The sequence below is a fragment of the Bifidobacterium cuniculi genome (genome assembly GCF_000741575.1).
Classification (GTDB): domain Bacteria; phylum Actinomycetota; class Actinomycetes; order Actinomycetales; family Bifidobacteriaceae; genus Bifidobacterium; species Bifidobacterium cuniculi.
This window is the reverse complement of record NZ_JGYV01000025.1, coordinates 1-50,252: the sequence shown is the minus strand read 5'-3', so window position 1 is coordinate 50,252 and position 50,252 is coordinate 1. Positions and strand designations below refer to the sequence as shown.

Sequence of the window (50,252 nt, the reverse complement as noted above, 5' to 3'; positions counted from 1 at the left end):
AAGAACTGAAAAGTTCTTCGACCCGGTGCCCGCTTTAAGTTGGGATTCGCCCTCGTCCGGGTGCCCGCTTTAATCTCGGAAAGCATCCGGACCCGGTGCCCGCTTTAATTTCGGAACCCTGAGAACAGTCACGGAAAAACGAGAGGTTTCTATGCGTCGCCATCCTGCGCCTGACACTCCGGGCACAGGCCGAAGACCTCCAGGGTGTGCGACTGCAGGGTGAAGCCATGCTCGGCGGTCACGGACCGCAGCCAGCTCTCGCTCGGCGGGTCGATGGCGACCGTCCTGCCGCAGGACGTACAGATCAGGTGGTGATGGTGCCCGTCGGCGCCGCAGTAGCGGTACAGCTGTTCGCCGCCCATGCGCACGGTGTCCACCTGCCCGGAGTCGGCAAGCGCATTGAGCTGCCGGTAGACCGTGGCCAGCGCGATCCGCTCCCCCCGCTCTTCGAGCTGCTGGTGCAGCTGCTGCGCGGAGATGAAGGCGGAGCGTTCGCGCAATGCTTCCCGGATAGTGTCTTTCTGGTGCGTGTTGCGGGCCATATCGCCTCTGTCTTGTGCCGTCGGACGGATGTCAGCGCGTCATTCTACGCGCACGTCGTCCCAGCAGCCGCTCGCCTCGAGGTCGGCCATGGCCTGTTCGGGGTCGTCGGTGAGCACGGTGATGTGCCCCATCTTGCGGTTGTGCTTGACCTCGGCCTTGCCGTAGTCGTGGACGTGCCATTCAGGGTGGTCGGGCAGTGCGGCGCGCGTCGGCGCGACGTGCTGGCCGAGTACATTGGCCATGACCGCCGGGGACAGCAGGGTCGGCTCCTGCAGCGGCCAGCCGGCGATGCCGCGCACGTGCAGGTCGAACTGGTCGAAGTCGCACGCTTCGATGGTGTAGTGGCCGGAGTTGTGCGGGCGCGGCGCAAGCTCGTTGACGATGACCTGGCCGTCGCGGGTGACGAACAGTTCGATGGCGAGCGTGCCGGCCAGCGTGAAGCCGTCCGCCAGCGCGAGCGCGAGGTCGCGGGCGCGCGCGGCGATGGCGTCGTCGATCTGCGCGGGTGCGAGGGTCATGTGCAGGATGTTGTTGCGGTGGATGTTGCGCACCACCGGGAAGGTCACGTAGTCGCCGCCGTTGCCGGACACGAGGATGGACGCCTCGTAGTCGAAGTCGACGAAGCCTTCGAGGATCGCCGGCGGGAAGGCGTCGTCGGGCCATACGTCCTGCAGGTCGGCAGGCTCGCGCAGCACGATCTGGCCGTGGCCGTCGTAGCCGCCCTCGCAGGTCTTGAGCACGGCCGGGTAGCCGATGCGTCCCAAGGCGTCCTCCAGTTCGGCATGGTTGTTAACGGCCTCCCAGGGGGCGGTGGCGACGCCGTGGTCGTTGATGAAGGTCTTCTCGGCGACGCGGTTCTGGGTCACGCGCAGCAGGTCGGTGCCCTGCGGGATGGCCGCCAGGTCGCGTACCGCGTCGAGTGCGTCGGCGTCCACGTTCTCGAATTCGTAGGTGAGCACGTCGCTGCGGCTGGCCAGTTCGCGGATCGCCTCATGGTCGTCGTAGTCGGCGACGACCTGGAAGTCGGCGACCTGTGCGGTCGGGCAGTCCTCGGTGGGGTCGAGCACGCCCACCCTGAAGCCCATGTATTTCGCGCTCAACGCCATCATGCGGCCCAGCTGGCCGCCGCCGACGATGCCGATGGTCGCGCCGGGTGCGAGCACGCCGTGTTCCTCAGACCAGCTGGGCATTGGACTCCTCCACCTTGTCCTTGAGTTCGTCACGATAGGCCTGCAGGGCGTCCGCCAGGGCGGCGTCCGTCATGGACAGCATGCTCACGGCGAGCAGTCCGGCGTTGGTGGCGCCGGACTTGCCGATCGCGGTGGTCGCCACGGGGATGCCGCCGGGCATCTGCACGATGGACAGCAGCGAGTCGAGGCCGGACAGGGCGCGCGACTGCACGGGCACGCCGATGACGGGCAGCGTGGTCTGCGCGGCGACCATGCCCGGCAGGTGGGCGGCGCCGCCGGCACCGGCGATGATCACCTTGATGCCGCGGTCGCGCGCACCGTGCGCGAACTCGGCCATGAGTTCGGGCGTGCGGTGTGCGGAGACGACCTGCTTCAGGTAGGGCACGCCGAACCGGTCGAGCATGTCGCATGCGTGTCTCATCGTCTCCCAGTCGCTGGCCGATCCCATGATGACGGCGACTTGCGGGTCCTGTGCTGCCATTGTCTTCCCTCGTTTCGGTCGGCAGATTGGATACCCGCACCACTGTACGCCATCAGGCGGCCGGCAGCCCCGGCGGGGTGCCGGCCGTGAGACGTCAGGCGGGGAAGTCGATGGCCACCTTGCCCAGGAAGTCGCCGGCCATGACCTGCGCGAAGGCGTCGCGGGCACGTTCGGCCGGGTGGGTCGCGTGGATGGCGGGGACGAGGCCGGCGTGTTCCACGAAGCGCAGCAGACGGGCGAAGTCGGCGCGCGTACCCATCGTGTTGCCCTGGATGCGGATGTCCTGGAAGAAGATGCGCGTCAGTTCGGCGCCCGGCTGGTCGCCGCTCGTGGCGCCGCAGGTCACCACGGTGCCGCCGGGACGCACGCTGCGGATCGAGTGGCCCCAGGTGTCGGCGCCGACCGAGTCGATCACCGCGTCGACCTTGTGCGGCAGGCGGCCGCCCGGTTCGAGGACGGCATCGGCGCCGAGTGCAGCGGCGTAGTCGCGTTTCGCTTCCGTGCGCCCCGTGGCGAAGACCTCGAGGCCGGCGGCGTGCGCCAGCTGGATGGCGGCGCTGGCCACGCCGCCCGAGGCACCCTGCACCAGGACGCTGTCGCCGGGCTGGACGCGCGCGCCGGTGACCGGGGAGAACAGCATGCTGTAGGCCGTCAGCCAGCTCGTGCCCAGGGCCGCGGCCTGCGCGGGCGTGCAGTGCACGGGCTTGGCGAAGAGGTTCGCGGCGGGCACGCGCACGACCTGCGACATCGTGCCCGGGTGGCGTTCGGACAGGATGCTGCGTCGGACGCCTGGCACGACGCCGGCGGTGTCGGCGTCGATGACGGTGTAGGCGACGACCTCGTCGCCGTCGTGCAGGTCGGGGCGCCCGGCGGGCGCATGTTCCAGCACGCCGCACAGGTCGGTGCCCAGGATCATGGGCGTCTGCCCGGCCCGCAGTCCCACCCCCGCCAGGGACCACAGGTCGTGGTGGTTGACGGTGACGGCGCGCGTGCGGACGGGCACCCAGCCGGCGGGGGCCTCCGGCTCGTCGAGTTCGCCCACCGCGAGCGCGGCCAGCGGGTCCCCGGGATTGACGTCAGCGGCGTATACGGCCAGCATGGCTGCTCCTTTCGCGTTGCCGACCAAACGATCGGCGCGAATATGTTCCGGCCTACTATAATATGTCCCTGTGCGGTCGTCAGGCCGCTGACGATGCCCACGGCGCGAAGGACTGATACGGCAATGACTGACCTGCTGTCGAACTTGCTCACCCCAGACGACGTGAAGGCACTGGACACCGGCCAGCTGGAGGAGCTGTGCGGCGAGATCCGAACGGCGCTGGTGCGCTACGGCAAGGAGTACGGCGGCCATGTCGGTTCCAACCTGGGGCTGGTGGAGGCGTGCGTCGCCCTGCACGTCGTGTTCTCCTCGCCGCTCGACAAGATCGTCTTCGACGTGTCCCACCAAAGCTATGTGCACAAGATGCTCACCGGGCGTGCGCGCGCCTTCACGCAGGCGGAGCTGTTCGGCACGGCGACCGGCTTCACCAACCCGGCGGAAAGCGAGCACGACCATTTCGTGCTCGGGCACACGGGCACCGCCATCTCCCTGGCGTGCGGACTGGCCAAGATGCGTGACATGGTGCGCGCGACCGGAGGCGAGCCGACCACGGACAACGTCATCGCGGTAATCGGCGACGGCGCGCTCTCCTCGGGCGAGGCCTTCGAGGGGCTCAACAACCTGGCCGAGCAGGGCGGCAACCTGATCGTGATCCTCAACGACAACGAGATGTCCATCACCGGCAACCATGGCGGCATGTACGGGACGCTGGCGCGGATGCGCGCCAGCGGCGGCGACTGCCCGGACAACCTGTTCCGCGCCTTCGGACTGGACTACCGCTACGTGGAGGACGGCAACGACGTGCACGCCATGGTGCGGGCGCTGGCGGCGCTCAAGGGCACCGACCGTCCGGTGGTCCTGCACATCCACACCACCAAGGGGCTGGGCCTGGACGACGAGGACGCCGCACACGGCATCCGTGCGGGCCATTGCGAAGCCAATCACTGGCAGGATCCCCTCAGCGAGGAGGGCAGGCCCCTGGGCGCGCGCAAACATTACGGTCGGCTGGCCATGGATTCGCTGGCAGCACGGTTTGCCCAGGAGCCTGGCCTGGTGGTCATCTCCCCTGCTACGCCGGGGTCGAACGGCATCACGCCGGAGTTCCGGGCGGCCGCGGGGGCGCATTACGTGGACACGGGCATCACCGAGGAGCATGCCGTGGCCTTCGCGTCCGGCCTGGCGCGGGCCGGCGGCCGGCCGGTGGTGGCGACCTCGGCGACCTTCTTCCAGCGCACCATCGACCAAGTGCAGCAGGAAGTGTGCCTCAACGACACGCCCGTGACGCTGTTGAGCTTCGGCGGCGGCATGTCCGACGCGGACAACACGCATTCGGGCGTCTTCGACCTCGCGCTGTTCTCCAACATTCCCGGGCTGCTGTGCCTGGCGCCCACCTCACGGCGCATGTTCCTGGACATGCTGGCCTGGGCCACCGGGCCGGACAACACGCATCCCGTGTTCCTGAGGGTGCCGGGCGCCGCGATCCTGGCCGGCGAACGCGACGGATCGCTGGATCCCGACGTGACCGTGTCGCCGCAGGCCACGGACGCCGATGCGCCCTGGCTGGGATACCGGATGGCGCACGAAGGCAAGGACGTAGCCGTGCTCGGACTGGGCGACGCCTTCCCGATGGCGCTTGGCCTGGCGCGGGAACTGGACGCCACCCTGCTCGACCCCCTGCAGTGTTCGGCCCTGGACGAGGCTACCTTGCGCGCCTTGGCCGGGCGCCACCATGTGGTGGTGACCCTGGAGGACGGCCAGCTGGAGGGCGGTTGGGGCGAGAAAGTCACTGCCTTCTATGCCAACGCAGGCCTGAATATGAGGGTGCTCAATTTCGGCGCCGCCAAGGAGTTCACCGACCGCGTGCCGCTGGCGGAACTGCACGAACGCTACGGGATGACCCGGGGCCTGATGCTTGCCCGGGTGCGTGGTGCACTCGCCCGATGACACATTTTTGGCGGCAGGGAAATCGTGTAGGTCTCTGGCCCGCACAACTTCAAATTGTGCGGGCCAGAGACCTACACGATTTTCCGGCCGCCAAAAATGTGTCAACGGCCGCAATGAAAAGTGCCCCCGGCCGGACTCGAACCGGCAACCACTGGATTAGAAGGCCATTGCTCTATCCTTTGAGCTACGGAGGCAAGCTTCTTTACTCTAGCGGGGTTGGGGGACCGACATCACCCAATCCAACGGGATGCGCTCCTGCTCCACACGGGGCACCCCAAGTTCCTGGCGGCACAGGGCCCCATAGAGGGCATATTCGTCGTCGGTCAGGTCCAGCCCTTCCTTGGGTTCCGACGCCTTGATGGGCGTCCCCCGCTCACCCAGCGCCGTCCCGTAGGCCCGGAAGCGTTCATAGGTGGCCAGGTCCATGCCCACGGCGCGTGCCGCCAGACCCGCCGCCCTCAATGAGGCGAGAATCTCGAAGCCCGCCGCGTCCAGGTCACCCCAGTAGGCCACGTCGAGTCCGGCCAGCCACGGCAGGAGACGCACCGCAGCGCCCACCGCGAAGCCGGCGCCGAACACGCAGACCGTCCCCGCCATGGCCGGCATGGCCAGGTAGGTGTCCTTGTTCTCCACGACGATGGCGCGCGCCACCGGCAGCTCGGGCGCCTCCTGCACCTCGGTGGCCAAGCGCTCCGCCCAGCCGGCGGCGGCCGGGTCGAGATAGCGGTAGCGCACTTCTTCCGGGCGTTCGCGCAACGGCAACCCGTCCACCTCGAGCAGTGCACACAGGGCACGACGGTGCAACGAACGCACGCCGCCCAGCCATTTGCCGCTGAAACCCTCCAAGGGCACTTCGCGCGCGGTCATCGACGCCACCGCCCCCAGGTGGCCGTGGAACCAGACAGCCGCCGCCATCAGGAGGTCGAAGTCGAGGTCGTCCGCATCCTCCGTCCAGCGCACCACCCGCATCACGCACTCCTCCCCCACCGGCCATCCCAATGCGCGGATACGGGCCGCCCGCGCCAGCACCCTGCACCGGCGCCCGCGCATGGCGCGCCCCACCACCCGCTGGGCGACGTCCTCGTCGGGGATGGTGACGTGCGAGACCAGTTCGAGCGGCGTGCCGCCCATGCGGCGCACCGTCAGGCGCGTGGCCACGCCGTGTGCATCCGCCCATGCAAGGATCTCCCGGTTGGTGCGTGCCGCGCCCGCCGGGTCGTCCTCGAGCGCACGTGCCGACGGCAGCTGCACGGTGAGCGTCAGCGGCCACGGGTCGGCCACGTCGAACAGGTGACGCCCCAGATGCGCCTCGACCAGGGAGGCCAGTTCCCGCGGCGAACGCATCAGTCGCCGTCCGCGGTCTCGAACACGGCCTCGTGCAGCGTGGTCAGGCCGCTGGCCTGGTCCTTGCGCGCGACGACGACCTTGCTGGCCGCTCCCATCATTTCCGCGGTCTTCGATTCCGGTGCGGACACGATGACCTGGAAGCCCAGGCCGGGCAGCACGCTCAGGGCGCGCCTGGTGTACTGGCCGTCGGCCTTGATGAGGGCTTCGTCGAGGAAGACGGTGGCATAGGACGGTTCGGTGGCGTTGTCGTCCGCCAGCAAATACATGAGCGCCGCGCCATAGGCGAAGGAAGTCAGTTCCTGCAGGTAGCCGCCGGAGCCGCCGCCGGTGGAGTTGATGCGTTCGGTGGCGCCGTCGGGGCGGAGCACCTCGCCGAAGAAGCGCGAACGGCGGCGCGGGTCGAGGTTCTCGTTGCCGCGGCCGTTGGGCGCATATTCGTCGAAGCTGCCCTTGATGGCGTCGATGAGGGGCGCGGCCTGCGCGAAGAGCTCACGGCAGCGGTCCACGTCGCCGCCGCCTTGGTGGCGGAAGGTGTTGAGGTCGTCGATGACGCGCTGCAGCGTGGCCATGAACTTCGGATCGGCGGCACGCACCTGCACGACGATGCGCAGCTGGCCGTGGCTGGCGCCGAAGGGGTAGCGTTCGAGCAGGCCGTTGATCTTGGCGACCTGTGTCTTGATGTGCGCCCGGTCCTCCTTGAGGGCGCGCCGCAGCTGCATGAGGTCCTGGCGCACCTTGTCCAGCGAGTTGAAGTATTCGCGGTCCGCCTCGCGCTGGCTGATGGTGTTGGGCTGCAGCTCGGCCAGTTCGCGTTCGAAGAACCGTTCGTTGTCGACGTCGGCGGCCACGCGCGTCTCCTGCGGCAGATAGCGCTCCAGATAGCGTTGCATGGTCGCTTCGCAGGTCTTGCGCAGCAGCTGGCGGGCGCGTTCGCGTTCCTCGCGCGTCGCCCGCGTGGCCTGGGCGAGCCGTTCGCGCAGGCTGCGCACGACCGGGCTGGCGGCGCGTCCGTCGGCCGGCGCGTGGGCGCTGCCGGCGGCGCCGCCGTCGACGGCGAGGATCTTGCCGACGCGTTCCTCCACGCTGGAGTCGGTGCCGAAGAAGGAACCGTAGGCTTCGGCGAGGACCTGGCTGCTGGCCTTGTTGAGCGCGGGGTCGCCGTGGCCGGATGCCTCGGCCAGCCAGCCTTCGGCGGCGTGCAGGGCGCGCTGGGCGTCGGCGCGTTCGTTGCGGGCCTTGGCGAGCCGACGGCCCAGGGTGGCCAGCTTGCCCGCACAGTCCTCGCAGCGCTGTTCGAGGGCGGCGAGCTCGGGGTTGTCGCGGATGGCGGCGATGCGCTCCTCGAGGTGCGCGGCCCGCGCGTCCCTGCTGGCCACGTCCACCGCGTCCCAACTGTCGTCGGTGACGGCGGCGGCGAGGACACGCCACGCCTCGAGCAGGTCATGCTGCCGGTCGAGGTCGGCCAGCCGTCCCTCCAGCTCCTCCAGCTGCGCACGCACCTGTCCGATGCGCGCCTCGAGCTGGCGCAGGTACTCCTCGGTGACGAAGCCGATGACCGGTTCGAGCCCCCTGGTGCCGTGGCTGCCGCGGATGCCTGCCTTGAGCTGGCCGTCGGGCTGCACCTGGCGGGTCGTGTCCCGGTCGTCGATGGCCTGCACGCAGCGCGCGTCGACGTCGTCGGCGGCGATGCGCTCGCGCACCCAGCCGGCAAACGGCGACTCCTTCACCCGCAGCTTGCCGGACAGCCAGCCGTCGCGCTCCCGCACGTCCGGCTGCACGGACGTGTCCACGAACTGCCAGTTGCGGCGCGCCATGAGCTGGTGCGGGATGGTGCTGACCTTGCGTGCGAAGCCGTCCTCGTGGCGCCGGTCGACGAGAATGACCTGCGCAATGCGCGCGTAGGCGACGTCCATGGCGACGCGCCAGTCCTCGTCGTCGATGTCCATGAGCTCGGCGACGTAGGGCAGCTCGTCCTCCCCCAGTCCGGTGGCCTGCATGACCAGTTCGCGCGCCTGCTTCATGGTGGTGCTGATGCGCGTGCCGTGCGCCTTGCGGTACGCGTAGTCGTCCTCGAGTTCCTTGAGTTCCTCCCTGAGCCTGCTGCGCGACTCCATGAGGCTGAACCGCTCATGGTCAAGCTGGTCGCGCCGTTCGCGCTCGTCCTCCAGGTACGCCGCGCACCGGTCGGCAAACTCCTGCCAGCCTGGCGCGTCGGCAGGGAACTCTTCCCCCACCTTGGCGAAGCGCGCCAGGAGACGTTCACGCCGCTGGTTGACCAGGGAGCGTTCCCGCTGGACGTCCCTGAGCTGCTCCTGCAGGCGTTCGAGGTCGCCGCCGCCGGCCCCGCGCAGCTGTTCGCGCGCCTCGTCGTAGGCGGCCTGCAGGTCCGTCTGCTCCGTCTCCAGCTGCGCGACCTTGGCGGCGGCAGCGTCCATGGCCTGCGCGTAGGACGGCACCATGCGCTCCAGATCCTCGTCGATCCGCCGGTCGAGCCACGCGTCGCGCGCCTTGACGGCCGGCGCCCCGTTCATGGGGTCGATGGCGCCCAACGCGCGCACGTCGCCGTCGGCCTCCTCGAACCGCTGGTATTCGTCGGCCATCGTCTCGAGCATGGCGACCCGCTCGCGGTTGCGTTCGATGCTCGTGAAGTTCTCCCGGTACTGCCCGTAGTCATCCACAGCGTGGCGTCCCAGCTGCAAGGCGCGCGGCTCCTGCAGGACGCCCTTGCGGAAGATGTCGTCGAGCTGGCTGGGCGCGTCCGACGCCTGCATGCGGTGCAGCAGGCGGCACGCGGACTCGGTCAGCCCGAACCGCCGCCACACGTCCTCGTGGAACTGGCGGGCGTGCCGGTAGACACGGGCGTCCGGATAGACGCGCTTGAGCACGGCGGCCGTCAACGGCTCGTCGCGCACGCCGTCCATGAGGCGCGGGTCGAGGCCGCCGGGCGCCACCGCGTACAGCTTGACCATGTCCTGCGGGCTGCCGTCGGCGGGGATGGCCATGAACTTGGCGATGGACAGGGTGCCGTCGTTGGCGTCGTCATGGTAGGTGTCGACGATGGCGCCCCACACGGCGTACGGGTTGCCGTCGCCGTCCGTGCCGCGCAGGTAGACGGGTTCGTCGTGGCCGCGGTCGTTGCGCACGCCGCGCAGGCCACGTACGTAGGTGTAGTCGCTGCGGTCGGACCTGCCCGCGTTGGAGGCCTTGTTGAAGGCGGCTCCCGTCGGGTAGAGCAGGGACACCTGCGCGTCGACGAGCGTCGACTTGCCTGACTCGCTCTGGCCGGTGAGCAGGGTGACGCGCTCGCCGTCGCCGGGCGCCGGCCTGAAGACGTGGTAGCCGTCGTAGGACCCCCAGTTGACGAGCTGGCGTTCGGCCAGCTGCCAGTGGGCCGGCGACAGTTCGATCTGGGCGAAGAGTTCCTCGTTTACCACAGTGTCTCGTCCTTCTCCTCGGTGACTTCGCCATCGTCGTCGGCCTCGTCCGCGTCGGCCGGCGGTGCCTCCCCGTCGTCGTCGGGCGCGTCGAGCGCACCGAGCCACAGGTCGATGTGCGCCGGGTCGAGCACCATCGGCACGAGGCTGGTGACCAGGTAGAGCCCGTCGCCGCGGTCCTCGAGGAACCCGTTGGTGCGCATGGTGCCGATGAGCCGGTCGACCTGCTCGTGCACGGCCTGCTCGCTGTTGCGGCCTGCCAGGAAGCCGGACCCGGTGGACAGCACCTGCACGATCTCCTCGCGGGAGACCTCCCAGCCTTCGGACGGCACGTCCACGTTCTCGTATTCGAGCACCTTGCGGCGCAACGCGGCCAGGAGGGATGCCTCACGTGCGTTGAGGGATGCGCGGTTCTTCAGGGAGCGCACGGCATAGCCGTCGGCCCTGACGGGGACGGCGACCATCACGCGGTAGTGTTCGTCGATGAGCAGGTCGAGCAGGTCGTTGTTCAGGGAGCGCCGCACGTCGGCGAGGTGGTCCATGGCCTGGTCGAACAGGGCACCGTCGATGGCGCGGTTGCGTTTGAGCTGGATGGCGGCTTCGCGTGCCTGGATGGGCATGTCGCCGCTGTCGCCTTCGAAGAGGGCGTGGATGCCGGTCAGGTCGGCGATGCCGCTGCCGTCGACCACGGCCGGCCGTTCGTCGTCGCCGGCCAGCGCGTCGTGCGCGAGTGCTTCGTTGGTGTCGTCCGTCATGTCTCCTCCAGGAAGTCGTCGAGATGTGCCTCGCTCACCAGCAGGGGGCGGGTGCGCCAGAGCCGTTCGGTGCCGTCGGCACCCACGCAGCGCCAGGTGGACCAGTCGTCGGCTTCGGCGTCGGGCGCCAGGTAGCTCAGGAAGCCGACGAGTTCGCTTTCGCGGCGTTCCTCGGCATCCAGCGCGTTGAAGCTGGCGGCGACGTCCACCAGCTCGCCGGCGTGGACGGGGGTGGCGGCCACGAGGCTGACCATGTGGGCGATGCGCGGGCCGCCGATGGCCACGATACGGCCCAGGTCGAGCGCGGACGTGCCGTCATCCGCCTCGCGCAGGGCCGGCGGCCGTGCACTGCGCGTCGTCTCGCGCACCCGCATGGGCAGCGTGGGCAGCGTCACGTCGCCCATGGCGCAGTCGAAGCGCTCCTTGCCGCGTGCACGCCGGCCGAGGCCGGCGAAGAGGCGCGACAGCTGCCGTGACATCGTGCGGAAGCGCATGTCGGTCTGCTGGCGTACGAGCAGCTTGACGCTGTCGTCGGTGACGCGCTGCTGGTCGCGCACGGCGTCGATGCCGCCGTAGATGTCCTCAAGTTCGTGGGAGACGACGGCCATGAGCTCGTCGGCTTCGCCGTGCAGCCACTCGCTGTGTGCGATGTCGTCGAGGGCGTCGTCGAGCTGCTCGCGGCTTTCCGGCGCGTACATCACCTGGAAGGCGTCGTTGAAGCGTCGTCCCTCGTCGCTGTCGCGGTAGGTGCGTTCGTAGTCGTTGTGGTAGAAGTCGAGCATGTCGTTGCCGCTCATGGTGCCCGAGTCCATGCGCCGGCGCAGCGCGTCGCCGTTGTCGCGTTCGGCGATCACCAGTTCGCGCAGGTCGACGGGCACGCCGCGCAGCGTGTTGTAGACGACGTTGATGATGTCGCCGACCTGTTCGGCGGTGGGCTGCCGTTCGATGCCGTGCGCCTTGAGTTCGTCGATCTGCCGGCGGCGCTCCGCGATTTCCTGTTCGAGCAGCTCGATGCGTTCTTCGACGTCGACGGTGAGCTGCTTGCGGGCGTGTTCGATCTCCATGATGATCGAGTTGACCTGAGCGCCGGACAGGGAGACGGTGCGTGTCTGCAGGCTGGCGAGCGCTTCGATGGCGCGGTGGGCACGCTGGGTCAGGCGGCACATGAGCCGGTGCTGGCGGCGGTCGAAGGAGTCGGCGACCCAGGCGTAGTCGCCTTCGTCCTGTGCCTTGAGTTCCTTGAGGATGCGCCGGGCCGCCATGGCGTCGTCCTCGCCGTCGCGCAGCCGGTAGTCGCCGGATGCCACGAGCTCACCGACGGCGTCGGTCATGTCCGCCAGCAGCCGCTCCTGGGGCACTTCCGCGGTCAGCGGGGTGAAGCAGGCGCGCAGCATGGCCACGTAGATGTCGGAGTACTTGTGCAGCAGCATGCGCAGTACGCCGGTGTCATAGACCGGCCGCAGCTGCGCGAGCTCCTCTCTTACGTCCGCCATGTCTCGCCTTCGTCGTCGTGGGTGGTCCAGCCGCCCATTCTAGCAAACGTACGGCGTTAGAGGATGATGACGGCCAGCGCGTACATGGCCAGCAGGAAGCCGAAGGAGACGGCCGTGTAGACGCCCAGGTAGCGTCCCTTGGAGTGCGGGTAGTCGCGCGCGTAGGCCTTGTAGGTGATCAGCGACGCCATGGAGGCGATCAGCGTGCCCATGCCGCCGATGTTCGTGCCGATGATCAGCGGCACCCATTGGTCGCAGAAGCCGGACAGCAGCAGCGAGGTGGGCACGTTGGAGATGACCTGGCTGGAGACGATGGACACCTCGAGCGGGTGGTCGCCGACGAACATCTCCGCGATGTGGCAGAACTCGGGGACGCGCTTCATGTTGCCGATGAAGATGAAGAACATGATGAAGGTAATCGGCAGGCCCCAGTCGGTGTGGCGGAAGGAACGCGGGTCGCACACGAGCATGACGGCGGCGGTGACCACGCACATGACCCACAGGGGCACGATGTCGCTGACCGCCAGGACGCACACGAGGAAGACGGCCGAGTAGACGGCGATGCGCCAGCCGCGGCGGTCGGCGCCGTAGCCCTTGACGAGGATGCTGTCGGGCTGGTGGCGCGAGGAGTCGGGGGCCAGCACGCCCTTCTCGATGCTGTCGCTGTCCAGGTCGTCGAAGGTGGTGATGCGCTGGCCGCGGAAGACCACGCAGGTGACGAGCACGAGCAGGACGGCGGCAAGCAGCGAGTAGGGGGCCATGATCTCCAGGAAACGCCCGGTGGACATGCCGGTGAGCGCCTTGAAGTAGAGGTTGTGCGCGTTGCCGATGGGCGTGAGCATGCTGCCCGTGTTGGCGCCGACGGTCATGAGGGCGCAGACGAGCACGGCGTGCCGCTCCATGTGGGCCATGGTGAGCACGGACAGGGCGAAGGGCACGAAGGTGAGCAAGGCGACATCGTTGGTGATGAGCATGCTCGAGAAGAAGGTCAGCGAGATGAGCGTGAGCACCAGGCCGCGGGCGGTGTGCACGCGGCGCAGGAGGCTGGCGCCGATCCTGCGGAAGACACCGATGCGCTGGAAGCCGACGACGACGAGCATGAGGCAGCACAGCTGGCTGATGGTGCTCACGTGCACGTAGCCGCCGTATTCGCCGTCCGGCGGCACGATGAAACAGGAGATGAGGGCCAGGAGCGTGGCCACCACCAAGATGGTCTCGCTTCGTACGAAAGTCAGCGCGCGTTGCCTCATCCAGCCTCCAGCAGTGAACGGCTTCAACGGCACCATCCTACACGCAGGGCAGCCGCTGCAGGCCCCCTGCCGTGTCACGTTCCCGACCGTCCGGAGCCTTGCGGCTTGCGGGCTGCGGGCTGCCGCGCCGACCGTTTCACGGACGGTCGGCGAATGGTCAGCCGGCTGCGTTGCCGAAGATGCGCGACTGGAGCGCCTTGCGTTCCCGCTCGGTGTCGGTGACCACGGCGAGCAGTTCGATGCGTTCCTGCATATCGGTGGCACGCTGTGCCTGGTGCTTGGCGGCGTCGATGCGCCGCAGGTAGCCCACGTCCAGCAGGCGGGCCATGAGCTGGTTCGCGTACTGACGCTGGGAGAGGGTCGCCTCGGCGAGCGTGGGGTCCTCCTCGGCCTGGCTGGGGGTTTCCTGGGCGAGCAGCGGCAGGGGCATGACGGCCAGCTCGGTGATGGTGGAGGAGAGCATGGGGCCTGCCGCCTTGGTGAGGTTGTGCATCCACAGTCCCTTGGGCATGGCTTCCTGGGGCGGGCCGCCGGCGACCTCGACCGCCTGGAAGAGCGTCTGGAACACCGGCGTCTGGAAGCAATGCACGGTCAGCGCCCGGTACAGTTCGCCGTTGATGGCGCGCGGCAGTTGGATGAGGGTGGCCATGAACTGCTGTTCGCAGATGAACACCGCGTCCGCGATGCGGTGGAAGGTCTGGCTGCGTTCGTTGCCGCGCTCGATGGCGCGCATCTGCGCATCCGTCAGGCCGCCCTTGTCCTGCGACGGCTCGCTGAAGCGGCGGCGGCGCTGGGCGTAGGCGTCCTCGTCGCGGACATGCTCGCGCCGGCGCGCCTGACGTACCTCCTGCTGCATCACCTCGAGGTCCACGCCGATGCGGCGGGCCTCCTTGCGTGCGTACATGTCCCACAGGGACTTGTCGCGGATGCGGGCGATGAGCGGGGCGACGGCCTTGACCGCACCCATCTGACCGGTGGTGTAGGAGGTGTCGAAACGGCGGATGGCGGAGTCCATCACGAAGTCGAACAGGGGCGTGGCGCCGCGGATGAGCGCCTGCAGGGCGGTGTCTCCGCGCTGCAGGCGCAGGTCGCAGGGATCGAGGTTGTCGTCCGCGACGGCCACGAAGGTCTGCGAGAGGAAGGCGGTGTCCAGGCCGAAGGCATGCAGGGCCGCCTTCTGGCCGGCGGCATCGCCGTCGAAGGTGAAGACGACGCGGCTGCTCAGCGGCTGGCCCTCGACACGGGTGGGGCCCACGAGCTGCACGACGGCGCCCAACGAGTCGTCGGCCACCAGGCGGCGCACGATCTTGGCATGCTCCTCGCCGAAGGCCGTGCCGCAGGTGGCCACGGCGGTGTCCACGCCGGCCAGGTGCATGGCCATGACGTCCGTGTAGCCTTCCACGACCACCACCTGGCGCTTGGCGACGATGGCCGGCTTGGCCAGGTCGATGCCGTAGAGCACCTGGTTCTTGTGGTAGAGCTGGGTGTCCGGCGTGTTGATGTACTTCGCGCCGATCTGGTCGTCGTCATAGAGCTTGCGGGCGCCGAAGCCCAGGGTGCGGCCCGTCGAGTCGCGGATCGGCCAGGTGGCGCGCCCGCGGAAATAGTCGTAGATGCCACGCTGGCCCTGGCGTGCCAGGCCGGCGTCCAGGAGCTCCTGGTGGGTGAAGCCTTGGTCGGCCAGGTGGCGCACCAGGTTGTCCCAGCCGCGCGGCGCGTAGCCGCAGCCGAACCGGGTGCAGTCGGCCTGCGAGAAGTCACGGCCGGCGAGCATCTGACGTGCGGGCAGCGCCTCCTCGGTCATGAGCTGGGCGGTGAAAAAGCGCTGGGCGGCCTCGTTCGCCTCGAGCAGTCGCGTGCGCTTGGATCCCTGGTGCTTGGCGGGGGTGTCGCCCGCCACGTAGTGCAGTTCGATGTGGCAACGGTCCGCCAGGTATTCCACGGCGTCGCGGAAGTCGAGGTTCTCGGATTCCTCGACATACTTGAAGACGTCGCCGGAGCGGCCGCAGCCGAAGCAATGCCACACGCCCATGGAGGGTCGCACGGAGAAGCTGGGCGTCTTCTCATCGTGGAAGGGGCACAGTCCGGTGAAGGAGCCCAGCCCCGAGGGCTTGAGCGTCACGTCCGCGGACACGATGTCATACAGGTCCGCCGCGTTGCGTACTTTCTCGATGTCTTCCTTCACGATCATGCCTGCCATGGGGCAGAAGCATAGCAGCCGGCGGGTGTTTTTCCCAGTGCCGTCGGGTCGGCGACATGGTCATGTCAGGGGCACAGCAGCGTGTGCATGGTCAGTGCTGACGCGTCGGTCAGGCTCGCCACCTGGTCGATCGCCACGCGCAGGCGCGCGCCGTCATCGGCCGCCGCCATCCAATCCTCCAGGAAGACCGGCTGCAAGGCGAGCGCGGCACGGGGAGCGTCGGCCATCATCACATCCACCAAGTCGGTCACGATCCGCTGTTCCCGGTCATGCATGGGGGATTGTTCGCGCGGCGCCATCACGAAATGCACCGCGATGCCCTTGAGCGCCAGGATCTCGTAACGAATGGCCTCGGGCACAACCAGGTCCGCATCGTAGCGCACCAGGGGCCCTTCGCCGTAGCGTGCGCGCGTCGCGGCCTCCACCGACGACGCGAAGTGGCCGATCAGCGCACTGGTCACGTTCTTGAGCTGTGCCAGGGCGCGCCGGGAACCGTCGAAGCGTTCCGGGAAGGCGTGTGCCTCCGTGAGCCTGGCGAAGGCGTCCAACAGCCCGTCCCGTTCCCATTGGGGGCCGTACCAGGCGCGCACGTCGTCCGCGATGGCGTCCAGCACCCGCGGTTCGCGCAGCCGGTCGGGCGTGAAGGAGCCCAGCGCGATGGCATCCTCCACGTCGTGCACGCTGTAGGCGATGTCGTCGGACAGGTCCATCACCTGGCATTCGATGGGCATGCGGCCGGCGGGCGCCCCCTCCTTGAGCCACGTGAACACGGGCAGGTCGTCTGGATACACCCCGAACTTGGTGCCGCGTTCGCCCTTGGGATGCTGCGCGGCCTGCGCCAGCGTCCACGGGTATTTCACGGAGGCGTCCAGGCAGGCGCGCGTCAGGTTCACGCCGGCGCTGCGGCCGTCGGGGAAACAGACCTTCGGTTCGAGGCGGGTGAGCAGGCGCAGGGTCTGCGCATTGCCTTCGAAACCGCCGATGTCCGCGGCGATCCGCGCTAGGGCGCGTTCGCCGTTGTGTCCGAAGGGCGGGTGTCCCAGATCGTGGGCCAGGCAGGCGCAGTCCACCACGTCGGGGTCGCAGCCGAGCATCTCGGCGACCTGCCGGCCGATCTGCGCCACTTCCAGCGTGTGGGTCAGGCGGGTGCGCGCGAAGTCGTCGGTGCCCGCCACGAGGATCTGGCTCTTGGCGCCCAGCCGGCGCAGCGCGGAGGAATGGATGAGGCGGGCACGGTCGCGTTCGAAGGGCGTGCGCGTCGTGGATTTCGGCGGCTCCGGCGCCCACCGGTCCTCGTCGCGGACAGTGTATCGAGCGCCCATGGCCGCCTCCCTCGAAAAAGTCGTCAGAGCAGGCTGTCCGGCTCGAGCATCGCCAGGTCCCGCCCGTCAAGCACATCGTAGGCATGCAGGTACAGGCGCGGGACGCGGTTGCGCAAGCAGGTGAAGATCTCGTAGCTGATGGTGTCGGCCGCGCGCGCCCAGTCGTCGGCGGTGGGTTCCGCGAAGGCCTCCCCCCGTCCCGGCCCGAACAGTTCGACGGTGTCGCCGATGCGCACGCCCAGGTCCTGCGCGGAGCCATGCAGGTCGATGATGAACTGGTCCATGCACACCCGGCCGCTCACACGGGCCAGCATCGGCCCCTGGGTCGTCATGAGGCGCAGGGGGCCTCCGGCATGGTCCACGTGACGCGCGCCCGCCTCGTCGAAGCCCGAGGCCGAACGGTGGATGCCGTCCGCATAGCCCACTGGCACGATCGCCACGGAGGTGTCGCGGTCGGTCACGTATACGCGGCCGTAGGACAGGCCCTCCCCCGCCCGCACGTCCTTGACGGAGCTCAGCTGTGCCTGCAGGGTCATGGCGGGACGCAGCCCGTACTGCGAGGGCGTGCCCATCGCCGGGTCGGCCTCGTATCCGTACAGCGCCACGCCCGGGCGCACCAAGTCGTAGTGGAGCTCCGGGCGCCCCAGGGTCGCGGCCGTGTTCGCCAGGTGGCGGATGCGCGGCGTCAGGCCGGCCGCGGCCAGCTCCTCGGTGAAGCGTTCAAAGCGCTCCACCTGCAGGTCGGTCTGGCGCACGAAGTCGGGGTTGTCCGGCGCGTCCGCCACCGCCAGGTGGCTCCACTGCCCCACCAGCTCGAAGGTGCCGTCCTGCACCAGCGGACGCAGCCGTTCGATTGCCGCGGGCAGCTGCTCCAGCGTGAAGCCATTGCGCCCGAAGCCGGTGTCGACCTTGACATGCACGCGCGCCGGCTTGCCTGCCTCGCGCGCCGCCTGCGCGATGCAGTCGATGGCCGTGAGGGTCGCCACGGACAGGTCCACGTCCAGGTCGATGAGTTCGCGGTACGGCGCCTGCAGCGGATTGTTCACCCAGGTCAGCACGTGCGCGCGGTCCGCGTCGATGCCGGCGCGCCGCAGCAGGAGCGCTTCGCGCGCCTGCGCCACGCCCAGCCAGGTGGCGCCGCCGGCCAGGGACGCCAAGGCCACCGGCAGCAGGCCATGGCCGTAGGCGTCGGCCTTCACCACGCCCATCACGTCGGTGCGGCCACCCTCGCGGTTCACGACATCCACCAGGCGGCGCATGTTGTCGCGGATCGCGGCGAGGTCGACGATCACCTGCGCCGGGTAGGCCTGCAGGGCCTTGCGGTAATGCTCCTCCCCTTCGGGGGAGGAAAAGGACCAGTCAGTGGATGCGGTTGCGGTCATGGGTGCCATTGTCCCTCGTCTCCCTGACCTACCACTCATGCCGTTGGTAGGCGATGCGCGTGGTGTCCGTATCGCGGTCTGTCAGCTGGATCAGGCCGCAGCGGGCGAAGCCGCAGGATTCCAGCACGTGCTGCATGGCCTTGTTCCTGGCATGCGTGTCCACGCGCACGTTGCCATAGTGCTTGAGCGCCCATTCAAGGCAGTCGCGGGCGGCATGGCGCACCAGGCCGGAGGATGCGACGCGATGGAGCGTGACATAGGTGTCGTCGTCCAGCCAGGCGCCCTCGATCGGCTCGTAGGTGGGGTCGACGCCCGTGCACACCGCGAACTGCGCCAGGATGCGCTCACGGCCGCCCACGTTGTCCACGTAGAGCATGAGGCGGTGCTGTGCGATGTCGTCCAGAGTCACCTCGGGCCGGGGGAAGGTCCTGCCCCACTGGGTGGGGTTGCCGTTGCGGGCCATGACTTCCCGACCGTGTTCATAGATTCGCTCGACCTGCGGGTAATCCTGCATGGTGGCGTGACGGAAGCGCCGTGTGGACGTGCCAGTCATCCTGCTCCTCGGACCTTGCGATGTGTCAGTGAAAACAAAGCGGCACCGATGCGGCGCCGCTCCTGTTGCGAACCTAGCACGCCGTATGCACTTCGCGGTGCCGGCGCCCCGGGATCTCAGACGACCTTGCGCTCGAAGGGGTCGGAGCTGATGCCGGCGTCCAGGATGTCGCGCGCCCACTCCTTGGCGGTGAACAGGCTGTGGTCTCGGTAGTTGCCGCAGCTTTCGACGGTGGTGGCGGGTACGTCCTCCCACGTGGCGTCGTCGGCGATGAACTCGAGGGACTCCTTGAGCGCCTTCGCCACGTCCTCGGTGGAGTGCTCGCCCCAGGTCAGCAGGTGGAAGCCCGTGCGGCAGCCGAAGGGCGAGCAGTCGATGTAGCCGGGGATGCGCTCGCGCAGCAGCACGGCGATGGTGTGTTCGATGGTGTGCAGGCCGCCGGTGGGGATCGCGTTCTCGTTGGGCTGTACCAGGCGCAGGTCGTAATTCGAGATGACGTCGCCGTTGGGGCCGGTCTGCGTATCGATGTAGCGCACGTAGGGCGCCTTCACCTTGGTGTGGTCCAGCTCGAAGCTCTCCGGCATCGGCTTGCGTTCCTCGCTCATGGCATTGCCTTTCTCGTTCATGGGCATGGTGGGTACCACTGTAGTGCGTGTCATGCCGCCGGCATGAACGACGGTGTCGCCCCGGCGTGACGGAACCGAAAATGCTCGCCGTCTCGAATCGTGAGACAATGGCGCCGTTCTTCTCCTCCTGGAGAACAAAAACCGCCGATATTCCACACTTCTTCCTACACTCAAAGCCAACACGCCATGGCACGGCCACAAGCCCACATGCCGGACGACCCCAGGAAGGACCCGGACAGGGACCGGCGCACACCCCGCGCACGCCCCTCGCCCCTGCATCCTTTCCGGACCACCATACGTTTCCGCCGTTTTCGTGTTTTCCAAAGGACCATCCATGGCAACTTTCGTGCAGGATACCGATGTCCGTTCCGGCCCCGACCGCGTGATCAGCACGCCCGGCGTCGCCAAGCAGGTCGAGCGCTACCTCGAGGACTACCGTCGCCCCGTCATCATCACCGGCGAGCGCTCCGCCGCCGCCTTCCTCGACTACGTGGGCGAGCGCGAGTTCTTCGCGCCCATCCTGCGCTACGACGGCACCTCCTCGGAACGCAACGCGCGCGAACTCGCCGAACAGGCCAAGGCGCTCGACGCCGACGTGATCGTGGCGATCGGCGCCGGCAAGCTGAGCGACACCGCGAAGAACACGGCGGAGTTCCTGGACCTCGACCTGGTGATCGTGCCGACCCTGGCCTGCGCCTGCGCCGCCTACTCCCCCTTCTCCGTGAACTACGACGACCAGCACCGCTACCTAGGCATACCCATCCACCCGCGCAACAGCCAGGTGCTGCTCATCGACTCCGCGCTCATCGCACGGGCCGGCGCCGACAAGCTCGTCGGCGGCATCGGCGACACCCTCGCCAAGTGGTACGAGTCCACCCCCGTCTTCGAACAGGCCGGCGACGTGACCGTCTTCGACCGGCTGAGCCACGAATCGGCGCGCCTGGTGCGCGACCTGCTGCTGACCGAGAGCGTGCCCGCGCTTGAGGCGGTGCGCGCCGGCGACTACGACAACGACCATGTGCGCACGCTCATCGACACGATCATCGGCCTGGCCGGCTGCGTCGGCGGCTTCGGCGGCGTGCGGGCGCGCGAGTCCGGCGCGCACTCCGTGCACGACGGCCTGACGCGCGTGCCCGGCTCGGCCGAGTCGATGCACGGCGAGAAGGTCGCCTACGGCGTGCTCGTGCAGCTGCTCACCGAAGGCAAGGAGGACGAGGCGCGCAAGCTGCTGCCCTTCTTCGCGGCGGTCGGCCTGCCGACCAGCTGGCGCCGGATGGGCCTCGACTTCACCGACGAGCACCGGCGCACCGTGGCCGACTTCGCCTCGGCTCCCGAGTCCCCATACCACGCCGCCGTGCCCGGCGTGACCAGCGAGCAGATCATCGAGGCGATGGAGACACTTGAGGCGATGTGATTGCGCCTCTCACGAGCTTGAGTTGTCAGCAAAAACGAAGTTGAGTTTCACCTCCGGATCGATACTTAGAATGATCGAGGTATAGAACGATTTTGCCTGCTCCTTGAGCAGATCGATGTTCTCCTCGAGATATGACTGCTTGGTCTTGTCATTGAGGATTTCATTGATCATCTCCGCAGTATCGATCTGGGGAGTGCCGAAACTCATGACGCCATTGGTTTCCACAATGACGCGGTATTCGGGATTGTCATATCCGATGAACTTGAATTCCGGAATCTCGATGGTGAAGATCTTTCCTTCTTGGTGGAGAATGCGCGCATCCTTCCCCTCAAACCCCAATTTGACGTCGAAAGTGTACTGGATGAATTTCGCCCGGTCCGTCCCCGGGATTTCCATCGAGAAGAAATGACCACTTGTCTCTTGCGACTTGATTCCAGTAATACCCAGGCGCAAGAGGGACACTTCTTCCGTGCGTTGCAAGGCACGGACGACTTGGGTATCCGTGGATTCGGGCTTGCCCTTGAGGAATTCAGGAACCGCCCACGGACACAGCGCAAAGAAACCACTGGCAAGGAGCACTGTTCCTATCACAGAAAGAATGCAGGTGAGCGTCACTGCCGACTTGGTGCTCAGCTTGCGTTTCACTAACTTGACAATAGGGTTTTCCTGTTTTTGATTCACTTTGATCGCCCTCCTTGGTGCCGCTTCTCTTTCGTTCAGAACGATAGCAACAAATCAGGGGGGGGGGGCAAGTTTCGTCCCATGCACACCAAACTGGAGGATCGCCCGGCTGCGCCGGAAGCATGATTCGCCATCATCGGGTGAGTGCCATGCACATCTCCGATACGCTGGAGGCATGTCATTCTTGATTATCTTCCTGGTCGCGCTGGCCGTCAGTGCCGTCGGCTTCAGGCGCTACATCTGGTTCATCTCCATCGGCTACGGGTTCTCCATCGCCGCCATCGGCGCCGCACTGCTCGTTATGTTCGGCGTACAGGGGCGCCTCAGCGTCATCCCCATCATCATGAGCGCACTGCTCATCGTGTACGGCCTGCGTCTGGGCATCTACCTGCTCGTGCGCGAGTACCGCAGCGCTTCCTACCATCAGGTCATGCAGGACGCCATCGACAACGGCGAACACGTCACGCTGCCGCTCAAGCTGCTCACCTGGGTCGGCTGCGCCCTGCTCTACGCCTGCGAAGCCTCCCCCGTCCTCTTCCGTCTGGACAACCACGCGGGCACGGACGTCATGGGCATCGTCGGCGCCGCGGTCATGGCCGGCGGCATCATCCTCGAATCCGCGGCCGACTTCACCAAGAACCGCTTCAAGCAGCAGCACCCCGACCGCTTCTGCGACGTCGGCGTCTTCCGCCTCGTGCGCTGCCCGAACTACCTGGGCGAGGTGATCACATGGATCGGCGTCTTCCTCTCCGGCGTGACCGTCTTCGACAACGCATGGCAGTGGATCGCAGCCATCGGCGGCTTCGTGTGCATCACGTGGATCATGTTCGGCGGCGCCCGTCGCCTCGAACTGCGCCAGAACAAGGAGTACGGCGACGACCCCGCATACCGGCACTACTCCAAGCACACCCCGATCCTCATCCCCTTCATCCCGCTGCATAGCCTGGCCAACGAGAAGTGGCTCATCGGCTGACCTGACCTCCAGCCGCCCGCACCGCCCCGCAGTGCGGGCGGCTTTGTCATGCCCGTGGACGCATCGGTCTCGCCGCTCTCTGCCTGACGGGCGCACGATTGGCCGGTCTGGAGGACCTATCTGCCTTAAGTGCGTGAATCCGGGCGCCGTCAGAGATCTATCTGCCTTAAGTGCGGTTGCCGCGCAGCAGCCATGTATCCAGCATGCGCCGTTAAAGAACCGACAATACGCCAAGCGGCAAAACAATGAGACAATTAAAAAGAAAAACAATAGTCGACAGATGATACGGACGTCCCCGGACCGCACTTAAGGCAGATAGACCTCTGACGGCGCCCGGATTCACGCACTTAAGGCAGATGGGTGTCCAACATCTTGCCCACGCGGTTGTCGTCGAGGAACACATACCCATGATGGGGGTAGAACAACCTGGATTCCCAATACGTGGTCGGATCGCCCAGATGCGCCAGTACGCGCGCGCAACCTCGGGCACGCGCGTACTTCTCCGCCTGCAGGAGCAGGTCCGAACCGATGCCCTGCCTCTTGCATTGCGGTTTCACATAGAGACGATGGAGCACTGCATCCCCACTGTCCGCCATGACGCAGCCCAAGGAGCCGACCACACGGCCACCCTCGTCCAAGGCAAGCCAGAAAGCGCCGCCGACGGCACGATAATGGCCTTCGACGTCGAGCAGGTCCTCGTTGAGTCGGGGAATGCGTCCCAGGGCATCCTACAGCACCATGAAGATCATGTCGTCGCCGTACTGCGGATCGTAGTCGATGATGGTGGCCATGGCACCTTCAACGCGCGCAGCACGGCCTTGTGTCCATCGCTGACGCGGAAGGATTCGCAGGCCTTGCGGATGGTGCGGTTGTGGGTCCAGGCGTCAAGCCGCCGCCCCTCGAGCACCGGCAGCGTGGCGTTCCATTGCCTGGCGAGCGCGGTGGCGAGGTACCAGGCGCGGGCCATGTTCACGTAGTAGTCGTCCGAGGCGATGCGCACGACCATGTCGAGGTGTGCCGGTTCGAAGCGTTCGTCGAGGAAATCCGCCATGAGCTCCACGACCGCGTAGCGCACCGTGTACGGCGAGCGGCTGGCACTCCATCGTGCCAGCCGCTCCAGGATGGCTTCATCGTCGGCACCGCGGCGCCGGAAGGCCTTCACGCGGATGATGTCGGTCACGGCCCAGTTGTCCGCGTGGGGTAGGAAGGCGTCGAGCAGGGCGAAAGCCTCCTGTTCGTCGCGTGCCACCTCGCCGATGAGGATGGCGTGCAGCATGTTCTCCTCGAACCATCGGTGCGGCAGGTCGTCGAGGAATTCGTCCACCGTCGTGGCATCCGACCGCAGCAGGTCCTTGGCGAGCGCCCGGAGTCCGGGCACGCGGATGCCGATCATCGAGTCCGGATCCACGGTCGGCACCGACCGCGCGTTGAACTGCCGGTATGCGGGGTCGGCCATGGATTCGAGACGGCGGCGCAATGCCAGGGTTCCTGTGCTCATGCGGCCCAGTTTAGCGGCGTGGCCGGGGTTGCCGCGGCGTTGTCCTCCATGTCGGCCACCATGCCGAGCGTGGTGGCCGAGGTCACGGTGGTGGTGGGGACGCCGTTGGTGGACAGGCCGATCATCATGAGGAAGAAATTGCGGATCATGGTCGTTTCCTTTCGTGCGGGGCACCGTGGGGGTGTCCGAAGAGCTGATGGTTTCACTCTATGGGGCACGGGAAGGAAAGAGGATAGAGCCGCGGGATGATTGTCTGGCGGCACTCGTCCGCGAGGATGAGGCGCCGGGGCGCAGGAAGGATGACGGCGCCTTCAGTGCTGCCGCACGGCGGGCAGGTAGCGTGCCGGCTTGAGCAGGAAGCCGAGCTTCCAGGCATGGTCGAGCACCCACTGCAGCGCCACCGGCACCGCGTAGGCCGCCACCAGGGCCAGCAGGAAGGCGACCGTCCCGCGCACGGTGCCGTCCATACCCGCGAGCGCCCCGGCCGCCCTGGGCAGGCGCAGCAGGAAGAAGAGCACGCCCAGACAGATGGGGTGCAGCAGGAAGATGCCGATAGTGGACTTGCCGACCGTGTCGAACAGCCGCGAACTGCGGCCTCCGGCGAAGGACGTGGCGAAGATGGACGTGAACCATGCCAGGCCGACCAGCGTGAGGAGTGCCGCACCGACCTTCGTCCCTGCGAAGCCGGACAGCGACACGACCACCGACAGTGCCAGCCACGCCACGCCCAGGATTGCCACGTTGCCGCGCACGGGCGCGACCCCGGCCAGTCTCGACGTACCCAGCAGGCGCGGCAGGAACCGTTCGGCGTGAGCGTGCGTGTGCAGACAGAAGGCCATGCCCAGGCAGAACCAGATCCACGACCCGCACAGTCCCGACAGCACGTACGGCCAGCCGTCCATGGGCAGCGCCACGGCCACCGCCTTGAGGGCGAGCGCCACCGCCAGCAGCACGCCGGCGCCGCACCACGAGCGCAGGGTCGGCGTCACGAGGTACATGAGCAGCAGGATTGGGTAGAAGGCCACGGGACTGACCGGGCTGGTGAAGAGGAAGGTCGCGAGCTGATGCCAGTCGAGCGGCACCTGTCCCAGTCCGGCGTCCACGAGGAGCGTGGCCAGCGTGATGGACAGGAAGGGCACCAGGCACAGGATGAGCTGCCGCCCGACGCATCGCAGCCACATCCGTCCGTCGTCCACGCGCCAGGTGTGCTGGTAGGCGTAGCCGAAGGCCAGGTAGTAGACGGGGATCTGGAAAACGAAGAAGGAGTCCTCGGCACAGCGCAGCAGCGCATTGTCGGCCAGGTAGCCGTGGGCGGCGAGCATGTCGAGCAGGACACCTAGGGCGATGAGGACGGTGGCGGCGATCTCCATGTAGATGACCCACCGTTCCGAGGCGTATCCGCCGTGCCCTTGCGTCGTCGTGCGTCGATTGTCCATGCCGTCCTCCACCGTGTCGCTGACCATACGTGCCCACCGTGCACCCATCGACCCGGCCATGGGTGCGCATATCGCCGTCGGCGCACGAATCGCCGTGGCCACGCACTGGGCAGTGCGGTGCGGCGTTGCTAGACTTGTCGGCTATGACCGGATACGAGGATGACTACACGTTGGACGACGCCTACTACCTGAGCCAGGAGCCGCCCGCCGACGACTACGACGATCCCGGCCATCCGGACGAGGTGCCGCCCGACCCTGCCGACTGGCAGCCGCAGCTGCTGGACCTGCCGCGCAGGAAGATGCCCGAGCCGCTCGACCCGCCGACGCCCGAGGCAGCGCTGAAGACGCTACGCGAATACTTCGGTTACGAGGACTTCCGTCCCGGCCAGGCAGAGCTCATCGAGGCGATCCTGGACGGCCGTGACGTGCTGGGCGTGATGCCGACCGGTTCGGGCAAGTCGGTGTGCTACCAGATCCCCTCCCTGCTGCTGCACGGCATCACCATCGTCATCTCCCCGCTGATCTCCCTCATGCGCGACCAGGTGGACGGCGCCAACGAGATCGGCATTCCCGCCGCCTTCGTCAACACGACGCAGTCGCCTGCCGAGCAGGAACGCGTGCTGGACGCCGCCTACGCCGGCGAGGTGAAGCTGCTGTACGTGGCGCCGGAACGCCTGGAGACGCAGCGTTTCCGCAATTTCGCCGCGCGCGCGGACATCGCGCTGATCGCCGTCGACGAGGCGCACTGCGTCTCGCAGTGGGGCCAGGATTTCCGATCCTCCTACCTGGGCATCGGCGAGTTCATCGCATCCCTGCCCGACCGTCCGACGGTGGCCGCCTTCACGGCGACCGCGACGCAGCGCGTCCGCGAGGACATCGTGCACCTGCTGGGCCTGCGCGACCCGCTCGTGCTGGTCACCGGCTTCGACCGGGAGAACCTGTACTTCGACATGCTGGAACTGGCCAACCGCGACAAAGCGAACTGGATCGCCCGCGCGGTGGCGGCCCGCCCCGGCGAGTCGGGCATCATCTACTGTTCCACGCGCAAGGTCACCGAGGAACTGGCGGCCACGCTCAACGTCCTGGTGCCGCAACTGGCGCGCGCCGCAGGCAGGGACGGCTTCGACCCCGGCATGCCGGTGGCCGTCGCCTACCATGGCGGCATGCCGGCCGCCCAGCGCGAGCAAGCGCAGCGTGACTTCGTGACCGACCGCGTACCGCTGGTGGTGGCGACGAACGCCTTCGGCATGGGCATCGACAAGTCGAACGTGCGCTACGTGATCCACCACAACATGCCGGAAAGCATCGAGGCCTACTACCAGGAGGCGGGACGTGCGGGCCGTGACGGCGAGCCGAGCCGATGCACACTGCTGTGGAACGAGTCCGACATCGTCACCCGGCGGCGCCTGCTGGACAACGCCGGCACCAACGAACGGCTGAGCGCCGACGAACAGGAGATGGTGCACCGCTCCAAGCTGCGGCTGCTGGACGCGATGATCGGCTACTGCCGCACCACCGAATGCCTGCACGCCTACATGACCCGCTACTTCGGCCAGGCGTTGGAGAAGGCCGGGGACACCTGTACAGGCGGCTGCGTGAATTGCGAAAGCACCTTCCAGACCGTGGACGTCACCGCCGTCGCGCAGTCGGTCAGCCGCTGCGTGCACGACCTGGGGCAGCGTTTCGGCACAGGCAAGGTGGTCGCGGTGCTGCGCGGCTCGAAGGCGCAGGACATCCTCAACCGCGGCTTGGATCGCGTCCCCACCTACGGCATGCTCGCCAAGGTGGGCGAACCGCAGATCCGCGACGTGATCGGCCAGATGGTGGCCGACGGCTTCCTGTTCGTGGCACCGGGGCGCCTGCCGCTGCTGCAGTTCGGCAGGCGCGCCGCGGAGACGGCGGCCCCCGGCTTCCACTACGAGGTCAAGCGCACCAAGCGCAAGAGCGAACGCAAGCCGCGCACCGCGGCGCGACGTGCCCAGCGGGCCCCGCGGAAGGCGCCGTCGCTCGCGTCCTTCACGCCCGTGGTCACGGATTCCGTGCCGACGACGGCCGCCTCTGTGATCGATGACACTGCGACGGCGCAGGCCATGGCCGAGACCGTGTTCCCCGAACCCGCCTGCCAGGAACCGGAGCCGACGCCGTTGGGCGCCAACGGCCTGAGCGACGACGACCTCTTCGAGCGCCTGCGCCAGGTGCGCCTGGACATCGCACGTGAGATCTCCAAGCCCCCGTACATCGTCTTCTCCGACCGTGCCCTGCGCGACATGGCCTCCCGGCGCCCCGCCACCGACGAGGAGTTCCTCGAGGTCAACGGCGTGGGCGCCAGCAAGCTGGAGAAGTATGGGGAGCGCTTCATGGCCGCGATCCGTGAGTTCGAGAACCAGTAGTACGGTCTGCTTCGCCCCTGCCTTTGGCTCGCTCCGTCTAGAAACTGCTCAGAAAAATGAACAATTCCCAGGCGATGCGGGCCGAGGTGGGGCGAGACGGACTCCTGGTTCTCAGTCCAGCGTCGCCGCCTCCACCAGGCGTCGCGTATACGGCTGCTTCGGGTGGTCCAGCACCTGCCGCGCCGTTCCCTCCTCCACGACGTGGCCGTCGTGGACCACCAGGATGCGGTCGGCGATGTGCTGCACCATGCCCAGGTCGTGCGAGACCATGAGCATCGCCATGCCGGGGGTGCGCTCGCGGATGGCGGCGAAGGCGTCGAGGATCTGCAGGCGCGCCGCCACGTCGATGGCGCTCATCGCCTCGTCGGCCAGCAGCACGCTCGGCGAGGTGATCACCGCACGGGCGATGGCCACACGCTGCGCCTGCCCGCCGGACAGGTCCATGGGATACCGGTCGAGGAAGATGTCCGGGTCGAGCGAGACCAGGCCCAGGGCCTGGCGCACCTGCCACTCCACCGCGGCGCCGTCGAGCTTGCGGCCGTGCAGCCGCAGCGGTTCCGCCACGCTGCGCCGCACCGTCCAGCGCGGGTCGAGCGAGGCGAAGGGGTTCTGGTATACCACCCCCGACTGTCGGCGCAATGCAGCCGCCCCGTCCTTCGTGGCAATCGACCCGCCGCGGAACCGCACCTCGCCGCCATCCGCGCGCTCCAGGCCGAACAGGATGCGCGTCAGCGTCGACTTGCCCGAGCCGGAGCCGCCGATGATCGCCAGGCACTCCCCCGGCCGCACGCCCACGGACACGTCGAACAGCACCTGCCGCGGCGGCTTGCCGAATGACTTGTCCAGATGGCGTCCCTCCAGCAGGAAGCCGTCATGCTCGCCCATCGTCGTCTCCTTTCCCGCGGTGCAACGTCAGCTGCTGGGCGGCCATCACCAGCCGTTCGCCCGTCTCGCTGGCCGGCGATTCGAGCAGGGCCGCGGTGGCGCCGTGTTCCACGATCCGTCCGGCGTCGAGCACGTAGCAGTACTGCGTGGCGTGCGCCAGCACGGAGAAATCGTGGGTGATGAACAGCATGGAGGCGCCTGCCTCGTCCACCAGCGACACCAGCAGGTCCACGATCTGCCGTTGGGTGAGCGAGTCGAGCGCGGTGGTCGGCTCGTCGGCGATGATCAGCCGTGGGCTGGCCACCAGCGCGCAGGCGATGCCGACGCGCTGCTGCTGGCCGCCGGACAGCTGGTGCGGGCGGCGGTCGATGAGTTCCTCGGGCAGTCCGGCGCGTGTCATCATCGCGCGGACGCGCTGCCCGAGCTCCTCGCGGGACAGCGCGTAGTGCAGCCTGAGCGGCAGGGCGATCTGCTGGCCGACGGTGAGCAGCGGGTTGAGCGAGATTCCCGGGTTCTGGAAGACCATGCCGACCGCCGCCCCGCGCAGGGCGGCGAGGTCGGCGTCGCGCATGCCGACGACCTGTTCGCCATTGAGGTCGATCGTGCCGCTCACGTCGGTGCCCGGCGGCAGCAGGCCCATCATGGCGCGTGCGATCATCGACTTGCCGGAGCCCGAGGAGCCGATCAGCCCCACGCGCTGGCCGTCATGGATCTCCAGGTGCACGTCTTTTACGATCTGCCTGCCGGCGATGGCGATGCCGAGCCGGTCCGTCACGACTGCCATGTCATGCCCTCCTCAGCTGGGGATTGGCCAACGGGTCCATGGCGTCGCGCAGCGCGTCGCCGAAGAGGTTGAGCGCGACCACCATGAGCGTGACCAGCAGGCCGGGCCACAGCACGGTCTGCGGATTGATGTTGATGAACTTGACGGACGTCGCCAGGGAGTGGCCCCAGCTGGGCACGCCCGACGGCACGCCGACGCCGAGGTAGGTCAGGCCGCTTTCCGCGAGCACCGCGGTGCCTGCGGACAGCGAGCACTGCACGACGACGACCGGCATGATGTTGGGCACGACGTGCGTGAGGAACACGCGCGGCGCGCTGGCGCCGTTCGCGCGCGCCGACTCCACGTACATGCTGTTCGCCGCCAGCAGCGCCTGCGGGCGGGCGACGCGCGCCAGGTTCAGGCCGTAGCCGAAGCCGCAGGCGAGCACGATGACGGCGACCGAGGCACCCATGGGCACGGCCAGCATGAGCGCGATGAGCACGGTGGGGATGGAGATGAGCGCGTCGATGGCCACGACCGAGCCGTGGGCGAGCGCACCGGAGCGCGAGACCATGGCGGCGACGAGCAGCAGGCCGAGGGCGGCGGAGAAGAGCACAGTGAGGACCACGATGACGAGGTCGGTGCGCGAGCCGGCCATGAGCCAGCTGAAGACGTCGGCACCGGTGCCGTCGGTGCCGAGCCAGTGGCTCGCCGACGGCGCCTGCCAGACGTGGTAGCCGTCCGTCTCCATGAGGTCATACGGCGTCCAGCACAGGGAGACCAGGGACACCGCGATCCACAGTCCCAGCACGGTCAGGGAATACTTGCCCGCGGGCTGCCGCCACATGCTGGACAGCACGATTCGGATGCGGCGCATGCGCGTGGCGGTGTCAGTCATCGTTGGCCCCCAATCGCGGGTCGAGTGCACGGTGGGTCAGGTCGACGAGCAGGCCGATGACCAGGAAGAAGGCGGCCAGCAGGAACAGTTCGCCCTGCACGGCCACCAGGTCGCGGTGCCCGAGGTCGTCGACGAGTCCGCTGCCGATGCCGGGCAGCGCGAAGAGGTTCTCGATTACCATGACGCCGGTGACCATCTCCGCGAAGGTCAGGCCGACCACGGAGACGAGCTGCGGCATCGCCAGGCGCAGGCCGACGCGCAGCACGGCGTCGGTCCTGGTCATGCCGCAGGCCATGGCCATCTCGATGGTGCCGGTGGAGGCCACCGACTGCAGTGCGGAGCGCGTGTAGCGCATGATGGACGCGCCGACGATGATGCCCACCGTCAGTGCGGGCAGTACGAGCGCCAGGAGCGCCTGGCCGGGGGTGTGCCAGCCAGTGCGCGGGAAGCCGGTGGCCGGCAGGATGGGCAGGATGCCCGACCCCTTGGCGAACAGCAGGATGAGCAGCAGGCCGCCCCACAGGGCCGGCACGGCACCGCCGATGACCGCCAGGACCTGGAAGAAGGCGCGGGTGCGCGCCTTCCGGGCGAGCACCGCCGCGCAGCCCAGCGGGATGCCGATGGCGAGCGCCACCAGCAGGCCGAGGATGATGAGCGGGAAGGTGATGCGCGCACGGGTGGCGACCACGGCCGCCACGGACTGGCCGGTGAGCATGGTGGTGCCCAAGTCGCCGTGCAGCAAGCCGGCGATCCACGAGCCGTACTGTTCGGACAGCGGCCGGTCGAGCCCCAGCTGGTCGCGCAGTGCGGCGACCCGTTCGGGGGAGGCGTTCAGTCCGGCCATGATCGTGGCGATGTCGCCCGGCAGCACCCGCAGCGCCAGGAAGACGACGAGGGAGATGACGAGCAGCGCCACCACGAACAGGGCCAGCCTGCGAAGGAGGTATCTCATGGGATCCTTACTTGCCGGATACCGACGTGTAGGTGAGTTCGGCGAGCGGCATGACCGTCTGGTTCATGTTCAGCGGGAAGCCTTCCACACCCTTGGCGGTGGCGGTGGTCACGCGGTAGTTGAACAGCCAGTCGGCGGCGGCGTCTTGGGAGACGATGCGTGCGGCCTTCGCCAGCAGCGTGTCGCGCTCCTCGTCCGAGGTGGCGGCCTGCGCCTGGGCGGTGAGTCGCTGCACTTCCTCATTGTCGTAGTTGTAGTAGTAGTCGGGGTTGGACCACTGAGTGAAGTCGTGGCTTTCGTTGTGGTCCACGAGCGAGAGGTCGTAGTCCTTGTCCGTGTACACGTCCTGCAGCCAGGTGGAGAATTCGACCACGTTCACCTTGAGGTCGATGCCGACCTTGGCCAGCTGGCTGCGCAGCTGGTCGCCGATCTCGCTGCCGTAGGTGTTCGCGTAGGTGAGGGTGAGCTTGAGCGGATGGTCCTCGTCGTAGCCGGCCTCCTTGAGCAGTTCACGCGCCTTGTCCGGATTGTAGGGGTAGAGGGCGGTGAGGTCCTCGTAGCCGGGGTCGAGGGACGGGATGGGGCCGCCGAGCGCCCGGTCGGCGCCTCCGCGGGAGGCGATGAGCTCGTCGTGGTTGATGGCGTAGCGGATGGCCTGGCGCACGCGCCGGTCGGCCGTGGCCTTGCCGTCGGCATTGTTCATGCCCAGCACGTACTTGTCGGTGCCGTCGCCGGCGGCCACGACGTAGTGGTCGGTGTCCGAGGCGAAGGGTTCGGCCAGGGTGGCGCTGATGGGGGCGAGCACCTGCACGTCGCCGGACTTGAGGGCGTTGACCGCCGCATTGTCGTCGGCGAAGTACTTGATGACGATGGTGCCGGTCTTCGGCTTGGTGCCCCAGTAGTCCGGGTTCGCCTTGAGCACCAGGGAGCTGTTGGGCGTGAAGCTCTCCACCTCGTACGGGCCGGAGCCCACCGCCTGCGTCTTCGCCACGTACTTGGCGTCCTTGTCGAAGACGAGGCCGGCGCGGCCCGTGAGTGCCCACAGCAGGTTGGAGTAAGGCTTGCTCAGGGTGATGACGACGGTGTCGTCGTTGGGGGCGCTGATGGACTTGAAGTTCTTGAGCGCGTCGGAGTCGTGGTACTGCTTGTCCTCCAGCTCCTGGATGGACCAGACCACGTCCTCGGCGGTCAACGGGTCGCCGTTGGAGAAGGTGACGCCTTGGTTGAGGTGGAAGGTGTAGGTCAGGCCGTCCTTGCTTTCCTCCCAGCTCTTGGCGAGAGCGGGCACGACCTCGTTCTCGCTGTTGCGTGCCACCAGGCCCTGGTACACGTTGCCGATGAGCACCTGGTCCAGGGCGGATCCGGCCGTGTTGCGGATGTCGAGGTTGGTGGGGGCCAGTTTCAGGCCGATGGATACGGTGTCGGCCGGCTCGCCGGCGGTCGTGGCGGCGTCGTCGCCACGGCTCCAGGGGTGCCAGATGCATACCAGGATGAGGCAGATCACGGCCAGGAAGGCCACGGGGGCCCACCGTGCCCGGCGCGGGCCGCCGGAGGGCTGCTTGGCCTTGGACGCGAGGCTGGCGTCGGTGGTGAAGGATGCGTTGTCGTGTTCGGTTGCGCCGGCGTTGCCGTGCACACCATTGGGTTGTGTCATGGGTTCCCTCGTGTGGGTCGTCATTTCGGTCATGTTGCAAGGGTTGGCCGCCGCTGGGGTCGGCCACCACCCATGTATTGTAGGATAAGGTCGGTCTTTTGCTCCGGTGTGCCCCACACGCCGGCAGCGCAACGGAAACGGAATGAGGATTCGTCATGCTCATCGCAGTGGACATCGGCAACACCAACATCGTGCTTGGCTTCCTGGAGGGCGGCCGTACGGTCGGCACCTACCGCATCTCCACCCAGGCCAATCACACCTCCGATGAGTACGGGCTCATGATCCTGCAGTTCCTGCAGTTCTCCACCTTCCGCCCCGACGACGTGGAGGACGTGATCGTCGCCTCCGTGGTGCCCAAGGTCATGTATTCCTTCACCTCGTCCATCATCAAGTTCCTCCATCTCGAGCCCCTGGTGGTCGGCCCGGGCATCCGCACCGGCATGAACATCCGCATCGACGACCCGCGCACGCTGGGCGCGGACTGCCTGGCGGACTGCGCCGGCGCCTACGCGGCCTATGGCGGCCGGTGCCTGGTGGTGGATATGGGCACCGCCACCACCTACAACTACGTGGACGCGCATGCCACCATCACCTGCGGCCTGATCAGCACCGGCATCCGCACCGCCGCCGCCGCGCTGGCGGGGTCGACGGCGCAGCTGCCGGAAGTGCAGATTGAACGGCCGCGCTCCATTCTGGCCAAGGACACCAGGAAGGCGATCCAGGCGGGCCTGTACTACGATTTCCTCGGCGGCATCGAACGCATCATCACCCAGTTCCGCCGTGAGATCCACGAAGATTTCCGCGTGGTGGCCACCGGCGGCCTGTCCCGCGTCCTGGAGACGCCGCTGATCGACGTGGTCGACCCTGACCTCATCTTCAAGGGCATGGCCGCCATCTACGAACTCAACCGGTGACCCGCGTCGTCAGTCGACGACCGTGAACCCCTGGTTGGTGCCGTATTCCTTGAGGTCCGCCTGCCAGGCCAGGATGCCGTCGTGCAACGTGACCATGGGGAACGGTGCCTCGGGCTTGCGGTCCTCCCGGTAGAGCTGCAGGTCGTGCGCATAGTCGGCTTCGTCCCGCACCCACTGGTAGGCCGCCCCCACGGTGGCGTGGAAGTCCTCCTGCGCATACACGTCGAAGGGCAGGTAATGGTAGCGGGTGCCGACGTGGCTGGCGGCCTCGGTGAACACCTCGTTGTAGCGTTGGCCGCCGAAGTAGGCGATGTCGATGCCGCGGCCGTCGGCGACGGTGGTGCGGCCACGGAAGGCGGCGCTGCCGAGCGTGGCATTGTCCGCGGGGAAGGCGCCGTGGGCTACGCGCAGCTCGATGCTGTCCACGTCGTGGCACACGAAGTCCACGAACCGCATGGCGGCCTGCGGCTTGCGACTCGAGCTGAGCACGCCCAGCGCGGAGCCGCCGTTCTCGGCATTGGCATAGTTGCCGTACTTGGTGGGCATCTGCGCCACCCGCCACAGGCCGGCGCCGCCCGGCACCTCGGCCATGAGGACCGATGCCATCCATGCGCCGGCGAACATGGAGGCGATGCGGCCGTCCCCCACCGCCTGGCGCCAGGACTGCGACCGGGTGGACACCGTGGTGTCCACCAGACCCTCGTCGAGCATGCGCTGCCAGAACTGCGTGAATTCGCGGGTGCCGGCGTCGGTGTCCAGGGTGATGGACACCTCCTTGCCGTCGCGGGACGTGTGGTAGGGCGTGCCGCCGGACAGCCAGATCATGGAGTTGTAGAAGCTGGCCTCCCCCGAGTCCGAGGTGATGCAGACCCCGATGTCCTTGAGCTTGCGTGCGGCCCGGTAATAGTCGTCCCAGGTGCGGATCTGCGAGGCGTCGACCCCGGCCTCGCGGAAGAGCTCGTCGTTGTAGAAGAAGGCCATGGGCCCCGAGTCCAGGGGCACGCCGAAGGTACGGCCGTCGAGCCGCACACTCGACCATGAGCCGGGCGTGTAGAAGGAGCCGTAGCCCACCGTGTCGTCGGTGATGTCCCGCAGCTGCCCGCTCACGGCGTACTGTGGCAGCGCGTAGTACTCGACCTGCGCCACGTCGGGCATGCCATAGCCGTCCTGGATGGCCTGGTTGAGCAGGTCGTAGTCGGACTGCTCCACCAGCGTCACGTCCACGTCCGGGTTGAGCCGTTCGAAGCGGTCGACCAGCAGCTGCATGGACGGCTCCCACGACCACACGGTGATGCGCGTGCGTCCGTCGTCCTGCGCGCAGCCCGACAGGAGCGTCATCGCCATGGCGCACAGGACGGCAAGCCACCGTCGGCAATGCCTGGCTGCTGGACGCACTGTTGACTCCTTCGATGGGCGGGATCCTGCCAGCCCAGCATACCGCACGCGTTGCCTCCGTCCGTGTCTCAGGCCAGCGGCACCCGGGAGACGAAACGCCGTGGCTCCCCTGTCAGCGGGTCCGTGAAGCACAGGGTGCGGGCCACCAGCTGCAGCGGGTCGCTGAAATCGGCGTAGTCGGGTTCGCGGACCGTCGGATACAGGTCGTCGCCCATGATGGGCAGTCCCAGGCCGGCCATGTGCACGCGCAGCTGGTGGGTCTTGCCGGTGACGGGCTCCAGCACGTACCGGCACATCGGTGCGCCGAGCCGCGCACTGGCTTCGACGCGCAGTTCGGCGCGGTCGATGCGGGTGCGGGCATTCGGCGTGCCGGGGATCTCCCGGGCCTGCAGCACGGCGCGCTGCTTGTCGATGTGCGAGGCGCGCAGCAACGGGAACGGCCGGGGCGGCGCCAGCCGGACGGTCGTGCCGGTGCGCGGGCGCGTCACCGGCCGCGCCGGCGCCACGCATTCGTAGGTCTTGCGGACGCGGCGTTCCTGGAACATCATCTGGTAGGCGCCGCGGGCCGCCGGGTCGCGCACGAAGACCACGATGCCGGCGGTGAGCCGGTCGAGCCGGTGCGCCGGGGTGATCTGCGGCTCGCCGTAGCGTTCACGCAGCCGGATGAGCGCGCTCTGCCGGTACCACATGCCCCGCGGCGTCGTGGCCAGGAAGTGCGGCTTGTCCACCACGATGATGCGGCTGTCCTCGTAGACCACCGGCAGGTCGAAGGGGATGTCCGGCTCCTCGGTCACCCACCGGTGGCGTGCGGCATGCGCCTGGCTGCCGGTCATTCCACCGTGACGGACTTCGCGAGGTTGCGCGGCTTGTCCACGTCGTAGCCCTTCTGCTTGGCCATGTCCATGGCCAGCAGCTGCAGGGGCACCACGTCGACCAGCGGGCTCAGGAGCGTGGGGCATTCGGGACGCCAGAAGACGATGTCCGCGTAGCGTTCGACGTCGCGGTCGCCTTCCTCGGCGACGGCGATGATGAAGGCGCCACGCGCCTTGACCTCCTCGATGCCGGAGATGACCTTGGAATGCAGGATGTTGCGGCCGCGCGCGGACGGCACGATGAACACCACGGGCTCACCCTCGTCCACCAGGGCGATCGGGCCGTGCTTGAGCTCGCCGGCGGCGAAGCCCTCGGTGAAGGTGTAGGCGATTTCCTTGAGCTTGAGCGCGCCCTCGAGGGCGACGGGATAGCCGACGTAGCGGCCGAGGAACAGGAAGGACTGCGCGTCGACGAGACCGGCGACCGCCTTGGTCACGGCCTGCGGCTGCGTGTCCAGCACCCACTGGATCTTGCGGGGCATCTCCTTGAGGGAGTCGATGGTCTGGCGGATCTCGTCATGGAACACCGTGCCCTTGATCTGCGCCAGGTAGAGGCCGAGGATGTAGGCGGCGGTGATCTGCGCCACGAAGGCCTTCGTGGAGGCGACCGCCACCTCGGGGCCGGCGTGCGTGTAGAGCACGGCGTCGGACTCGCGCGGAATGGAGGCGCCCTGCGTATTGCAGATGGCCAGCACCTTGGAGCCCTGCTCCCTGGCATGGCGCAGTGCCATGAGCGTGTCCATGGTCTCTCCGGACTGGGAGATGGCCACCACCAGGGTGCGCGGGGTGAGGATGGGATCGCGGTAGCGGAACTCGTGGGCGAGCTCGACCTCCACGGGGATGCGCACCCAATGCTCGATGGCGTACTTGGCCACCATGCCCGCGTAGCTCGCGGTGCCGCAGGCCACCACGATGATCTTGTCGATGGCCTTGAGGTCATGCTCGTCGATGTGCACCTCGTCGAGGTTGATGTTGCCCGCGTCGTCCATGCGGCCGATGAGCGTGCGCTGCACGGCGGCTGGCTCCTCGTGGATCTCCTTGTCCATGAAGGAATCCCAGCCACCCTTCTCCGCGGCGGAGGCGTCCCAATCGACAGTGAAGATGTTCGCTTCGTCGGTCGGTTCGTTGCCTTCGAAGTCGGTGACGACGATCTCGTCGGCGCTGATCTGCACCGCCTGGTCCTGGCCGATCTCCATGGCGGTCTTGGTATACGCCACGAAGGCGGCCACGTCGGATCCCAGGAAGTTCTCGCCGTCGCCCACGCCGACGACCAGCGGCGAATCATGGCGAGCACCGACCACGATGCCCGGCTGCCGCGCGTCGACGGCCAGGATGGTGAAGGCGCCCTCGAGCATGCGGCTCATGAGGCACATGGCCTCCAGGAGGTTGGGTTCGCCGGTCTCGGCGATCACGGTGTCCACGACCTTGCCCAGCAGCTTGGCGGCCACCTCGGTGTCGGTCGCGGAGACGAAATGGTATCCCTCGGCCTGCAGGTCGAGGCGCAGCTGGGAGGCGTTCTCGATGATGCCGTTGTGGATGATGGCCACCTTGCCGTCGCGGCTGCAGTGCGGATGTGCGTTCACGTCGTTGGGCTCGCCGTTGGTGGCCCAACGGGTGTGCCCGATGGCGACGGTCGCATCGGGCAGGGGGTGGCGCTCGATGTCCTCCACGAGGTTGGACAGGCGCCCCGCCTTCTTGCGCACGGCCACACGGCCCATGCCCGGCGCCGTCAGTGCGACCCCGGCGGAGTCATATCCGCGGTACTCCAGTCGCTCCAGGCCCTGGAGGCAGACGTCGAGCGGCTTCATTGACGGGGTGGTGACATTCCCCGCATATCCTACGATTCCACACATACCCACCTAGCATAATGGAAGCCCATCAAAAGCGCATGCGCTGGGCGTGGAATCCTCACAGGGTATCCATGAAGGCACCGTCCCGACCCGGCAGCGTTCCGTGGCACCGCCCCCGTAGCCCGTGCAGTGGCGGCTCCCCTGACGGCCAGAGACCGTGTCCTCGGTGCCGGAACGCAACCTGTGCCTTCTCTCTCGCCCACTGGCATTCTATGGCCGTTCTGTCAGGGATGCCATCATGTGTAGTTCAGCGGACTACAAATGTTCGTTCGAACAGTTTTTTCGCTGCTCTTGTGCGGTAGATGTGCGTTTCGGGGGCCCGACGTCACATTCCCGTCTTCTTCGCCCAGACGGCCACGGCTTCCCGCCTTGAACGCACGTCCAGCTTCCTGGCCGCGCGGCTCACATACGTCTTCACCGTGGACGAACTGACGCCGAGCCGCTCGGCGATTTGCCGCGTCGAAAACCCCTGGACGCACAGGTCCATCACCTCACGCTCGTTGTCGGACAGCAGGAGCATCGCCGGCTTCTCCTGCGAGGTGAGGCGCGCATGGGCGGCCGCGGCCGTCTCGAAGGAACCGCCATGCTCCATGTGCATCGGCACTCCCCTGACCAGCAGGCAGACGGCGCGCACCAGATGCTCGATCTCGTCCTTGGCCACGATGCCCTGCATGCCGCTGTCAAAGGCTTCACGTTCATAGACATAGGGATCGTAGGATGTGGCACCCAGGACAGGCACGTCCCCGTCCTCGAAGCGGATGGCTGAGGCGAGCTCGAAACCCGACATCCCCTTCATGGAGATGTCCGTGATGACGATGTCAGGCTTGCTGTTGATGCCCGCCATGCATTTGCGGAAGGTCTCCAGGCCCTCGTCGCCGCTGCGGGCCGTCCAGGCAATCGTGAGCCCCGGCTGCTTGGCGATGATCTTGGCCAGCAGGCTGAGCACCAAGGAGTCATTGTCCACCAACGCCACCTCGCAGCGGTGAGGCGAATCCTCGTTTCCCTGCACCTGAGCCATGTGCGCGAATCCCTCCCGTCGTCGTCCCACCTGTCCCGTGGCATCCATGCGGCGGGAAGGGGAAGCATCCCGCCCCACCGCATGGACAAGTCGTCAAAGCACGTGCTGCAGGAAGTCCCTGAACCGTGGCTCCTTCGGCTGGTCGATGATATCAGGACCCCCCTGCTCAACGACCACGCCGCCATCCATGAAGACGATCTGGTCCGCCACTTCCCGGGCGAAACCGATCTCATGGGTGACGACGACCATGGTCATGCCGTCGGCGGCCAGCTGGCGCATCACCGTGAGCACCTCCCCCACCAGTTCGGGGTCCAGGGCGGACGTGGGTTCGTCGAACAGCATGATGTCCGGCTTCATGGCCAGGGCGCGGGCGATGGCCACGCGCTGCTGCTGGCCGCCGGACAGCTGTCCGGGATAGTAGTCGAGTCGGTCCGCCAGACCGACCCTGGACAGCTCCTCGACCGCCAGCCGGCGCGCTTCGGCCTTGCCCATGCGCTTGACGTGCACGGGCGCCTCCATGACGTTCTCCAGTGCCGTCATGTGCGGGAAGAGGTTGTACTTCTGGAAGACCATGCCGAGCTTGGCACGCTGCTGGGCGATCTCCTTGTCGTTGAGCAGCTGCAGCTGACCGTCGGGACGCGTCTTGACGCCGATGCGTTCGCCGTCCACCTCGATCTCGCCGCCGGTGATGGTCTCCAGCTGGTTGATCAGGCGCAGGAACGTCGACTTGCCGGAGCCGGAGGGGCCCAGGATCACGGTGACGGTGCCGGGCATGACGGTCAGGTCGATGCCCTTGAGCACGTGCAGGTCGCCGAATGCCTTGTGCACCTGGGTGGCCTTGACGGCGGGGACCGCATCCTTGGTCGTGGTGTCTGCCATCGTCTTGTCCTCCTCGCGTTATGCCGTGTACCCGGCGAATACCGCCTCGTTGGTCTTGTCCACGTCGTCCTTGGGTTCGCCCTCGGTCTTGCCCGGCAGCGGCGGCTGCTTGCCGCGCGTGCCCACCGGACGTGCCTCGTAGCCCTTGCCGAAGTGCTTCTCCAGCATGGACTGGCACACCATGAGGATGGAGGTGATGAGCAGGTACCAGATGCAGGCCACCAGCAGCAGCGGGATCGGCTTGTAGATGCGGTTGGCGATGGCGTTGGTGGCGTACTGCAGCTCGAGCGTGAACGGCACCGCCAGCACCAGGGAGGTGGTCTTGAGCATGCCGATGGTCTCGTTGCCGGTGGGCGGGATGATGATGCGCATGGCCTGGGGCAGGATCACGCGTCGCATGATCATGGAACGCTTCATGCCAAGGGCCTGCGCGGCCTCGGACTGTCCGGGGTCGACCGCCTCGAGGCCGGCGCGGACGATCTCCGCCAGGTAGGCGGCCTCGTTGAGGGCCAGGCCGAGCCATGCGGCATTGAAGGCCGTGATGACGGCCTGCGAGTCGATGCTCCAGAACTGGATGCTGGTCAGCGGGATGCCGATGGACAGGCGCGGGATGAGCACCGCGAACAGGCCCCAGAAGACCAGCTGGGTGTAGACCGGGGTCCCGCGGAAGAACCAGATGTAGAACCAGGAGACGCCGCGGAGCACCGGGTTCGGGGATTTGCGCATGATGGCGAGGATCACCGCGAGGATGATGGCCACCACCATGGAGATCACCGTGAGCAGCAGGGTGTAGCCGACACCCTCCAGTACGCGCTCGTTGAAGAGGTACTTCCAGACGACGTTCCATTCGAAGCGCGGATTGGTGATCAGGCCCTTGACGAGCATGGCCGCGAGGATCGCCACGACGATGGCGGCCACGACCTGCCCGGTACGCTTGACCGGCTTGGCGTGCACGCGGTTGGGAATCGGCAGTCCCTCGCCGTCGGGTTCAACGTGATGAGGCATCGTTCTTGCTCCTTGCCTTGCGCGTGCCTGTGCTCAGTCGAGGTCGGAGGGGTTGATTTCCGCCTTGTCCAGCGCGCCGGATTGCACGCCCCAGGCCTCGAGGACCTTCATGTAGGTGCCGTCGTCCATGAGGTGCTGCATGCCGGCCTGCACGGCCTTGGCCAGTTCCGTGTCGCCCTTCTTGATGGCGATACCCTGCTTGACCTCGCCCTCGGCACTGCCCAGCTCCTCGAGCTGGCCGTCGGTCTGGGTGATGGCGTAGCCGGCGACCGGGGAATCCGCATAGAAGACATCAGCCTTGCCGGTGACTACGGCGGTCGCGGCATCGGTCTGCAGCTTGCTGGGCAGCACTTCCACGGCCTTCTTGCCGTCGGCCGCGCACTGCTGCTTGATCTCGTTGGCTTCCTCTTCCTGGGTGGTGCCCACCTGGACGGCGATCTTCATGCCGCACAGGTCCGAGGTGTCCACGTGCTCCGGGTTGCCCTTCTTCACCGCCCACATGGAGCCGGCCTTGTAGTAGCTCACGAAGTCGACCGCGTCCATGCGCTCCTGCGTGATGGTCATGGCGGTGATGCCCAAGTCGTACTTCGAGCCGACCGACGGGACGATGGAGTCGAAGGTGGAGGAGACGATCTCGGTCTCCAGTCCGAAGACCTTGCCCAGCGCCTTGGCCAAGTCGACGTCGTAGCCCTCGGCCGTCTTGCCGTCATCGCCCACGAACTCCGCGGGGGCGTAGGACAGCTCCATGCCGACGGTCAGCTTGCCGAATTCACGGATTTTCTCGGGCACCATGGCGGCGATGGCATCGTCCTTCTTGACCTGTGAGACGTCGAAGTTCGCCTTCGCGGCATCGCCGGCATCACCGGCCGTCTCGTCGGTGGTGCCGCAGGCCACCGTGGATACCAACATCATGGCGGACACGGCAACCGCCGCGAACCTCCTCAAACCACGCATGCTCATCTGGGTTGTCTCTCCTCGAATCCGGTCCCGTGCGGGAGGCGGTGCTGGGTGCAAAATACAGCGATAGTGTGATGACGCTATGCTACGAATCGGTTAACCGTCCCACGGGTGAATATTCATCGACGTACATGCATAAATGTACAACCATGATTATGCGATGGGCGGAATGCCGCCCGATGTTACTCACTGACGTCGGTCGGGTTGATCTCTGCCTTGTCGATGGCGCCGGACTGCACGCCCCATAGTTCGAGGATCTGCGCATAGGTGCCGTCATCCATGAGCTTCTGCATGGCCTTCTGCACGGCCTCCGCGGTCTGCGTGTCGCCCTTGGCGACCACGATGCCCTGCTTCGTCACGCCCACGTCCTCGCCAAGGGATTCCAACTGCCCGTCGGTCTGTGCGATGGCATAGCCGGCGACCGGCGAATCGGCATAGAACGCCACGGCCTTGCCCGTGGCGACATTGGTGGTCACATCGGTCTGCAGCGCACTGGAGAGGACCTCCATCTCCTGCTTGCCGTCGGCCTTGCACTGTTCGTTGATCGCCGTCACTTCCTCCTCCTGGGTGGTGCCCGTCTGCACGGCGATCTTCAGTCCACACAGGTCCGAGGTATCCACCTGGTCGGGGTTGCCCTTGCGGGTGACCCAGGTGGAGCCGGCCTTGTAGAAGCTCACGAAGTCCACGGCGTCCATGCGCTCGGGGGTGATGGTGAACGAGGAGATGCCCAGGTCGTACTTGGAGCCGACCGAGGGGATGATGAGGTCGAACTTGGAGACCTTCTGCTCCGCTTCCAGGCCCATGACCTTCGCCAGCGCCTTGGACATGTCCACGTCGAAACCGACCGGCGTCTTGCCGTCCTCGGCCAGGAACTCGGCCGGGGCATAGGAAGTGTCCATGCCGATGGTGAGTTTGCCGTCCTCCTTCACCGAGTCGGGCACCAGGGCGGCGATGGTCTCATCGGTCTGCACCGTGGACACGTCGAAGCCCCTGTCGGCCCCCGCGGTTGCCGCGTCGGCGGTCCCGTCCACGTCGCTGGTCCCGCAGGCGGATGCGGTGGCGCACAGTGCCACCGCCATGGTCAATGCGGTGATGGTCTTCCAATGCTGCTGCTTCATGCTCTCGTCCCTCTGATGAATGGTTCTCGACGCCGGGCAACGCCCGGAACTGCCTAGAACCATACGAAGACGATGCTACGGGAACGTGACGCCGTCCACCCAGTGGACAGCGCCTCATGAGATTTTGTTCAAAAAACGAACAATTTCTCATGCTGAGGGGATGCTCACCCATGCGCATGCATGTTGCGGTAGCGCAGCACGCGCTGCGCCTCGCGCTTGTCCTGCTCCTCACGCAGTGCCTGGCGCTTGTCGTATTCCTTCTTGCCGCGGGCCAGGGCGATCTCGGCCTTGACGCGGCCGTCCTTGAAGTACAGGTGCAGGGGCACGATCGTGACGCCCTTGGCCTGCACCTGCCGTGCCAGCTTCTCGATCTGCGCCGCGTGCAGCAGCAGCTTGCGCTTGCGCTTGGGCGCATGGTTGTTCCAGGTGCCGTTGAGGTATTCGGGGATGTTGGCTCCCTCGAGCCAGATCTCGCCGCGCTTGTCGATGCTGATGAACGACTCGGCCAGTGAGGCGCGTCCCTCGCGCAGGGACTTCACCTCGGTGCCCGTGAGCACGATGCCTGCCTCATAGGTGTCCTCGATGGCGTAGTCATGCGTGGCGCGCTTGTTGCGCGCGATGACCCTGTTGCTGTCGTCTTCCTTCTTCGTGGCCATGCTTGTCAGCGGTTTCCTTGTGGCTCAGTGGACATACCAGAACTGTCCGGGGTTGGATAGTGTGCGATTCGTGATGGTGTACAGGCCGGCCACGTTGGATTCCGAGATGGTCACGGAATTGGCGCCCACGCTTTCCACGACCGCCACATGGCCCCACGGGACGGAAGCCCCGGCCTGGCCGGGCAGGAAGGACAGCGCGGCACCCACCTGCGGTGTGTGGTCCACGCGCAGGCCGTAGCTCGGTGCGGTGCTCCACCAGTCGCCGCCGTTGCCGAGATAGGACGGCGTGCCGATGCCCATCTGCTTGCGGCGTTCGTAGGCCCACCAGGTGCACTGGCCGGCGGCGTAGGCATTGCCGTAGTCGCCGTTGGAAGTGCCCTGGCCGCCCGAGGAACCGCCGGACGGGGCTGTCGGCGTCGACGGCTGCGTAGGCGTCACCGGCGTGGAGGGGGCGGCAGGCGTCGTGGTCTGCGCCGGCCGCGACATCGTGGTCTGTGCAGGCGTGGAAGTCGTATTGGCAGCCGGCTGGGTGGTGCCCTGGGGCACCTGCTGCTGGACCTTGGCCGCTTCGGCTGCCTGTTCGTCGATCCACTGCTGGTTGAGGGAGTCGATCTGCGACTGCAGCATGACCTGCTTGGCCGCCTGCTGGGCGGCGGCGTCCTGCAGTTCGCTCGAACGCGATTCCAGTTCGCTGCGCAGCTGCTCGCCCTTGGCGCGCTTGGCTTCGAGTGCGTCACGCTCCGCCTGTGCCTGGGTGGCGCTCTGCTGGGCCGCGGCCGACTTCGTGTCGGCGTCGGTCTTGTACTTGGCGATACGTTCCTCAATCGCCTTGAGCCGGTCGGAACGGTTCATCGACGTGCTCAGGTCGTCGGCGGCCTCGGATGCGGCATTCGCCTCGTTGCGGCTCAATGCGTCGCGCGACTGCATCTGCTGGATGAATTCCTTGGTGTCGGTCGCGCCGGTCATCACGCTCATGAGGTCGGAAGTGTCCGAACCGTGCATCGACTCGCGCGCGGACTGGGCCACGGCCGCGTGGGCATCGTCGTAGTCCTCGCCGGTCTCCTTGATCTTCTCCTCAAGCTCGGCCTTGTCCTTGCGGGCGGCGCTGAGGCGCTCGGCGGCGGCGTCCGCCTCGTCCTTGGCTGCGGCGGCTGCCGCGTTGGCCGCGGTCACCTTCTCCTGGGCCGCCGGGATCTGCGTGTTGGTCAGGTCGTCGAGTTCGACCACTTTGTCCGACAGGTCGCTTTTGACGCCCTTGAGCTGCTCGCGCAGCTGCGCCTCGCGCTGTGCACTGGCCTGCTGGGAGTTCTGCGCGCTGACCAGATCGCTGTAGGTGTCCGCCTCGGCCGTCGGCACCACCGTCGGCACGACCAGCAACGACGCGCACAGCGCCACCGCGCAGCAGGCAGCCGTCCACGGTTTGCGTGTCACGGAATGCTTCATTCCCAATCCCTTTCGTACGACAAGCTCACCCCTACCCTAGCATGCCCCGCCGGGTATGGTCGAGCCATCTTCACTACGCCTTCAAGTACCGTCGCAGGGCCACGGTGGAGGCGATCACGGAGAGCAGGACGGCGCCGGCGACCAGCACCGGCGAGATGGCCCATACCGTCGACTGCGTCACGAAGGGCAGCCAGGTAATCGACTTGGCCAGCCAGTCGGTGACGAACACCTTCACCAGGAGCATCAATGCGCCGCAGGACAGCAGCGAGCCGAGCAACGCGGCCGCCACGCCTTCCAGCACGAAGGGCAGCCGGATGGTCCAGTTCGAGGCGCCGACCAGACGCATGATCTCCGTCTCCTCGCTGCGGGAGGCCGCCGACATGCGGATCGTGGTGCCCGTGAGCATGATGGCCACGAGCACCATGACGGCCGCCAGGGCCGCCGTGGCCACGGTCGCCCTGTTGAGCACGGCGAAGACCGGCTCGAAGATCTGCCGCTGGTCCACGACCTCCTCGACGCCCTCTCGGCCAGAGAGGACCTCGGAGACCACCTTGTACTTCTCCGGATTCTTCAGCTTGAGCCACAGTGAGTCCTGCATGTCGGCGGCGGTGAGCGTGCGGCCCTGGTACTGCCCGTTGGGGTACTGCTTGGTGAAGGAGTTGTCATAGAACTCCTGCTTGCTCATGAAGGTGACCTCGGAGACGTCGTCGCCGAGCTCGGACTGGATGACCTTCTGCAGGTCGTTGATCTGCGCCGTGGTGGCGGCCTTGCCGGTGGAGCAGTTCGCCGACTGGCTCGTGCCGTCGGGGCACAGCCAGACCACGACCTCGACCTTGTCGTACCAGTCGCCCTTCGCACGGGTGATCTGCGCCTGCGTGAGCAGGGATGCGCCGATGAACAGGAAGGAGATGAAGGTCACGAGCATGACGGACAGCAGCATGGGCACGTTGCGGCGCAGGCCGGTCCAGGTCTCGGAAAGGATGAAACGGAATCGCATGGCTGCTCACTCCTGCGCACTGGTGGATGGTTGGGATGCCGGAGGACGGGGCGGGCCCGGCCGGGTCGGCGGCTTCGGCGGTGCCGGCGGCATGGCCTGCGTCGGATCGGCCGGCGGACGCGGGATGGATGCCGTGCGGGCCGCCTCTGCGGACTGGGCGTCGGGTTCGGCCTCGTCCCGGGACGGCGTGCCCGTGACGGATGCGTCGGAATCGGGAATCTGCGTTTCGTCGCTGGTGTCCCCCTCGGAGTCGCCGGTGGTCACGGCAGCTTCGGCACCGGCCGCGGCGACCGCCTCGTCCGGTGCGGCGTCCTGTCCGTCGTCGTCGGCTTCCTTGGCTTCCATGTCCTCCAGCGACAGACCCGTACCCCACGTCAGGGTCTCCTCGAGCGGGGCGAACGCCTCGCCGTAGCGTCCGGTCTTGCCGGCGTGCACGGACTGGGCGAGCCGGGCGATGCCCTCGTCGGGGGCGCCGCTGCGCAGGGCCTCGTCGACCTGGTCGACCACGATCCTGGCACGGTCCACGCGCTCGAGCTTGCCCAGCTGCTCCGCGGACACGCTGTGTCGTCCCACGGACGTCCCTGCCGACGTCGCCTCGCCGGAGATGGCCTCATGGGCGTTGGCGGCGACCTGGCCGTCCGGGAAGTACAGGGCCGAGTCATAGACACCGGCGGCCTGGTCGCGCACGATGTGCCCGGCGTGCAGCTCCACCACGCGCTTGCGCATCGAGTTGACGATCTCCTCGTTGTGCGTCGCCATCACCACGGTGGTGCCCGTGCGGTTGATGGCGTCCAGCACCTCCATGATGCCCAGCGACGTGGTCGGGTCGAGGTTGCCGGTGGGCTCGTCGGCCAGCAGGATCTGCGGATGGTTCACGTAGGCGCGTGCGATGGTCACGCGCTGCTGCTCGCCGCCGGACAGCTCGTTGGGCTTCTTCTTCTCCTTGCCCTCCAGGCCGACGGTCTTGAGCACCTTGGGCACCAGGGAACGAACCGCGGACCGCGAGGTGCCGATCACCTCGAGGGCGAAGGCCACGTTCTCCCACACGGTCTTGTTGGGCAGCAGCTTGTAGTCCTGGAACACGAAGCCGATCGAACGTCGGTACTGCGGCACCTGCTTGCCCGCCATGCGACGCAGGTCGTAGCCGCCCACGCGGATATCGCCGCCGGTGGCCTCCTCCTCGCGCAGCAGAAGGCGCAGCAGCGAGGTCTTGCCCGAGCCGGATGCGCCTACCAGGAAGACGAAGTCGCCGCGGTCGATGTGCAGGTCGATGTCCGCGAGCGCCGGCCGCGTGGAGTTCGGATAGATCTTGTTCACGTGGTCCATCGAGATCAGTGCCATGGCTTCTCCAATCCAACCAGGGTGGCGTATGTGCCCGTTACTCGTCGCCGTTCTCGGCGGCCTCGCGGCGCTGTTCGTGGCGCCAGCGGATGCCGGCCTGGATGAAGTCGTCGATGTCGCCGTCGAAGACCGCCTGGGTCTGGCTGGTCTCCTGGCCCGTGCGCAGGTCCTTGACCATCTGGTACGGGTGCAGGACGTAGGAGCGCATCTGGTCGCCCCAGCTGGCCTTGATGTCGCCGGCGAGCTCCTTCTTCTTCTTGGCCTCCTCCTCGTGGCGCAGCACGAGCAGGCGCGACTGGAGCACGGCCATGGCGGCGGCACGGTTCTGGATCTGCGAGCGTTCGTCCTGCATGGTCACGACGATGCCGGTGGGAAGGTGGGTGATGCGCACCGCCGAGTAGGTGGTGTTCACGCCCTGTCCGCCGGGGCCGGAGGCGCAGTAGGTGTCCACGCGGATGTCGCTCTCCGGCACCTCGATGTGGTCGGTGGCCTCGACGAGCGGCACCACTTCCACGGCTGCGAAGCTGGTCTGGCGGCGTCCTTGGTTGTCAAATGGGGAGATGCGCACCAGGCGGTGGGTGCCGCCTTCCACGGAGAGGCGTCCGTAGGCGTAGGGGGCGTCCACCTGGAAGGTGGCGGACTTGATGCCGGCCTCCTCGGCGTAGGAGGTGTCCATCACCTTCACCTTGTAGCCGTTGCGTTCCGCCCACCGCAGGTACATGCGCAGCAGCATCTGCGCGAAGTCGGCGGCGTCGACGCCGCCGGCGCCGGAACGGATGGTCACGACGGCGGATCGTTCGTCGTATTCGCCGTCCATGAGGGTCTGGATCTCCATGTCGTCGAGGTCCTTGGCGATGGCCTCGATCTCGGTGTGGGCCTCGGCCAGGGTGTCCTCGTCGTTCTCCTCCCGGCCGAGCTCGACGAGGGTCTCCACGTCGTCGAGGCGGCTGGTGGCGCCGGCGAGCCGCTTGAGCTGCGACTGCACGGCGGACAGCTTGGAGGTGACCTTCTGGGCATGCTCGGGATCGTCCCACAGGCCGGGCTCGGCCGCCTGCACCTCGAGGTCCTGTTCGTCCTTCCTCAGGCGGTCCACGTCGAGTGCCTCGGCGATGGCGTCGTACTTCGCGCGTGCGTCGGCGATGGCCGCGCTGTAATCAAATTCTGCCATGATGTCCTTCGTCGCTGTGCCGGTCGCGCGGGTCGCTGGTGCGGCCGGTCATTGTCATTGGTTCTGTTCACATATGTACGGGGAATCCGTGCCGTCCTCGGCACGTGCGGTTCGCGGCGCCGTCAAAGTCCGGCGAGGACGAACGGTACGGCGCAACCCAGCATCATGGCGGCGACGATCACAATGGCCACGATGCGTGCGCCATTGCGTCCCTCCCGCTGCCGGTCCCTGTCATGTCGATTCGCGCTCACAAGCCGATAGTGTAGCGCAATGGCTGCCCTTGTTCGCTCTTGCATGACCCGGGAATATCCATGGGATGACGGACCCGACGGCACATGGTGCCGTGCGGGTTGTAAGGTTAGGGGCGCGAGGAGCATCCCCTTTTCGGTAAGGAGCAACAATGGCAGAGCAACACAACGCGTGGGGCTGGGGCCTGGCGAGCATCGACGCCGCCGGCAACACGCTGGACGTGTGGTACCCGACCCTGACGATGGGTGCCGCCCCGGCTGGAAGCGCACGTCCGAACCACGGCTTCGGCGCGCTGGTGCATGAGGGGGAGGACCGTCGCGGCGTGCGCCGCGTGCCGGTCTTCACCGAGGTCGATTTCGACGCGGACATCGAGTCCGCAGCCGACGCGTACGCGCGTCTGCACGCGCTGAGCATGCGCCTGGTCAAGCCGAACACCATCAACCTCGAGGGCATCTTCGGCGCGCTCAACAACGTGGTGTGGACCACCATGGGCCCCTTCGCCGTGCAGGACTTCGCGCTGCGCCGCCTGGACGTGATGCAGCAGAACGCCTCCGACGGGCTGCCGTTGCAGAGCGCGGACGTGAACGTGCTGTCCGTGGACAAGTTCCCGCGCATGCTCGACTACGTGGTGCCCGGCGGCGTGCGCATCGGCGACGGCGACCGCGTGCGCCTCGGCGCCTACCTGAGCGAGGGCACGACCGTGATGCACGCCGGCTTCGTGAACTTCAACGCCGGCACCCTCGGCACCTGCATGATCGAGGGCCGCGTCTCGCAGGGCGTCGTGGTGGGCGACGGCTCCGACGTGGGCGGCGGCGCCTCGATCATGGGCACGCTCTCCGGCGGCGGCAAGCTGCGCAACTCGATCGGCGAGCATTCCCTGCTCGGTGCGAACGCCGGCATCGGCATCTCCCTGGGCGACCACTGCGTCGTGGAGGCCGGCCTCTACGTGACCGCCGGCACCAAGATCGAGGTCTTCGACAAGGAGAAGGCCGCTGCGGGCGTCCCCCTCGACGTGGTCAAGGGCGCCGACCTGAGCGGCAAGGACAACATCCTGTTCATCCGCAACTCCCTGACCGGCGCCATCCAGGCGCGTCCCCGCAAGGTAGGCATCGCGCTGAACGGCGAGCTGCACAAGAACTAGAAGAAATTGTTCATTTTTTTGAACAAAATCTAGGGGCGGAGGCGGACGCGCCGGATTGTCGTCGCCGTCGGCGACGACAATCCGGC

General features: G+C 67.2%; 44 protein-coding genes and 1 tRNA gene. 6 read left to right on the top strand and 39 right to left on the bottom strand.

Going from position 1 to position 50,252, the window contains the following annotated elements; translation table 11 throughout:
* Positions 1 to 149: 149 nt before the first annotated feature.
* The 4 genes from BCUN_RS09810 to BCUN_RS09795 form a co-directional block, all read right to left on the bottom strand.
* Entirely contained in the window at positions 150 to 542 is a 393-nt protein-coding gene (locus BCUN_RS09810) for a Fur family transcriptional regulator (RefSeq protein ID WP_033516333.1), read from the bottom strand.
* A 39-nt stretch (positions 543 to 581) separates the two neighbouring features.
* On the bottom strand, positions 582 to 1,733 hold the full coding sequence (gene purK / locus BCUN_RS09805; RefSeq protein ID WP_033516332.1) for a 5-(carboxyamino)imidazole ribonucleotide synthase: 1,152 nt from the start codon (positions 1,731 to 1,733) through the stop codon (positions 582 to 584).
* Positions 1,717 to 2,214, bottom strand: coding sequence for a 5-(carboxyamino)imidazole ribonucleotide mutase (purE, locus tag BCUN_RS09800; RefSeq protein ID WP_033516331.1), 498 nt, complete (start codon positions 2,212 to 2,214; stop codon positions 1,717 to 1,719). Before purE ends, purK begins: the two co-directional genes overlap by 17 nt.
* Before the next feature lie 94 nt (positions 2,215 to 2,308).
* Positions 2,309 to 3,313 carry a zinc-binding dehydrogenase gene (locus BCUN_RS09795; protein ID WP_033516330.1) on the bottom strand — a complete coding sequence of 335 codons (1,005 nt, stop codon included), beginning with the start codon at positions 3,311 to 3,313 and terminating at the stop codon, positions 2,309 to 2,311.
* 123 nt (positions 3,314 to 3,436) lie between these two features.
* Here BCUN_RS09795 and BCUN_RS09790 point away from each other — a divergent pair, with 123 nt between their 5' ends.
* A complete protein-coding gene (locus BCUN_RS09790) occupies positions 3,437 to 5,257 on the top strand; it encodes a 1-deoxy-D-xylulose-5-phosphate synthase (protein ID WP_033516329.1) in 1,821 nt (606 codons plus the stop codon).
* A 121-nt stretch (positions 5,258 to 5,378) separates the two neighbouring features.
* Here the strand turns inward: BCUN_RS09790 and BCUN_RS09785 are convergent.
* From BCUN_RS09785 to BCUN_RS09735, 11 genes are all read right to left on the bottom strand, one after another.
* Positions 5,379 to 5,451, bottom strand: a tRNA-Arg gene (locus tag BCUN_RS09785).
* Positions 5,452 to 5,464: 13 nt separating this feature from the next.
* Positions 5,465 to 6,601, bottom strand: coding sequence for a DUF3322 and DUF2220 domain-containing protein (locus BCUN_RS09780; RefSeq protein WP_051921023.1), 1,137 nt, complete (start codon positions 6,599 to 6,601; stop codon positions 5,465 to 5,467).
* Positions 6,601 to 10,038 (bottom strand): ATP-binding protein, encoded by a 3,438-nt coding sequence (locus tag BCUN_RS09775; protein ID WP_033516328.1) that lies wholly within the window; start codon positions 10,036 to 10,038, stop codon positions 6,601 to 6,603. Before BCUN_RS09775 ends, BCUN_RS09780 begins: the two co-directional genes overlap by 1 nt.
* The gene (locus tag BCUN_RS09770; protein WP_033516327.1) at positions 10,032 to 10,793 is read right to left on the bottom strand and encodes a DUF4194 domain-containing protein; all 762 of its coding nucleotides are present in this window, start codon (positions 10,791 to 10,793) and stop codon (positions 10,032 to 10,034) included. Before BCUN_RS09770 ends, BCUN_RS09775 begins: the two co-directional genes overlap by 7 nt.
* Positions 10,790 to 12,286, bottom strand: coding sequence for a DUF3375 family protein (locus BCUN_RS09765; protein WP_034258652.1), 1,497 nt, complete (start codon positions 12,284 to 12,286; stop codon positions 10,790 to 10,792). Before BCUN_RS09765 ends, BCUN_RS09770 begins: the two co-directional genes overlap by 4 nt.
* Before the next feature lie 56 nt (positions 12,287 to 12,342).
* The gene (locus BCUN_RS09760; protein WP_033516326.1) at positions 12,343 to 13,536 is read right to left on the bottom strand and encodes an SLC13 family permease; all 1,194 of its coding nucleotides are present in this window, start codon (positions 13,534 to 13,536) and stop codon (positions 12,343 to 12,345) included.
* A gap of 157 nt (positions 13,537 to 13,693) precedes the next feature.
* Positions 13,694 to 15,736, bottom strand: a complete 2,043-nt coding sequence (dnaG, locus tag BCUN_RS09755; protein WP_033516325.1) for a DNA primase — start codon at positions 15,734 to 15,736, stop codon at positions 13,694 to 13,696.
* Between the two features lie 65 nt (positions 15,737 to 15,801).
* On the bottom strand, positions 15,802 to 17,058 hold the full coding sequence (locus BCUN_RS09750; RefSeq protein ID WP_033516324.1) for a deoxyguanosinetriphosphate triphosphohydrolase: 1,257 nt from the start codon (positions 17,056 to 17,058) through the stop codon (positions 15,802 to 15,804).
* A 23-nt stretch (positions 17,059 to 17,081) separates the two neighbouring features.
* Complete coding sequence (gene alr / locus BCUN_RS09745) at positions 17,082 to 18,440, bottom strand: alanine racemase (RefSeq protein ID WP_033516323.1); 1,359 nt, start codon at positions 18,438 to 18,440, stop codon at positions 17,082 to 17,084.
* A gap of 28 nt (positions 18,441 to 18,468) precedes the next feature.
* Complete coding sequence (locus tag BCUN_RS09740; RefSeq protein WP_033516322.1) at positions 18,469 to 18,993, bottom strand: GNAT family N-acetyltransferase; 525 nt, start codon at positions 18,991 to 18,993, stop codon at positions 18,469 to 18,471.
* Between the two features lie 116 nt (positions 18,994 to 19,109).
* Positions 19,110 to 19,598 (bottom strand): S-ribosylhomocysteine lyase, encoded by a 489-nt coding sequence (locus tag BCUN_RS09735; RefSeq protein ID WP_033516337.1) that lies wholly within the window; start codon positions 19,596 to 19,598, stop codon positions 19,110 to 19,112.
* A 355-nt stretch (positions 19,599 to 19,953) separates the two neighbouring features.
* Between BCUN_RS09735 and BCUN_RS09730 the strand changes: the two genes are divergently transcribed.
* The gene (locus tag BCUN_RS09730) at positions 19,954 to 21,033 is read left to right on the top strand and encodes an iron-containing alcohol dehydrogenase family protein (protein WP_081895666.1); all 1,080 of its coding nucleotides are present in this window, start codon (positions 19,954 to 19,956) and stop codon (positions 21,031 to 21,033) included.
* Between the two features lie 9 nt (positions 21,034 to 21,042).
* Here BCUN_RS09730 and BCUN_RS09725 read toward each other — a convergent pair whose 3' ends face one another.
* Positions 21,043 to 21,714, bottom strand: a complete 672-nt coding sequence (locus tag BCUN_RS09725) for a hypothetical protein (RefSeq protein ID WP_033516321.1) — start codon at positions 21,712 to 21,714, stop codon at positions 21,043 to 21,045.
* 175 nt (positions 21,715 to 21,889) lie between these two features.
* Here BCUN_RS09725 and BCUN_RS09720 point away from each other — a divergent pair, with 175 nt between their 5' ends.
* Positions 21,890 to 22,687, top strand: a complete 798-nt coding sequence (locus BCUN_RS09720) for a DUF1295 domain-containing protein (RefSeq protein ID WP_033516320.1) — start codon at positions 21,890 to 21,892, stop codon at positions 22,685 to 22,687.
* 347 nt (positions 22,688 to 23,034) lie between these two features.
* Here BCUN_RS09720 and BCUN_RS12660 read toward each other — a convergent pair whose 3' ends face one another.
* The 4 genes from BCUN_RS12660 to BCUN_RS09705 all read right to left on the bottom strand — a co-directional run bounded on the left by BCUN_RS12660 (position 23,035) and on the right by BCUN_RS09705 (position 25,648).
* Positions 23,035 to 23,379: a GNAT family N-acetyltransferase gene (locus BCUN_RS12660; protein WP_274518389.1), complete on the bottom strand. Its 345-nt coding sequence runs from the start codon at positions 23,377 to 23,379 to the stop codon at positions 23,035 to 23,037.
* Between the two features lie 53 nt (positions 23,380 to 23,432).
* A complete protein-coding gene (locus BCUN_RS09710; RefSeq protein ID WP_051921020.1) occupies positions 23,433 to 24,185 on the bottom strand; it encodes a DNA alkylation repair protein in 753 nt (250 codons plus the stop codon).
* Positions 24,182 to 24,334, bottom strand: coding sequence for a hypothetical protein (locus tag BCUN_RS12470; RefSeq protein ID WP_156100155.1), 153 nt, complete (start codon positions 24,332 to 24,334; stop codon positions 24,182 to 24,184). Before BCUN_RS12470 ends, BCUN_RS09710 begins: the two co-directional genes overlap by 4 nt.
* A gap of 162 nt (positions 24,335 to 24,496) precedes the next feature.
* Complete coding sequence (locus BCUN_RS09705; RefSeq protein ID WP_033516319.1) at positions 24,497 to 25,648, bottom strand: hypothetical protein; 1,152 nt, start codon at positions 25,646 to 25,648, stop codon at positions 24,497 to 24,499.
* Positions 25,649 to 25,920: 272 nt separating this feature from the next.
* On the opposite strand from BCUN_RS09705, the gene BCUN_RS09700 reads away from it, so the two are divergent.
* Positions 25,921 to 28,011: a RecQ family ATP-dependent DNA helicase gene (locus BCUN_RS09700; protein WP_033516334.1), complete on the top strand. Its 2,091-nt coding sequence runs from the start codon at positions 25,921 to 25,923 to the stop codon at positions 28,009 to 28,011.
* A 111-nt stretch (positions 28,012 to 28,122) separates the two neighbouring features.
* Here BCUN_RS09700 and BCUN_RS09695 read toward each other — a convergent pair whose 3' ends face one another.
* From BCUN_RS09695 to BCUN_RS09675, 5 genes are read right to left on the bottom strand one after another with little or no spacing between them, the layout of a single operon-like run.
* Positions 28,123 to 28,896, bottom strand: coding sequence for an ABC transporter ATP-binding protein (locus tag BCUN_RS09695; RefSeq protein WP_033516318.1), 774 nt, complete (start codon positions 28,894 to 28,896; stop codon positions 28,123 to 28,125).
* Complete coding sequence (locus tag BCUN_RS09690) at positions 28,883 to 29,680, bottom strand: ABC transporter ATP-binding protein (protein WP_033516317.1); 798 nt, start codon at positions 29,678 to 29,680, stop codon at positions 28,883 to 28,885. The genes BCUN_RS09695 and BCUN_RS09690 overlap by 14 nt, the downstream gene beginning before the upstream one ends.
* A gap of 1 nt (position 29,681) precedes the next feature.
* Positions 29,682 to 30,557: an ABC transporter permease gene (locus tag BCUN_RS09685; RefSeq protein ID WP_051921019.1), complete on the bottom strand. Its 876-nt coding sequence runs from the start codon at positions 30,555 to 30,557 to the stop codon at positions 29,682 to 29,684.
* On the bottom strand, positions 30,550 to 31,509 hold the full coding sequence (locus BCUN_RS09680; RefSeq protein WP_033517390.1) for an ABC transporter permease: 960 nt from the start codon (positions 31,507 to 31,509) through the stop codon (positions 30,550 to 30,552). The genes BCUN_RS09685 and BCUN_RS09680 overlap by 8 nt, the downstream gene beginning before the upstream one ends.
* Before the next feature lie 7 nt (positions 31,510 to 31,516).
* Positions 31,517 to 33,163, bottom strand: a complete 1,647-nt coding sequence (locus BCUN_RS09675; RefSeq protein WP_033517391.1) for an ABC transporter substrate-binding protein — start codon at positions 33,161 to 33,163, stop codon at positions 31,517 to 31,519.
* 155 nt (positions 33,164 to 33,318) lie between these two features.
* Here BCUN_RS09675 and BCUN_RS09670 point away from each other — a divergent pair, with 155 nt between their 5' ends.
* Positions 33,319 to 34,077 (top strand): type III pantothenate kinase, encoded by a 759-nt coding sequence (locus BCUN_RS09670; RefSeq protein WP_033517392.1) that lies wholly within the window; start codon positions 33,319 to 33,321, stop codon positions 34,075 to 34,077.
* Positions 34,078 to 34,086: 9 nt separating this feature from the next.
* On the opposite strand, the gene BCUN_RS09665 is transcribed toward BCUN_RS09670, so the two are convergent.
* From BCUN_RS09665 to BCUN_RS12920, 14 genes are all read right to left on the bottom strand, one after another.
* Complete coding sequence (locus BCUN_RS09665) at positions 34,087 to 35,421, bottom strand: ABC transporter substrate-binding protein (protein WP_051921018.1); 1,335 nt, start codon at positions 35,419 to 35,421, stop codon at positions 34,087 to 34,089.
* Between the two features lie 119 nt (positions 35,422 to 35,540).
* Positions 35,541 to 36,266, bottom strand: a complete 726-nt coding sequence (locus tag BCUN_RS09660) for a pseudouridine synthase (RefSeq protein ID WP_033517404.1) — start codon at positions 36,264 to 36,266, stop codon at positions 35,541 to 35,543.
* A gap of 35 nt (positions 36,267 to 36,301) precedes the next feature.
* On the bottom strand, positions 36,302 to 38,197 hold the full coding sequence (gene glmS / locus BCUN_RS09655; RefSeq protein WP_033517395.1) for a glutamine--fructose-6-phosphate transaminase (isomerizing): 1,896 nt from the start codon (positions 38,195 to 38,197) through the stop codon (positions 36,302 to 36,304).
* A gap of 322 nt (positions 38,198 to 38,519) precedes the next feature.
* Positions 38,520 to 39,212, bottom strand: a complete 693-nt coding sequence (locus BCUN_RS09650) for a response regulator transcription factor (RefSeq protein WP_160257650.1) — start codon at positions 39,210 to 39,212, stop codon at positions 38,520 to 38,522.
* Between the two features lie 93 nt (positions 39,213 to 39,305).
* Entirely contained in the window at positions 39,306 to 40,091 is a 786-nt protein-coding gene (locus BCUN_RS09645) for an amino acid ABC transporter ATP-binding protein (protein WP_033517397.1), read from the bottom strand.
* Positions 40,092 to 40,109: 18 nt separating this feature from the next.
* Positions 40,110 to 41,096 (bottom strand): amino acid ABC transporter permease, encoded by a 987-nt coding sequence (locus BCUN_RS09640; protein WP_033517399.1) that lies wholly within the window; start codon positions 41,094 to 41,096, stop codon positions 40,110 to 40,112.
* 33 nt (positions 41,097 to 41,129) lie between these two features.
* Positions 41,130 to 42,050, bottom strand: a complete 921-nt coding sequence (locus BCUN_RS09635) for an ABC transporter substrate-binding protein (protein ID WP_033517408.1) — start codon at positions 42,048 to 42,050, stop codon at positions 41,130 to 41,132.
* Between the two features lie 185 nt (positions 42,051 to 42,235).
* A complete protein-coding gene (locus BCUN_RS09630) occupies positions 42,236 to 43,171 on the bottom strand; it encodes an ABC transporter substrate-binding protein (protein WP_033517400.1) in 936 nt (311 codons plus the stop codon).
* A gap of 164 nt (positions 43,172 to 43,335) precedes the next feature.
* Positions 43,336 to 43,827: an SsrA-binding protein SmpB gene (gene smpB, locus BCUN_RS09625; RefSeq protein ID WP_033518056.1), complete on the bottom strand. Its 492-nt coding sequence runs from the start codon at positions 43,825 to 43,827 to the stop codon at positions 43,336 to 43,338.
* 24 nt (positions 43,828 to 43,851) lie between these two features.
* A complete protein-coding gene (locus BCUN_RS09620) occupies positions 43,852 to 45,270 on the bottom strand; it encodes a CHAP domain-containing protein (RefSeq protein ID WP_081895663.1) in 1,419 nt (472 codons plus the stop codon).
* 73 nt (positions 45,271 to 45,343) lie between these two features.
* Positions 45,344 to 46,267, bottom strand: coding sequence for a permease-like cell division protein FtsX (ftsX, locus tag BCUN_RS09615; protein ID WP_033518057.1), 924 nt, complete (start codon positions 46,265 to 46,267; stop codon positions 45,344 to 45,346).
* Positions 46,268 to 46,273: 6 nt separating this feature from the next.
* Positions 46,274 to 47,608 carry a cell division ATP-binding protein FtsE gene (ftsE, locus tag BCUN_RS09610; RefSeq protein WP_033518058.1) on the bottom strand — a complete coding sequence of 445 codons (1,335 nt, stop codon included), beginning with the start codon at positions 47,606 to 47,608 and terminating at the stop codon, positions 46,274 to 46,276.
* Between the two features lie 37 nt (positions 47,609 to 47,645).
* Positions 47,646 to 48,776 (bottom strand): peptide chain release factor 2, encoded by a 1,131-nt coding sequence (gene prfB / locus BCUN_RS09605; RefSeq protein WP_033518060.1) that lies wholly within the window; start codon positions 48,774 to 48,776, stop codon positions 47,646 to 47,648.
* A gap of 122 nt (positions 48,777 to 48,898) precedes the next feature.
* Positions 48,899 to 49,027 (bottom strand): hypothetical protein, encoded by a 129-nt coding sequence (locus BCUN_RS12920; protein ID WP_274518388.1) that lies wholly within the window; start codon positions 49,025 to 49,027, stop codon positions 48,899 to 48,901.
* A gap of 149 nt (positions 49,028 to 49,176) precedes the next feature.
* Between BCUN_RS12920 and dapD the strand changes: the two genes are divergently transcribed.
* The gene (dapD, locus tag BCUN_RS09600) at positions 49,177 to 50,166 is read left to right on the top strand and encodes a 2,3,4,5-tetrahydropyridine-2,6-dicarboxylate N-succinyltransferase (RefSeq protein ID WP_033518062.1); all 990 of its coding nucleotides are present in this window, start codon (positions 49,177 to 49,179) and stop codon (positions 50,164 to 50,166) included.
* The last annotated feature ends 86 nt before the right edge of the window (positions 50,167 to 50,252 follow it).

Bases quoted from the DNA above. Each gene is read 5' to 3' on its own strand.
- ftsX (WP_033518057.1), bottom strand. From the start codon at position 46,267: ATGCGATTCCGTTTCATCCTTTCCGAGACCTGGACCGGCCTGCGCCGC.
- BCUN_RS09620 (WP_081895663.1), bottom strand. From the start codon at position 45,270: ATGAAGCATTCCGTGACACGCAAACCGTGGACGGCTGCCTGCTGCGCG.
- dnaG (WP_033516325.1), bottom strand. From the start codon at position 15,736: ATGGCAGGCATGATCGTGAAGGAAGACATCGAGAAAGTACGCAACGCG.
- dapD (WP_033518062.1), top strand. From the start codon at position 49,177: ATGGCAGAGCAACACAACGCGTGGGGCTGGGGCCTGGCGAGCATCGAC.
- BCUN_RS09695 (WP_033516318.1), bottom strand. From the start codon at position 28,896: ATGGGCGAGCATGACGGCTTCCTGCTGGAGGGACGCCATCTGGACAAG.
- BCUN_RS09690 (WP_033516317.1), bottom strand. From the start codon at position 29,680: ATGGCAGTCGTGACGGACCGGCTCGGCATCGCCATCGCCGGCAGGCAG.
- alr (WP_033516323.1), bottom strand. From the start codon at position 18,440: ATGACCGCAACCGCATCCACTGACTGGTCCTTTTCCTCCCCCGAAGGG.
- BCUN_RS09720 (WP_033516320.1), top strand. From the start codon at position 21,890: ATGTCATTCTTGATTATCTTCCTGGTCGCGCTGGCCGTCAGTGCCGTC.
- BCUN_RS09700 (WP_033516334.1), top strand. From the start codon at position 25,921: ATGCCCGAGCCGCTCGACCCGCCGACGCCCGAGGCAGCGCTGAAGACG.
- BCUN_RS09750 (WP_033516324.1), bottom strand. From the start codon at position 17,058: ATGGGCGCTCGATACACTGTCCGCGACGAGGACCGGTGGGCGCCGGAG.
- purE (WP_033516331.1), bottom strand. From the start codon at position 2,214: ATGGCAGCACAGGACCCGCAAGTCGCCGTCATCATGGGATCGGCCAGC.
- BCUN_RS09790 (WP_033516329.1), top strand. From the start codon at position 3,437: ATGACTGACCTGCTGTCGAACTTGCTCACCCCAGACGACGTGAAGGCA.
- BCUN_RS09630 (WP_033517400.1), bottom strand. From the start codon at position 43,171: ATGAAGCAGCAGCATTGGAAGACCATCACCGCATTGACCATGGCGGTG.
- prfB (WP_033518060.1), bottom strand. From the start codon at position 48,776: ATGGCAGAATTTGATTACAGCGCGGCCATCGCCGACGCACGCGCGAAG.
- ftsE (WP_033518058.1), bottom strand. From the start codon at position 47,608: ATGGCACTGATCTCGATGGACCACGTGAACAAGATCTATCCGAACTCC.
- BCUN_RS09705 (WP_033516319.1), bottom strand. From the start codon at position 25,648: ATGGTCAGCGACACGGTGGAGGACGGCATGGACAATCGACGCACGACG.
- BCUN_RS09645 (WP_033517397.1), bottom strand. From the start codon at position 40,091: ATGGCAGACACCACGACCAAGGATGCGGTCCCCGCCGTCAAGGCCACC.
- BCUN_RS09680 (WP_033517390.1), bottom strand. From the start codon at position 31,509: ATGAGATACCTCCTTCGCAGGCTGGCCCTGTTCGTGGTGGCGCTGCTC.
- BCUN_RS09780 (WP_051921023.1), bottom strand. From the start codon at position 6,601: ATGCGTTCGCCGCGGGAACTGGCCTCCCTGGTCGAGGCGCATCTGGGG.
- BCUN_RS09810 (WP_033516333.1), bottom strand. From the start codon at position 542: ATGGCCCGCAACACGCACCAGAAAGACACTATCCGGGAAGCATTGCGC.
- BCUN_RS09760 (WP_033516326.1), bottom strand. From the start codon at position 13,536: ATGAGGCAACGCGCGCTGACTTTCGTACGAAGCGAGACCATCTTGGTG.
- BCUN_RS09795 (WP_033516330.1), bottom strand. From the start codon at position 3,313: ATGCTGGCCGTATACGCCGCTGACGTCAATCCCGGGGACCCGCTGGCC.
- BCUN_RS09765 (WP_034258652.1), bottom strand. From the start codon at position 12,286: ATGGCGGACGTAAGAGAGGAGCTCGCGCAGCTGCGGCCGGTCTATGAC.
- BCUN_RS09675 (WP_033517391.1), bottom strand. From the start codon at position 33,163: ATGACACAACCCAATGGTGTGCACGGCAACGCCGGCGCAACCGAACAC.
- BCUN_RS09730 (WP_081895666.1), top strand. From the start codon at position 19,954: ATGGCAACTTTCGTGCAGGATACCGATGTCCGTTCCGGCCCCGACCGC.
- BCUN_RS09735 (WP_033516337.1), bottom strand. From the start codon at position 19,598: ATGAGCGAGGAACGCAAGCCGATGCCGGAGAGCTTCGAGCTGGACCAC.
- BCUN_RS12470 (WP_156100155.1), bottom strand. From the start codon at position 24,334: ATGATCCGCAATTTCTTCCTCATGATGATCGGCCTGTCCACCAACGGC.
- BCUN_RS09770 (WP_033516327.1), bottom strand. From the start codon at position 10,793: ATGACGGACGACACCAACGAAGCACTCGCGCACGACGCGCTGGCCGGC.
- BCUN_RS09635 (WP_033517408.1), bottom strand. From the start codon at position 42,050: ATGCGTGGTTTGAGGAGGTTCGCGGCGGTTGCCGTGTCCGCCATGATG.
- BCUN_RS09710 (WP_051921020.1), bottom strand. From the start codon at position 24,185: ATGAGCACAGGAACCCTGGCATTGCGCCGCCGTCTCGAATCCATGGCC.
- BCUN_RS09670 (WP_033517392.1), top strand. From the start codon at position 33,319: ATGCTCATCGCAGTGGACATCGGCAACACCAACATCGTGCTTGGCTTC.
- purK (WP_033516332.1), bottom strand. From the start codon at position 1,733: ATGCCCAGCTGGTCTGAGGAACACGGCGTGCTCGCACCCGGCGCGACC.
- BCUN_RS09685 (WP_051921019.1), bottom strand. From the start codon at position 30,557: ATGACTGACACCGCCACGCGCATGCGCCGCATCCGAATCGTGCTGTCC.
- glmS (WP_033517395.1), bottom strand. From the start codon at position 38,197: ATGTGTGGAATCGTAGGATATGCGGGGAATGTCACCACCCCGTCAATG.
- BCUN_RS09740 (WP_033516322.1), bottom strand. From the start codon at position 18,993: ATGACTGGCACGTCCACACGGCGCTTCCGTCACGCCACCATGCAGGAT.
- BCUN_RS09640 (WP_033517399.1), bottom strand. From the start codon at position 41,096: ATGCCTCATCACGTTGAACCCGACGGCGAGGGACTGCCGATTCCCAAC.
- BCUN_RS09650 (WP_160257650.1), bottom strand. From the start codon at position 39,212: ATGGCTCAGGTGCAGGGAAACGAGGATTCGCCTCACCGCTGCGAGGTG.
- smpB (WP_033518056.1), bottom strand. From the start codon at position 43,827: ATGGCCACGAAGAAGGAAGACGACAGCAACAGGGTCATCGCGCGCAAC.
- BCUN_RS09665 (WP_051921018.1), bottom strand. From the start codon at position 35,421: ATGGCGATGACGCTCCTGTCGGGCTGCGCGCAGGACGACGGACGCACG.